This is a genomic window from Paragemmobacter ruber, from assembly GCF_009908315.1.
Classification (GTDB): Bacteria; Pseudomonadota; Alphaproteobacteria; order Rhodobacterales; family Rhodobacteraceae; genus Paragemmobacter; species Paragemmobacter ruber.
Genome location: NZ_JAAATW010000001.1, coordinates 338,466 through 394,843 on the forward strand (window position 1 = coordinate 338,466; position 56,378 = coordinate 394,843).

The window sequence follows — 56,378 nt, forward strand, 5'->3', positions numbered from 1 at the left end:
CCTATGTGGGCAATGCGGTCTTCGGCCTGTCCTCTTCGGAGGTGGGCCTGCTCTTCGCGATCACCGCCGTGGGCTATGCGGCGGGCAATTTCGTGGCGGGGCGCTTCTCGGTGCGCGTCGGCATGAACCGCATGGTGCTCTGGGGCACGCTCGTCTGCGTCACGGGCCTTGGCGCGCTGGCGCTGGTGACGCTGGCCGGGGTCCATTCGCCTTATGTCTTCTTCGGCTTCACCCTCGCCCTCGGGATCGGCAACGGCATGACCCTGCCCAACGCCAATGCTGGCATGCTGTCGATCAAGCCGGAACTCGCCGGCACCGCCTCCGGCCTTGGCGGGGCGATCCAGATCGGTGGCGGCGCGGCGCTGGCCGCCCTCGCCGGTGCGCTGCTGACAGAAGGCGCGACCGAGATGCCGCTTATCCTTCTGATGCTCGCCTCCGCGATCCTTGCGCTCTTCTCCATCCTCGCGGTGATCCGGCGCGCCCGCAGGCTGGGCCTGCCTACCTGACCGCACCACCTTCCGGGCCACCTTTCCACTTGACGCGTCCCAAATTTCTTCGAAGAAATTTGCAAAATTCTTCCCAAGAATTTTCCACCCCGCGCGCCCTTTGCAAAGCCGAGGTCCGATGCCCACCCAGAAGCTCTATGCCGGGGCCAAGCTGCGCGAGATGCGCGCCCGCCTGTCGCTGACCCAGAAATCCTTTGCCGACAAGCTGGGCGTCTCACTGCCCTATCTCAACCAGATGGAAAACAACCACCGCCCGGTCTCGGCCGCCGTGGTGCTGGCGCTGGCGCAGGAATTCGGGCTCGACGTCACCGAACTGACCGTGGGGGAGTCCGAACGCCTCGTCTCCGACATGCGCGAAGCGCTGGCCGATCCCGTCTTTGCCGCCACCTCGCCGCCCTTGGCCGACCTGCGCCTTGCGGCGTCAAACGCCCCGGCGCTGGCCCGCGCCTTTCTCGATCTGCACCGCGCCTATCGCCAGACGCATGAACGCCTCGCCAGCCTGGATGAGGCGCTGGGTCGCGAAGATGCCGCCCTGCGCCCCAGCCCGTGGGAGGAAGTGCGCGACTTCTTCCACTACTGCGACAATTACATTGATGCCGTGGACCGCGCCGCCGAACATTTCGCCACCGCTGCCGGGGGACAGGCCGACATCGCCCGCACCGCCACCGCTGCGCTGGAACGGCGCGGCATCAGCATCGCCTATTCCGACCGTGCCGATGTGCGCCATTACAACCCGGCAACCCACCAGCTCACCCTGTCCAACCGCACTGCCACGCCGACCCAACGCTTCCAGCTTCTCTTGCAGGTGGCGCTCCTCACCCAGAACGACCTGATCGAGGCGACCCTAGACCTTGCCCGCTTCGCCACGCCCGAGGCGCGCGACATCGCGAAGATCGGGCTGGCCAATTACTTCGCCGGGGCGGCGCTCCTGCCCTACCGCGCCTTTCAGGCGGCAGCGCTTGAGACGCGGCACGATCTGGAACGGCTGGCCGATCTCTTCGGCGCCTCCATCGAACAGGTGGCGCACCGCCTGTCTACCCTGCAAAGGCCCGGTGCCAAGGGCATCCCCTTCTTCTTCGTGCGCGTCGATCAGGCCGGCACGATCACCAAGCGACACTCCGCCACGCGCCTGCAATTCGCCCGCTTCGGCGGGGCCTGCCCGCTGTGGAACGTCCACCGCGCCTTTGAAACGCCCGGCCATTTCCTGCGCCAACTGGCCGAAACGCCCGACGGCGTGCGCTACCTCTGCCTGGCGCGGGATATATCGAAACCGGGCGGGGCCTTCCTCGCGCCCGTGCGCCGCTACGCCATCGGGCTGGGATGCGAGATCACCCATGCCGCCAGCCTTGTCTATTCCGACGGGCTCGATCTCAAGGGCCGGTTCGAACCCATCGGCATCTCCTGCCGCATCTGCGAACGGCGCGACTGCCACCAGCGGTCTGTCCCGCCGCTCGAACGCCGCCTGAAGGTGGACCCCGATAAGCGCGGCCTTCTGCCCTACGACATCGCCGACTGACGGCGCCCACCCGGATCACGCCGCGATCTGCTTCCAGATCGCATCCTTCAACCGCATCCGCTGCTGGCGCAGGTCCGCCTCATGCGCGGCCGTGGTCGGCTCCACCCGCGTTTCGGCCCGGTGCACCGCGCGGTTGATCCTGTGATAGTCCTACACCATCCGGGCGAAATGCGGATCGCGCGCCTTCAGCGCGTGGATCGCCTCGGCCTTGCCCGGAAATTCCTCGTACAGTTCATGCGGTGTGTTCGACATGGGCCATCCTTTCCTGCCGTCCCTGCCCACAGGATGGCCCGACATCCGGCACGGCCGCCTTGACCCTGATCAATCTCAGCGTGCCGCGCGACGAAACCCTTCGGCCCGCGCCTCGGCCTCGGTGCAGAACCACCGCTCCCCCGCCCGCTCGTTGATCCGGGTCGCATCGTAATCGGCCTGCCCGGGCAGGTGATAGATGCGGCTCCCGCTGCGCGCGATATTGCCCTTGATCCGGCACCCGCCCGCTTGCTGCGGATCGGTCCCCTGCCGTTCGGCGCGATACTGTTCGGGCTGGACATAGGTCGATGCCCAAAGACCGATCCCATCCGCCCGCGCGGCGGCCTCGGCATCTGCATACCGCCCCGAATAGCGGCGATAGGCGACGGCCATGCCCTGCCGCACCATGCGCGCGGCCACATCCTCGCCCCCCGCCTCGCATAGCGCGACGATCCGGCCATAGCGATCGACATCCTGCACCGCGCAGGCCAGCCGCTGCCGCCCCACGATCTCGGCCAAGGCCTCACGCGCCGCCCGCCCGCAGGCCCAGCGCCCGCCCCCCCGATCGCAGTGCTGATCCAGTTCCGGCGCATCAATTCCGAAGAGCCGCACCTTCTGCCCCGCCACCTCCAGCGTGTCGCCATCCACGGCGCGGGCACGGCCCGTCAGATCCCCCGCCGCCAGAGGCAGGGGCAGCGCCAGCAGCACCAGAGCCACAAGAACAGGAAGGGAACGAAGTCTTAACGCCATACCCCGATCTCCCCCGCGAAAGCGGCGAAATCAAGGAAAGGATTAATAATTCCTTAACTGGTTAAGCACAAAACGCGAACATCACCGCTGCGCCGTCCGCCAGTTCGGATGGATCCATGGCTCGGCATTCGACCGTGGCAGGGGCGCGCGGCCCAGAAGGTGATCCGCCGCCTTCTCGCCCACCATGATCGACGGCGCATTCAGGTTGCCGTTCGTGACCTGCGGGAAGATGGAACTGTCGGCCACGCGCAAGCCTTCGACCCCGATCACCCGACATTCGGGATCGACCACCGCCATGGGATCGTCCCGCCGCCCCATCCGCGCCGTGCCGCAGGGGTGATAGGCGCTTTCGGCATGGTGGCGGATGAAATTGTCCAGTTCCGCATCGCTCTGGACTGCCGCACCCGGCTGGATCTCGTGCTTGACGAATTCCGCCATGGCCGGCTGGCCAAAGATTTCGCGCGTCAGACGGATGCAGGTGCGGAAATCCTCCCAATCCTCGGGATGGGACATGTAGTTGAACACGATCTTCGGCGGCACTTTCGGATCGCCCGACCGCAGCGTGATCGCGCCCCGCGACTTTGACCGCATCGGTCCGACATGCGCCTGAAAGCCGTGCCCCTCGGCGCTGGCCTTGCCGTCATAGCGCACGGCTATGGGCAGGAAGTGGTACTGGATATCCGGATATTCCACCCCCGGCTTCGACCGGATGAAGGCGCAGGCCTCGAACTGGTTCGACGCGCCCAGCCCCTTGCGGGTGAACAGCCACTGCGCCCCGATCACCGCCTTGCCCCAGAGGTTCCAGTATTTGTACAGCGTGATGGGCTTCTTCGATGCGAATTGCAGGTAAAGTTCCAGATGGTCCTGCAGGTTCGCTCCCACGCCGGGCCGATCCGCCACCACCGCAATCCCGTTGGCCTGCAGATGCGCTGCCGCGCCGATCCCTGACAGCATCAGGATCTTTGGCGTATTGATGCTGGACGCCGCCACCACCACCTCGCGCGCGGCCGCGATCACCTCGATCCGCCCGCCCCGCTCCACCTCCACGCCCGTGGCGCGGCCATTCTCGATCACCACGCGGCGGGCAAAGGCGCGGATCACCTCGACATTGCCCTTCTTCATCGCGGGTTTCAGATAGGCATTGGCGGCACTCCAGCGCTGGCCGTTGAAGATCGTGGCCTCCATCGGCCCGAACCCTTCCTGCTGCTTGCCGTTGTAATCGGCCGTCACCGGATAGCCCGCCTGCGCCCCCGCCTTGATGAAGGCGTCAAACAGCGGGTTCTCCCGTGGCCCCCGCGTCACATGCAGGGGCCCCTTCGCACCCCGCCACGCCGGATCGCCCCCGTCCCGCTGGCCGTGCCAGTTTTCCATCCGCTGAAAGTAAGGCAGCACATCGGCATAAGACCAACCCTGCGCCCCCATCTCGGCCCATGTGTCGAAATCCCGCGCATGGCCACGGACATAGACCATCCCGTTGATGCTGGACGATCCGCCGATCACCTTGCCACGCGGCGTCGCCAGCACGCGCCCGCACAGATAGGGTTCGGGCTCCGAATGAAAGCCCCAGTCGTAAAGCGGCATGTTCATCGGATAGGACAGCGCGGCAGGCATCTGGATGAACGGCCCCGCATCCGTGCCGCCATGTTCGATGACGATCACCCGCGCCCCGCCCTCACCCAGACGATAGGCCATGGCCGATCCGGCCGAGCCCGCCCCGATGATCACGAAATCCGCCTGCATGTCCCCAGCCTTTCCCTTATCCCTGCGCCTGCCCGGCACGGGCCAGGCAATCGGCAAAACGCGCAACCGCGATATTCGCGCCCGACGCGATGACCAGCACCACCCGCCCCGCCACTGGCACCTGCCCCGCCAGCACCGCCGCCAGCGCCACCGCCCCCGACGGCTCCAGCACCAGCCGCCATTCCTCGAACGCACGCGCCATGGCGTGCAGCACTGGCCCGTCGCCCACCGCCACGCCCTGAACCCCCGCCGCCTGACAGGCGGCCAGCGTCACCACCCCCGGCATCGGCGCCTGCAGCGCGTCACACAGCGTGGGTCCCCCCGGCGCGGCGACCCGCGCGCCTGCGCGCAGCGATCGGCCCATCCCGTCATGCCCCTCGGGCTCCACCGCCCAGAGCGCGGCCGCGGGATGCGCCGCCCGCACCGCCAGCGCGACCCCGCCCAGCAACCCGCCGCCGCCCACGGGGCTTGCCACCACATCCGGCACCGCCCCCGCCGCCGCCATCTGGGCCAAGGCTTCCAGCGCCGTCGTCCCCTGCCCCGCCACCACATCCGCATCATCGAACGGATGCAGCAGCGTCAGCCCCCGCTCCGCCGCCAGATCGCGCGCCCGCGCCGCCGCCACCACCTCGCGCGGGGCATCACCGTGATGCGACAGCACCACCTCCGCCCCCAGCGCCTCGGTCGCGCGCCGCTTCGCCTCGGGCGCGTCCACCGGCATCACGATCGTCACCGGCACGCCAAGCGCCTGCCCCGCCGCCGCCAGCCCCTGCGCGAAATTGCCCGACGAAAAGGCCACCACGCCCCGCCCGCGCGCCGCCGCATCCAGCTGCATCAGCCGCCACAGCGCCCCGCGCAGCTTGAACGATCCCGTCCGCTGCAACCCTTCCGCCTTCACGAACAGCCGCGCCGCCCCGACCTCGGCCGCCAGCACGGGCGACTCAAGCAGGGGCGTCTCGCGCACCGCGGCGCGCACGCCCGCATGGGCGGCCGCGATGCGCGCGGGGCTGGGCAGATCAGTAAGGGGCATCCACCGGCCCCATGCCCACATAGACCGATTTCACCTGCGTGTAATGCTCGACCGCCGCGCGCCCGTTCTCACGGCCCACGCCCGACATCTTGGCCCCGCCGAACGGCCCCTCGACCGGGGTCAGGTTATAGGCGTTGATCCAGCAGGTCCCCGCCTCCAGCTGCCCGATCACCCGATGCGCCCGCGTCAGATCGGCCGTGAACACCCCCGCCGCCAGCCCGAATTCGGTGTCATTCGCCCGCGCGACGACCTCCTCCTCCGTCTCGAAATCAAGCACGGCCATGACGGGGCCGAACACCTCTTCCCGCGCGATGGTCATGCCGTCGGTCACATCGGCGAACACCGTCGGCTGCACATAGAACCCGGTATTCAGCGCCGCCCGCCCGCCGCCGCAGATCAGCCGCGCGCCTTCGGCTTTGGCCGTGGCCATGTAACCCAGCACCTTGTCCATCTGCGCCGCACTCACCAAAGGCCCCATCTGCGTGGACGCATCCAAAGGATCGCCCAACACGATCCCCGCCGTCCGCGCCGCCAGCCGTTCCAGAAACCGCGCCTTGATCCCCTTCTGCACGAAAACCCGCGTCCCGTTGGAACAGACCTGACCGGCGGAATAGAAATTCCCCAGCATCGCCGCGCCCACCGCATCCTCGACGCTCGCATCATCGAAAACGATCAGGGGCGATTTCCCGCCCAATTCCATCGTCACCGCCTTCACGCCATCGGCCGCCGCGGCATAGACCCGCCGCCCCGTCGGCACCGACCCCGTCAGCGATACCTTGGCCACGCGCGGATCGGTCACCAGCGCCGCCCCCACCGCGCCGCGCCCCTGCACCACGTTGAACAGCCCCGGCGGAAGCCCCGCCTCGATGAAGATCTCGGCCAGTTGCAACGCGCCCAACGGCGTCACCTCCGACGGCTTGAACACCATCGCATTGCCAAGCGACAGCGCCGGCGCCGCCTTCCAGCAGGCGATCTGGCTGGGATAGTTCCACGCCCCGATGCCCACGCAAACCCCCAAGGGTTCCCGGATCGTGTAGACGAAATCCCGCCCCAGCGGCACCGTCTCACCCGTCACCGTGGGCGCCAGCCCCGCGAACCATTCAAGCGAATCCGCCCCGCTTGGCCAATCTGCGACCAGCGTCTCCTGAATGGGCTTGCCGGTATCCAGCGTCTCCAGCCGCGCCAGCGCGTCGCCCCGGTCGCGGATGATCTCGGCCGCGCGGCGCAGGATGCGCGCCCGCTCCACCGGTTTCATCGCCGCCCAAGCGCCCTGCGCCCGGCGGGCCGAGGAAAGCGCCCGCTCCACCACATCCGCCGTCGCCTCATGGACGACCGCGATCACCTCGCCCGTCGCCGGATAGATCACCTCGATCGCCGCGCCTGCCTTGTCCTCGACATAGACGCCATCCACGAAATGGCTGGCCTTCGGTTGCGCCTTCATGCACCCCGTCCCTTCAATTGCACGTCCAGATAATCCAGCGCCGTCCGCACGGCGGCACCTGCGTCAGGCGGCCCGCTTTTCAGCACCTCGCGGATGTAGAGCCCGTCGATCAACGCCCCCAGACCCTCGGCAACCTCGACGGCGCGCGCGCCCGCAAGGGGCCGCAGGCAATCCATCAGGTTCGACCGCAGCCGCCGCTGATAGACCGCCAGCAGACGCTTTGCCTCGGGCACCGTCTGGGCAAGGACGTAGAAATTCAGCCAGGCCCCCACCACCTCGCGCCGGAAATTCCCCGCGCTGAAGGACGCCGTCAGGATCGCCCGCAGCCGCGCCTCCGGCCCATCGGCCACCGCCAGCGCGCCCCGCACCTCGGCCCCGTAAAGCGTCAGCACATGGCGCATCGCGGCAAGGAAGATCTCTTCCTTGGATCCGAAATAGTGATGCGCCAAGGCGCTCGACATGCCCGCGCGCTTGGCGATCTGGGACACCGTCACATCCAGCGATCCCACGCGCCCGATCTCGCTGATCGTTGCTTTGACCAGCGCCGCCTTTCGGATAGGCTCCATTCCAAGCTTCGGCATGTGCGGTCTGGCGTCCTCAGAAAATGCTTGCCAAACCGAATAAGCGTGAAGTCTATTGACTCGTCAATCAACAAAAACCGACAGGGAGACTGCCATGTTGAAATCCACCCTCCTCGCCGGCGTCGCCACGCTTGCGCTGGCTGGTGCCGTCGCCGCCGAAGGCTGCGATACCGTGATCTTCTCGGATGTGGGCTGGACGGACATCACCGCCACCACCGCCGCCACCACGCTGATCCTCGAGGCGCTGGGATACGAGACGGAAACGAAGGTCCTGTCGGTTCCTGTCACCTATACCGGCCTTGCCGAAGGCGACATCGACGTGTTCCTTGGCAACTGGATGCCCTCGATGGAGGCCGACATCGCCCCCTACCGCGATGCAGGCACGGTGGACACGGTCCGCGCCAACCTCGAAGGCGCGAAATACACGCTGGCCACCAACGAACACGGCGCGGCGCTGGGCATTTCGGATTTCACCAACATCAAGGACCACGCCGAGGCGCTGGGATCGGAAATCTACGGCATCGAGCCGGGCAATGACGGCAACCGTCTGGTGCTGGAAGCCATCAGCAAGTACGGGATGGAGGGCTTTGAACTGGTCGAATCCTCTGAACAGGGGATGCTCGCTGAAGTGGCCAGCAAGACCGAAGCGGGCGAGCCCATCGTCTTCCTCGCCTGGGAACCCCATCCGATGAACGCCAATTTCAAGCTGACCTACCTCACCGGCGGGGACGATCTGTTCGGGCCGAATTTCGGCGGCGCGACCATCTACACCAATACCCGCGCGGGCTATGTCGCGGAATGCCCGAACACCGGCAAACTGCTCCAGAACCTCGTCTTCACCCTGCCCATGGAGAACGAGATCATGGGCGCGATCCTGAATGACGGCGCCGACCCGCGCGATGCGGCCAAGGCATGGCTTGCGGCCAATCCCACCGTCTGGGAACCCTGGCTTGACGGCGTGACGACCAAGGATGGCGGCGACGCCAAGGCCGCGGTCACGGCCGCGCTGCAGTAAACCGTCCCGCCCCGCGGCGACCCCCGGGGGCTTCGCGCCCCCGGACCCCCGCGGGGTATTTTCCGCCAAGATGAAGGGGGCTGGCTTCGGATGGAGTGGCTGACCGACAACAAGATCCCCGTGGGGCGCGCGGCCAAGGCCGTGTTCGACTGGATGAACACCCATCTCGGGCCGCTCTTCGATGCGATTGCCGCGGTGATGGAAGGCATGATCGACGGCATCCTCTGGGTGTTGCAGGCCCCCCACCCCTTTGTGCTGATCGCGGTCTTCCTCGCCCTGACATGGTATCTGCAAAGGTCGTGGAAGGTCTGCCTCGGCGTGCTTTTGGGTTTTCTCTTCATCCTCAATCAGGGGTATTGGGAGGAAACCACCGAAAGCCTGACCCTGATCCTTGCCGCCTGCGTCGTCTGCATGGGGCTGGGCGTGCCGATCGGCATCGCCGCCGCCCACCGTCCGCGCCTCTATCAGGCGATGGTCCCGGTGCTGGACCTGATGCAGACCCTGCCCACCTTCGTCTATCTGATCCCTGCCATCGTCTTCTTCGGCCTCGGCATGGTACCCGGGCTGATCGCCACGGTGATCTTCGTGCTGCCCGCGCCCATCCGGCTGACGCATCTGGGCATCTCCACCACCCCGCAGGCCCTGCTGGAAGCGGCCACCGCCTTTGGCGCCACGCCCCGCCAGCGGCTGTGGAAGGTGGAACTGCCCTATGCCTTTCCCCAGATCATGGCCGGGCTGAACCAAACCATTATGCTGTCGCTGTCGATGGTCGTCATCGCCGCGCTGGTCGGCGCGAACGGGCTTGGCGTGCCAGTGGTGCGGGCGCTCAACTCCGTCAACACCGCGCTTGGCTTTGAATCCGGCTTCATCATCGTCGTCGTCGCCATCCTTCTTGACCGCATGCTCCGGGTGACCCGCCAATGACCGCCCCCCGCAACGCTGTAGAGTTCGACCGCGTCTCCATCGTCTTCGGCGACAACCCCGACCGCGCCCTGCCCCTGATGGACGAAGGCAGGACCCGGGCCGAGGTGCAGGCCGCCACGGGCCAGGTGCTGGGCGTGCATGACTGCTCCCTCTCCGTGGCCGAGGGCGAAATCCTTGTGCTGATGGGCCTGTCCGGCTCCGGCAAATCCACGCTGCTGCGGGGGGTCAACGCGCTCAACCCCGTGGTGCGGGGCGAGGTGCGGGTCTGGGACGGCAGTCGCATGGTCAGCGTGACCCGCGCCGATCCCAACACCCTGCGCAGCCTGCGCCTGTCGCGCATCGCCATGGTGTTTCAGCAGTTCGGCCTTCTGCCCTGGCGCACGGTGCGCGAAAACGTGGGCCTCGGCCTCGAACTCGCGGGCATCCCGCCCGAGGGGCGCCGCGCCAAGGTGGATGAACAGCTTGCGCTCGTGAACCTCACCCAATGGGCCGACCGCAAGGTAGGCGAGTTGTCGGGCGGGATGCAGCAGCGCGTGGGTCTGGCCCGCGCCTTTGTCACGCAGGCGCCGATCCTTCTGATGGATGAACCCTTCTCCGCCCTCGATCCGCTGATCCGCGCGCGGCTGCAGGACGAACTGCTCGACCTTCAGGCGAAACTCAAGCGCACCATCGTCTTTGTCTCCCACGATCTGGACGAGGCGTTCAAGATCGGCAACCGCATCGCTCTGATGGAAGGCGGCCGCATCGTGCAATGCGGCACCGCGCGCGAGATCATCGCCAACCCGGTCAGCGACTATGTGGCCGATTTCGTGGCCCATATGAACCCGATGGCCGTGCTCACCGCGCGCGACGTGATGGAAAGCGGCACCTGCACCGGCCCCAGCGTCGATTGCGAACTGCCGGTCAAGACGGTGATGACCATGCTCTCCGAAGGCGCGACCGAATTGCAGGTGACCGAGGGCGGCCATCCCATCGGCATGATCCGGGCGCCGGCGCTGATGGCACGGCTGATCGACCCGCGCGGTCAGGGGCGCGCTTAAGGGGCGGGCTTAGGGGCGCAGATAGACCAGCGTGTTCCCGCGCCCGACATAGGACAGCTCCATCCGCCCCCCGTCCACCGACACAAGGGCGTAGCACTGCTGATCCGCCGGATCGCCGCCCATCTGTTGCAGCCCCAGATAGACGCCGCCCTCCGCCCCGCCACAGGCCTCTGACAGGGTCATCACCGACACCCGCATCACCTCGCCGCCGTAACGGTCGGTCTGTTCCGAACCCGCGATCTCGATCACCGATTGCGGATCGTCGGCGCTGACCCAGATCCCCTGCATCGCCGCGCGCTCGGCGGCAAAGGGATCCTCGCCCGGTTCCAGCGATGCAATCGCCGCCTCGGCGGTGATATCGCCGAAGAACAGCAGATCGCCGGACACACGCAGCGGCGCCCCCTGCGGCAGCGCCGCCATCGCCTCCAGCGCGGCGGGGTTGCTTGCCCCGGCGCGATAGGCGATCCAGCGCGCCCCGTCGGCATAGAAGGTGCAGCCCTCGCCCCCTTCGGTCATCCCGCAGCCCTGCAGGATCGCGTTCACGAAAAAGGGCTCGCCCGCCTGCCCGCGCTCAAAGCTGGGGATGGCGGCGGCGGCCATCAGGCCCGCCACATCCTCGGCCTGCAGCGGGATTTCGTCAAAAGGCGCATCGGCGGGGGTGGCGGCGACCTCACCCTTCACGGGCGCAGTGTCGGGCGCAGTGTCGGTGAGCCGAAAGGTGAAATCCGGCGCCTCCGGCCCGGTGTCGATATGCGCGAAGGACCGCGCCTCCGCCCCCAGCGCCGCGCAATCGCCATCCGCCCTGGGCAGGGTGAAGGCCTGTTCCTGCGTGCAGAAACTGTAACCTTCACCGGCAAAGGCGTCATCGCCCGACAGCGTGTAATAGTAATGCCGCTGCGTCAGCGCGCCCGCCTGCACCACCGCACAGGCCCCGGGTTCGATCCCCCACCAGCCTTCGGTCGTCCAGCTTTCCCCGTCCGCATAGGCGATGGCGACCGAGGCCCGCGCCGCCCCATCATTGCACAAGGTCAACCCCGCCTCTGCCGGACCCGCAGCAGCAACGACCGCCAGAACAAACAGACCCACACGCATGGCACCCTCGATTCTGCACCCCGCCGCCATCATGGCCGACGCAGGCGCCCTGTCCAGCGGCACAAGGCGCGGGGCTCGGCCTATTCCGCGGCGGGCTTGCGCGCGCTTGGCTTGGCTGCGGCCTTCGCCTTCGCCTTGGGCGCGGCCTTGGCGGCCTTGGGTTTCGCCGCGGCCTTCGGCTTGGCGGCGGCGGCCTTGGGCTTTGCCGCCTTCTTGCCGCCCGACTTGCCCGCCTTCTCGGCGATCAGCGCCAGCGCCTCGTCCAGCGTCACCGCTTCGGGTTCCACGCCCTTTGGCAGGGTGGCATTCACCTTGGCCCATTTGACATAAGGCCCGTATTTGCCGGGCATCACCTGCACCTCGCCGCCATCGGGATGCGCGCCCAGCACCCGCAGCGGCCCGGCAGGCGCCGACGCGCCACGCCCGCGCGTGGCCTTCTGCGCCAGAACCTCCACCGCGCGGTTCATCCCGATGGTGAAGACCTCCTCGACATCCGGGATGTTGGCATAGACGGCCCCATGCTTCACATAAGGCCCGAACCGCCCGATCCCCGCCTCCACCAGCACACCATCCGCCGGATGCGGCCCGATCGGGCGCGGCAGGTTCAACAGCTGCAGCGCCCGCTCCAGCGTCATGCTATCGGGCGTCCAGCCCTTGGGCAGGCTTGCGCGCGGCGGCTTGGGATTGACCTCGCTCGCCTCGCCCTTCTGGACATAAGGCCCGAACCGCCCCGCCCGCAGCGTGATCGGCTGGCCATCCGCATCCTGCCCCAGCACCGTGCCATCGGCCGAGATCGCGCCGCCCTCATCGCCCCCCCCGATGGGGCGCGTATAGCGACATTCGGGATAGTTCCCGCAGCCGATGAAGGCCCCGCCCGACCGCGCCGTCTTCAGATGCAGCCGCCCGTTGCCGCAGACCGGGCAGACCCGCGGATCCGACCCATCCGCCCGCGCCGGATAGAGATGCGGGCCAAGGAATTCGTCAATCTTTTCCAGCACCTCGCTGATGCGCAGATCCGCCGTCTCGGCAATCGCCGCGCTGAAATCGCGCCAGAACTGCGACAGCACCTCCTTGTAATCCCGCTCCCCGGCCGAGACGTCGTCAAGCTGCGTCTCCAGCGCGGCGGTGAAATCGAAATCCACATAGCGGCGGAAGTAGTTGGTCAGGAAGGCCGTCACCAGCCGCCCCTTGTCTTCCGGGATCAGGCGGTTCTTGTCCTTGCGCACATATTCGCGGTCCTGGATCGTGCCGATGATGCTGGCATAGGTGGAGGGCCGCCCGATCCCCAGCTCTTCCATCCGCTTGACCAGCGTCGCCTCGGTATAGCGCGGCGGGGGCTGGGTGAAATGCTGCTCCGGGCTGACCCCGCGCTTTTCGACCCCCTCGCCCTGCATCACCTGCGGCAGGCGCCCCTCATCCTCGCCATCGTCATCGCGCCCCTCGTCATAGACGGCGAGGAAGCCGTCAAACAGCACCACCTGCCCGTTGGCCCGCAGCATCACCTCGCCATCCGCCGACCCGACATCGACCGCCGTCCGCTCCAGCCGTGCCGCCGCCATCTGGCTTGCAATCGTCCGCTTCCAGATCAGCTCATAGAGCTTTTTCTGATCCGCCTCGACCAAGCGCAGCTTCTCAGGTCCCGCCGACATGTCGGTGGGCCGGATGCACTCATGCGCCTCCTGCGCGTTCTTGGCCTTGTTCTTGTACATGCGCGGGCTGTCCGGCACATAGGTCGGCCCGAAACGCCGCTTGATCTCGTCCCGCGCGGCCATCACCGCCTCGGGGGCCATGTCGATGCCGTCGGTCCGCATATAGGTGATGTGGCCCGCCTCATAGAGACGTTGCGCCGCGCTCATCGTGGCCTTGGCGCCCATGCCGTATTTCCGGCTCGCCTCCTGCTGCAGGGTCGATGTCATGAAGGGCGGCCAGGGGTTGCGCGTGGCGGGCTTTGCCTCCACCGACTGCACGGTCAATGTCCGGGAAGTGACAGCCTTCACCGCCAATTCCGCCGCTTCCGCCGTCGGAATATCGAATTTTGAAAGCTTCTTGCCCCCCAGAACCGTCAGCGTGGCCTCGAACTCCTGCCCGCGCGGGGTGGCCAGCACGGCCTTCACCGTCCAGTATTCCTGCGCGCGGAAGGCCTCGATCTCCATCTCGCGCTCGACGATCAGCCGCAGGCAGACGGATTGCACCCGCCCCGCCGATTTCGCCCCCGGCAGCTTGCGCCACAGGACGGGCGACAGGGTGAATCCCACCAGGTAATCCAGCGCGCGGCGGGCGAGATAGGCCTCGACCAGCGCCTCATCCACCTCGCGCGGTTCCTGCATCGCACGGGTCACCGCATCCTTGGTGATCGCGTTGAAGGTCACCCGCGCGACCTTCTTCCCCTTCTTGATTGACGCGGCCAGCGCCTCCTTCAGATGCCAGGAAATCGCCTCGCCTTCCCGGTCAGGGTCGGTGGCAAGGATCAGCGTGTCGTCGGATTTCAGCGCTTCGGCAATGGCACGGACATGCTTTTTCGACTCGGCCGCCACCTCCCATTCCATGCGGAAATCCTGCTCGGGATCGACAGACCCATCTTTCGGCGGCAGGTCGCGCACATGGCCGTAAGAGGCAAGAACCGTGAAATCGGGGCCGAGATACTTGTTGATCGTCTTGGCCTTCGCCGGGCTTTCCACAACGACAACAGCCATAAAGACATCCCCTATCCGACCCGAAGCAACAGCGCGGCACCATGTGGGGGAACCTCGGCGCTTGTCAATGCAGCCCGGTGTCCGCAAACGGCCGTCGGGAATGTGGACGCGGGGTCGATGGCAGCGGCTGGCGCCACAGGCCGGGCGGGCGCGCCGCGCCGCCAATCATCGGGGGCTTTGCGACAGAACGGCGCGGCCCCGCGACAGGATGGCACCGTGGCCTTGCGGCGGCGGGGCAGAAGAGCCCGCGTCACAGCAGGCGGCGGCCGGGCGGCGCGGCAGCGACCTCGCACGTTCACGCCGCGGCACGGGCAAAGCGCAAGGGTGCAAGGGCGTGCGATGGGTACGGGCTTGCGGGCAGCACGGCTGGGCCACGGCACCCAGCGCCAAAGTCCGCCAAGGCAAGGGTCCGGCCCTGCACGTCGAGCGCTTCGGCACAGCGTGGCGGCAGGGCAGCGTGACGCTGGCATGGATAAAGCAGCGGCATGGGCATACTGCGGCATGGGTGACGGTGCATGGGTTGACGGGGGCGTGGGTTGACGGGCGCGTGGGTTGCAGCGGCACGTGTTGATCAGGGCAAGGCTTGAGGGAGCGCGGGTTGACGGGAGCGCGGGTTGATCAGGGCAAGGGTTGCTGGGGGCAAGGATTGCCGGAGCCACCGATTAAAGGACACGGCATATCTTAAGGGCAGCACGTCGCAGGCCACGGCATAGTGTCAGGACGGCCGCTAGGGTCGCCATGCGGTCATGTTGGCCATCCCGTTGTGTTGGCCACCCCGCCATGTTTGCCACGCCGCCATATTCGCCATTCGGCCATGTTCGCCACATGACCATGTTCGCCACCCCGCCAAGTGCACCACACCGCCGTGTTCGCCACGCCGTCATCCTTGCCACGGGGGCCATGTTCCCGGGGTCGCAACCACCGATACCGATCTGCCGCGTTCGGCCCGGATCGCGCGGATCTGCCGCGCCCCGGTCGGTGCGGCAAAACCCCCGACATTGCAGCAGGACCCCGCCGATCGCCGGCCGTCCCCCCGCAATCATCCAAGGGGCAAGGCGGGGCCGCCCGCCGCGCCATCTGGAACAGTCGGCACCCGCCCCCTCAGCACCGCGACAAAAGGCCACCCGCATGGCGCAAGACCTGCCCCTCCACCTCCAGCGCGACGAGTTCGCGCGCCACCGTCTCGGTCGGCAGGTCAAGATCACGGATCAACTGATCCTCGGGCACGGCATTTGGCCCCAGCCGATCCAGAATCATCCGATGCAGCACCGCCGTTTCGGCCAGCGACCGCGTGGCGGGAACAGGCCCCGGCAAAGTGCCGGCAAGGCCTGACACAGGCCGCATCGCGGGCGCCTTCACCGCCGCCCCGACAGAGCCGGAGGGCAGCCCGGTCGTTTCGGCCAGCGGGCGCCTATCCGTGACAGAGCGGCCCGCATCGGAACGCATCATTTCTGGCGCCGCCGCGGCCACCCCGTCGGACGCAGCGGCCTCAACCGGCCCGCCACCACGTCGCTGGTCGCCGGGTCGCGCGCGGGCTTCCGAACGCGCCGCCACGACGGCAGACCTGTCCCCTCCCGGTCGTCCATCGCCCTCACCCGCCCCGGCGGCGGGCGCGTCCGATCCCCCGGAAGCGCCGCCACCGACCGGTGTCGCCTGCACCGGCCCAGGCCGTTCCACCACCGCTGACCGGGCAACCGGCGCCACAGACACGCAACCGGGACCGCCACCCGCATCCGCCACAAGACCCGCACCCGCAGCAGGTCCCGCCATCGCCGCGCCGTCCAGCACGATGCCGCCCGCGCCCATGTTCCCCAGGGCCTCCAGCACGTCCTCAGCGCTCCGCACCAGCACCGCGCCATCCCGGATCAGCATGTTGCACCCCGCCGCCCGCGCATCGAATGGATGCCCCGGCACGGCAAACACATCGCGCCCCAGATCCAGCGCATCCCGCGCGGTGATCAGACTGCCAGACCGCGCCGCCGCCTCCACCACCACGACCGCGCGCGCCAGCCCCGCGATGATCCGGTTGCGCAGCGGGAAATGCCGCGCCTGCGGGACCAACCCCATCGGCTGTTCCGACAGCAGGCACCCTTCCCGGGCGATCCGGGCCGCCAGCGCCACGTTCTCCTCGGGATAGATGACATCCACCCCGCCCGCCATCACCGCCACCGTGCCCGTCTCCAGCGCGGCGAGATGCGCCTCGGTGTCGATCCCGCGCGCAAGGCCCGACACCACCACCTGCCCCGCCTCGCCCAGTTCCTTGGACAGCCGCCGCGCCATCCGCACGCCAAGCGACGAGGCATTCCGCGCCCCCACGATCGCGATCGCCGGGCGCGACAGCAGCGCCACATCGCCCAGCGCCCACAGAACCGGCGGCGCATCCGGCATCCCCTCCAGCGCCGCCGGATAGCCCGCGCCCCCCGGCACGATCATCCGCGCCCCGGCCAGCCGCGCCTGCGCCATCTCGTGCCGCGCCACCTCTACCGGGCAGGGGGCGTAATCCGCCACGCCCGCCGCGCGCGCCACATCCGGCAGGGCCGCCAGCGCCGCCCGCACGCTGCCATGTTCCGCCACCAGCCGATGAAACGTCACCGCCCCCACCCGCCGCGACCGGATCAGCCGCAGCCGATCCACCGGATCGTCATCCTGAAAATCCCGCATCTGGCCCGCCTTCTGCTGCCCTGTCCCCCAAGTTTGAAGCCGATTCCTTAATTCGCCGTGAATCCCCGCCCCCTTTCCGGGTGCGACGGAAATGCCCGCGCCGCTGTCGCCTTCGTCATTGAAGCCGCAGCGAAAGTTTGATCAAATGGTGATGATGTCTTGGGTCCGCGCCGGGCCCCCTTGGATGGAGCCTTGCCATGCTGAACGCCGAAGTCGCCCGCCGCCGGGATGAAGCCATTTCCCGCGGTGTGGGCATGATGACCCAGATCTACGCCGACCGCGCGCTGAACGCGGAAATCTGGGATATCGAAGGCAACCGCTACATCGACTTTGCCGCCGGCATCGCCGTGGTGAACACCGGCCATTGCCACCCCAAGGTCATGGCCGCCGTGACCGAACAGATGTCGCGCTTCACCCATACCTGCCATCAGGTCCTGCCTTACGAAAACTACATCCGTCTGGCCGAACGTCTTAACGCCGCCGTTCCGGGTGATTTCCCGAAAAAGACGATCTTCGTGACCACGGGCGCCGAAGCCTGCGAGAACGCGGTCAAGATCGCCCGCATCGCCACCGGCCGGAACGCCGTCATCGCCTTTGGCGGCGGCTTCCACGGCCGCACCTTCATGGGCATGTCCCTGACCGGCAAGGTGGAGCCCTACAAGAAAGGCTTCGGCGCGATGATGCCCGACGTCTTCCACGTCCCCTTCCCGATGGGGCCGCATGGCATTTCGACCGAGGATTCGCTCAAGGGCATCGAAAAGCTCTTCAAGGCCGATCTCGACCCGGCCCGCGTGGCCGCCATCGTGTTTGAACCCGTCCAGGGCGAAGGCGGCTTCTACGAGGCGCCGACCGACCTCGTCCGCGCGATCCGCGCGCTGTGCGACAAGCATGGCATCGTGATGATCGCCGATGAGGTGCAAACCGGCTTCGCCCGCACCGGCAACCTCTTTGCGATGCAGATGCATGGCGTGGCCGCGGACCTTACCACCATGGCCAAGGGCCTTGCGGGCGGCCTGCCGCTCGCCGCTGTCACCGGCCGCGCCGACCTGATGGATGCCGCCAATCCCGGCGGCCTCGGCGGCACCTATGCGGGCAACCCGCTGGGCATCGCCGCCTCTCATGCCGTGCTTGACGTGATTGAGGAAGAACAGCTCTGCGCCCGCGCCAATGAACTGGGCTCGCGGCTCAAGCAGCGGCTCGAGGCGATCCGCTCCACCACCCCCGAAATCAGCGATATCCGCGGTCCGGGCTTCATGGTGGCAGTGGAATTCGCCAACCCGTCGAACCACGAACCCGATGCCGGCTTCACCGGCCGCGTGCGGATGGAGGCGCTGAAGCGCGGCCTGATCCTGCTCACCTGCGGCGTCTATGGCAACGTGATCCGCTTCCTCGCGCCCATCACCATCCCCGACGCGCATTTCGCCGAAGCGATGGATATCCTCGAAGAGGCCGTCGCCGCCGCCCGTCAGGCCTGATCGCGGGGTGGCCGGCGCCGATTGGGTATTTATTGCCAAGATGAAGCGGGGGCCGTTCCAACTGGAATGGCCCTTTCGCTTGCGCTAAGCCACAAGCATGCAGCTGTCTGCCGCCATATCCGGCTTCCGTCTGACCGATGTTTCCGTCGAACTGGGCGGTCGGTCGGTGCTGTCCGGCCTGTCCCTGACCCTGACCGAGGCGCGCATCGGCATCCTCGGGCGCAACGGATCGGGCAAGACCACGCTCCTGCGCCTGCTGGCCGGGCTGATCGCGCCCAAGGCGGGCCAGCTGACGCTTGACGGCATCGACCCCTTCCGCGACCGCAAGGCCGCGCTCGGGCGGCTTGGCATCCTGTTCCAGAACCCCGATCACCAGATCCTCTTTCCCACGGTGATCGAGGAACTGGCCTTCGGCCTGCGCCAGCAAGGCCGGACCGAGGCCGAGGCACGGGCCATCGCGCGCACCCGGCTGGCGGCCGAGGGCCGCGCCCATTGGGCCGAGGCCGCCACCGCCACGCTGAGCCAAGGCCAGCGGCACTGGCTCTGCCTGCAGGCGGTGCTGCTGATGGAACCCGGCACCATCCTTCTGGACGAACCCTTCGCCGGGCTCGATCTGCCCAGCCAGATCCGCCTGTCCCGCCATCTTGCCGCCCTGCCGCAGCGCCTGATCACCGTCACCCATGACCCGGCCAGCCTGTCCGCCGCCGACCGCATCCTCTGGCTCGACGGTGGCCGCGTCGTCCAGGACGGCCCACCCGCCGCCGTGCTGCCCGCCTTCACCGCCGCGATGGACCGTCTGGCCGCGGCCGACCGCGACGCCGCCCTCCCCGATATGACCCCACCCGCCACCACCCAGCCAGCCAGCCAGACTGACTGACTACTGACGTCCGGATCCGCGCCCATGCTCGCCCTCACCTCGCCCGTGGCAACCCCGCTCCATCGCCTGCCCGCAGGGGCAAAGCTGGCAGCGCTGGCGCTGTTCACCGCCGCGCTGTTCCGGTTTGACACCCTGCCCGCGCTGGCCGCCGCCCTTGGCACCGTCGCCGCGCTGCACCTGCCGGGGGGCCTGCCCTTTGCCAGCCATGCCCTGCGCCTGTTGCGCCCGCTCTGGCCCTTCGTGCTGATCCTCATCCTGTGGCATCTCTGGACCGATGACCTGCGCGGCGGCAGCGCCCTCCTGCTGCGCCTCATCACCGCCGTGGCCGCGGCCAACCTCGTCACCATGACGACGCGCCTCTCCGACATGATCGCCGTGATCGAAGGCCTCGCCGCCCCGCTCGCCCGCCTCGGCCTGCCGCCGCGCACCCTTGCCCTGGCCATCGCGCTGACCATCCGCTTCCTGCCCGTCCTCTCCGACCGCCTGTCGCGCATCACCGAAGCCTGGCGCGCCCGCTCCGCCCGGCGGCCCGGCTGGCGCATCCTCGTGCCCGCCACGCTCGCCACCCTCGACGATGCCGATCAGGTGGCCGAGGCCTTGCGGGCGCGCGGCGGCGCAGGCTAGATGCCCGCCACACAGAAGGAGACACCCATGGAACGCAGCCTGTCCCACATCGCCCTCTTCGCCGCGCTGATCGCGGTCTTGGGCTTCGTGCCGCAGATCATGCTGGCGACGGGCGTGCCGATCACGGCCCAGAGCCTCGGCATCATGCTCTGCGGCACCGTGCTGGGGGCCAAGCGCGGCGCGCTGGCAGTGCTTTTGTTCCTGCTGCTCGTCGCGCTGGGATTGCCGCTTCTGTCGGGCGGGCGCGGGGGCCTGGGCGTCTTCGCCTCGCCCACGGTGGGCTTCCTCATGGGCTTTCCCATCGCCGCCTTCGTGGCCGGGCTGGTGGTGGAACGCAGCCGCGCCCCCATCGGCCTTGCCGCAGGACTGGGGGCCTTTCTCGGCGGTGTCCTCGTGCTCTATGCCTTCGGCATCACCGGGATGGCGATCATGCTGGGCAAAAGCTGGCCAGAGGCGGCGCTCCTGATCACCGCCTACCTGCCGGGCGACGCGATCAAGGTGGTGCTCACGGGCCTCATCACCCACAGCCTCGCCCGGATGCGCCCGGGCTTCCTGCCCACACGCCACTGATCCCACCACAAGGACGCATGGCAAAAAGGGCGGCCCCCCGGCCGCCCTTTTCGATTTTTAGCAGGAAAATCGCCCTTCCCCGCCACGCATCAACCCGCGCTCAGTGGACAGGACAGCCCTCCTGCGATTTTTCGCAGGAAAATCGCGCCCTACCGCACCTTCAGCGTGGCCAGCCCCACCAGCGCAAGGATCAGCGAGATGATCCAGAACCGGATCACGATCTGCGGCTCGGCCCAGCCCTTCTTCTCGAAATGGTGGTGGATCGGCGCCATCAGGAAGACGCGCTTCCCCGTCGCCTTGAAATAGGCGACCTGGATGATCACGCTCAGGGCCTCCACCACGAACAGCCCGCCCACGATCGCCAGCACGATCTCATGCTTGGTGCAGACGGCGATCGCGCCCAGCGCGCCACCCAGCGCGAGCGACCCGGTATCCCCCATGAACACCGCCGCAGGCGGGGCGTTGTACCACAGAAACCCCATGCCGCCGCCGAACAGCGCCGCGCAGAAGATCAAAAGCTCGCCCGTGCCGGGCACGAAATGCACCCCCAGATACTCGGTGTAATTGGCGTTCCCCACCACATAGGCGATCACGCCAAAGGTGCCCGCCGCGATCATCACCGGCATGATGGCCAGACCATCCAGCCCATCCGTCAGGTTCACCGCATTGGCCGCGCCCACGATCACCACCATCCCGAAGGGGATGAAGAAGATCCACAGGTTCAAAAGCAGATCCTTGAAGAACGGAAATGCCAGCTGGTTGGTCAACGGCCCGGGATGAAAGCTTGACGCCGCATAGCTGGCCAGCGCCGCGATCAACAACCCCGCCCCGAACCGCACCCGCCCCGGCACGCCCTTGGTGTTCTGCTTGGTGACCTTGGCATAGTCATCGGCAAAGCCGATCAGGCCAAAGGCCAGCGTCACCAGCAGCACGATCCAGACATAAGGGTTGTCCCACCGCGCCCAGAGCAGGGTCGACACCATCAGCGCCGACAGGATCAAAAGCCCCCCCATCGTGGGCGTGCCTGCCTTGGCGAAATGGCTTTGCGGGCCGTCGTCGCGGATGGGCTGGCCCTTCTTCTGCCGCCGCCGCAACAGATCGATCAGCGGCCGCCCGAAGACGAAACCGAAGATCAGCGCCGTCAGGAAGGCCCCGCCCGCCCGCACCGTCTGATAGCGGAACAGGTTGAAGAAATCCCCGCCATCCGAAAAGGCCGTCAGCCAATAGAACATGTCATTCCGTCCCCGAGTTCCTTGGCGCCACCGCCTGCCCCAGTTTGCGCAGGCCGTCAACGACCAGACTGACCTTGGATCCCTTGGATCCCTTCACCAGCACAATATCCCCGGCATCGACCAGCGACCGCGCCCGCGGCGCAAGCTCCTCGGCCGTCTCCACCCACTGGCCACGCTGGCTGCGGGGCAGCCCCTGCCACAGCGCCCGCATCCGCGGGCCCACGCAATGGATCACCGTCACCGCCGCCAGCCCCGGATGGCGCGCGATGGCCGCGTGCAGATCGGCCTCCGTCGGCCCCAGTTCCAGCATGTCGCCCAAGACCGCGATCCGCCGCCCCGTGGCCAGCCGCCCCTTGCCGTTTTCGGGCTCCGCCGCGATCAGCACATCCAGCGCCGCCGCCATGCTGGCGGGATTGGCGTTGAAGGCATCGTCGATCAGATCGAACCCCGTCTCGTCCAGCGCATCCAGCACGATCCGTTCGCGCGTGCCGCGCCCGCGCGGCGGCGACCACTGGCCGATATCGCAGGCAGAAATCGCCGTGTCGCACCCCATCGCCTCAGCCACCGCCAGCGCGGCGGTCGCATTGGCCGCGAAATGCCGCCCCGGCGACTGCACCTTGAACAGGATGGGCACGCCCCGCCGCGTGGCGCGCACCACCGTCGTCTCGCCCGCGATCTCGACCGACAGGATGCGCCAATCCGCCCCCGCATCGGTGCCAAACAGCACCACCCGCGCGCCCACTGCCGCCGCCTTGGCCCGCAGGATCGGCGCCGTGGCGATATCGGCATTCAGCACGGCCACGCCACCGGGGCGCAGGCCATCAAGGATCGACGCCTTCTCCTGCGCGATCCCCTCGATGCTCTCGAACGCCTCCAGATGCGCGGGCGCCACCGTGGTGATCATCGCCACATCCAGATCGGCCATCCGCGCCAGGGGCGCGATCTCGCCGGGATGGTTCATCCCGATCTCGATCACGGCGAATTCCGTCTCCTGCGGCATCCGGGCCAGCGTCAGGGGCACGCCCCAATGGTTGTTGTAACTGGCCTCGGCCGCATGGACGCGCCCCTGCCCGCCAAGGATGGCGCGCAGCATCTCCTTGGTCGATGTCTTGCCCACCGATCCGGTGATCCCCACCACCCGCGCCCGCGTCCGCGCCCGCGCCGCGCGGCCCAGATCCTCCAGCGCGCGCAGCACATCCGGCACCACCAGAAGCGGCGCATCCTCCGCCACGCCCTCCGGGATCCGCGACACCAGGGCCGCCGCCGCCCCCTTCGCCAGCGCGGCCGCCACGAAATCATGCCCGTCGCGCACGTCCCGCAATGCCACGAACAGCTCGCCCGGCCGCAGCGTGCGCGTGTCGATCGACACGCCCGAGGCCGCCCAACCCCGCGTCACCCGCCCGCCCGTCGCCGCCGCCGCCGCATCCGAAGTCCACAACGCCATCAGATCACCCCGTCCAAGGCCGCCACTGCGATGCTTGCCTGTTCCACATCGTCAAAGGGATAGACCTGCCCCGCGATGATCTGCCCCGTCTCATGCCCCTTGCCCGCGATCAGCAGCGCATCGCCCGGCCCCAGCGCATCCACCCCGCGCAGGATCGCCTCGGCCCGGTCGCCCACCTCATTGGCCTCCGGGCAGGCCGCCATGATGGCGGCACGGATCGTGGCCGGATCCTCGCTGCGCGGATTGTCATCCGTCACGAACAGCACATCGGCAAATTCCCGCGCCGCCGCCCCCATCAGGGGCCGCTTGCCCCGGTCCCGGTCGCCCCCCGCGCCAAAGACGATGACGATCCGCCCCATAACATGCGGGCGCAGCGCCCGCAGCGCGGTGGCAATCGCATCCGGCGTATGGGCGTAATCGACAAAGACCGCCGCCCCGTTCGCCCGCGTCGCCGCAAGCTGCATCCGCCCCCGCACCCCCACAAGCTTGGGCAGCACCTCGAAAACCTCGGCCGGAACCCCGCCCGCCGCGATCACCAACCCCGCCGCCAGCGCCACATTCTCGGCCTGAAAACCGCCGATCAGCGCCAGCCGCGCCTGATGCGCCTGCAGCCCCTGCCAGACATAGCGCACCTCCTGCCCCGTGGCCTCGGCCCGGCTCCCGGTGATCCTCAGATCGCAGCCATCGGCATGTCCCACGGTCAGCACGCGCTGGCCGCGGGCGCGCGCCACTTCGGCCATGCGCGCGCCGTTCGGATCGTTCACATTGACCACCGCCACCCCATCATCGGGCAGCACCCGGCCGAACAGCTCCGCCTTGGCGGCGAAATAGGCCTCCATCGTGCCGTGATAATCCAGATGGTCCTGCGTGAAATTGGTGAACCCCGCCGCCGCCAGCCGCACCCCATCCAGCCGCCGCTGGTCCAACCCGTGGGACGAGGCTTCCATCGCCGCATGGGTCACCCCCGCCGCCGCCGCCTGCGCCAGCATCGCGTGCAGGGTGATTGCATCGGGCGTCGTATGCGATGACGGCGCCGACCACGCGCCTTCCACGCCCGTCGTCCCGATGTTGATCGCCGGATGTCCCAGCGCCGCCCAGATCTGCCGGGTGAAGGTCGCAACGGATGTCTTGCCGTTCGTCCCGGTCACCGCGACCATGGTCGCGGGCTGTGCCCCGAACCACAGCGCCGCCGCGCCCGCCAGCGCGGCCCGCACATCCTCGGCCACCACCAGCGCGGCATCGCTGCCCGCCAGCGCCTCGGACGCGATCCGCGCGCCCGCCGCATCCGTCAACACCGCCGCCGCGCCCATCCGCAAGGCCGGGCCGATGAACGCGGCCCCGTGCTGCGCCGCCCCCGGCAGGGCGGCGAACAGGAACCCGTCCTTCACCGCCCGGCTGTCCAGCGTGATGCCGCTCAGCACCGGGTCGCGCCCGCCCCGCGCCGCCAGACCGAGTTCCGAAAGTTTCCTGCCCCCGGCCATCTGCGCCCCTTACCCGTCTGCCTCAGTTCGCGACGGCTGTTAGCTCATCCACTGGCGGGGGTTCAACCACCGGCCGCAGACCCAGGAGCGGGGCCGCCCGGCGGATGATCTCGCCCGCCACCGGCACCGCCGTCCACCCCGCCGTGCGGCGCGGCTCGCTGCCCGATGTCTCCACCGGCTCATCCAGCGTGACCACAAGCACATATTTCGGGTCATTGGCCGGGAACATGCTGGCGAATGTGTTCACCACCTTGTCCTCGTCATAACCGCCCTGCGCGTTGGGCTTTTCCGCTGTCCCGGTCTTGCCTGCCACCTGATAACCCGGCACATCGCCCAGCGTCGCCGTCCCCTCGGCCACCACGCCGCGCAGCATGTCGATCGACGCCGCCGCCGTCTCGGGGCTCATCACCCGCGCGCCGTTTTGCGGCACGCCCCCGCGCAACAGCGTGGGCGTCACCCGCACCCCGCCATTGGCAATCGCCGCATAGGCCACCGCCAGATGCATCGGGCTGGCCGATATGCCATGCCCGTACGAGGTGGTGATCGTCGTGATGTCCGGCCAGCGCTTCGGCACGATGGGCCGCGCCCCCGGCGCCTCCACCAGTTCGATCACCGTGGGATCCATGAACCCCAGCGACTGGAAGAACGCCGCCTGCCGCTCTGCCCCGATCATCAGCGCAAGGTTCGCCGTCCCCACGTTCGACGATTTCACGATCACATCATGCACCGAAAGCAGCGGGCCGTAATTCTTGTTCTGGAACTCGCGGATGGTGAAGCGGCCCCATTTGCGCGGCGCGTTGGCATCCACCATCGTATCGGGCGCCACCAGCCCAAGGTTCAGCGCATTGGCCGCGGTGAAGATCTTGAAGGTGGAGCCCAGCTCATACACCCCCTGCACCGCCCGGTTGAACAGCGGGCTGTCGCCCGGATCGCCCTTCACCAGCGGGTTCGGCCGGTCATTCGGATCAAACGCGGGCAGCGAGGCCAGCGACAGGATCTCGCCCGTCCGCACATCCATCAGGATCGCCGCCGCGCCCTTGGCATTCAGCATGGTCTTGCCGGTCTCAAGGATCTCTTCCACCGCCGCCTGCAGCGTCAGGTCGATCGACAGCGCCAGCGGCGTGCCCGCCTGCGCCGGGTCGCGCAGCCGTGCATCCAGCGCCTTCTCGATCCCCGCCGTCCCGATCACCTCGGCGCTCGACACGCCCTCGGCGCCGAAACTCGCCCCGCCCAGCACATGCGCGGCCAGCGTCCCGTTGGGGTAAAGCCGCATCTCGCGCGGCCCGAACAACAGCCCCGGATCGCCGATCTCATGCACCCGCTGCATCTGCTCGGGGCTCATCACCCGGCGGATCCACAGGAAGGACCGCCCGTCTGTCAGCCGCCGCTCCAGCGCCACGGGGTCGATCTCGGGGAAGATCTTCGCCAGTTCGCGCGCCACCCGCCCGGGATCGACCATGTCCTTGGGCTGGGCATAAAGCGAATTGGTCTGCATGTTCGTAGCCAGAATCCGGCCGTTGCGGTCGGTGATATCGGCCCGCGTCGCCATGATCTGCGCCCCGGCCGAGGCAGACCGCGGCTCCACCGGCTCGGTCGCGGCCAGAAGGCCCATCCGCGCCCCGATGGTGGAAAAGGCCGCCAGAAACCCAAGGCTCAGAAACAACAGCCGCACCTCCGCCCGCGCCCGGCTGCGGTCACGGATCTCCTCATGCCGCAGGCGCAGGTTCTCGCGTTCGATCGTGTCCGGGTTCTCGCCCTTCTGGCGGGCCAGCAGGATACGGGCAAGCGGGCGCAGGGGGGTGCGGATCATGGAAACTGTCCGTCAACGGGGCTCGGGGCCGGTTCGGTGGAAAACTGCCCGGTCACATCGACCGGGTTCGAGATATCGGGAAACAGGTCATCCCCCGGCAGCAGCATCGGCGCGGGATAGGACACCTGCGCCGCCGCACCGAACTGCACCGGCTCCAGCGGCAGCAGCCCCAGCCGGTCAAAGTTCAGCGTCGCCAGTTCGCGTAGCCGCTCGGGCCGGTTCAGATAGGCCCATTCCGCCCGCTGCAACGCCAGCGCCTCGCGCAAGCTGGCAATCTCGTTCTGCAACCGCCCCATGTCGCGCAGCGCGGCCTGCGTGGCATAGTTCTCGCGATAGGCCCAGAAGCACAGCGCCATCACGCCAAGGAAGGTGAGGACGAAAAACACAGGTCGCATCAGCGGCGTCCTTTCTTCGGTTGCAGGTCCGGCAGGCCCAGCGCCTCGGGCGCGATGGCCTGTGCCGGGGCATGGGTGCGGCGGGCCACGCGCAGCTTGGCGCTGCGGGCGCGCGGATTGGCGGCAAGCTCCGCCGCATCCGGAGCCACCGCCTTTTTGGTGATCATCTCGAAGCGCGCCGCCTGATCGGCCCGCGCGGGCGCATAGCGGTTGGCATTGGCCTCGGCCCCGCTCGCGATCTGGAAGAACCGCTTCACGATCCGGTCCTCAAGGCTGTGGAACGTCACCACCGCCAGCCGCCCGCCAGGCTTCAACGCCCGCTCCGCCGCCTGCAAGCCTCCGGCCAGACTGTCGAACTCCGTATTCACCGCGATGCGGATCGCCTGAAAGCTGCGCGTCGCCGGATGGCTCTGCCCGGGCTTCGGGCGCGGCAGGCATTTCGCCACGATCTCGGCCAGCCGCAGCGTCGTGGTGACAGGCTCCACCGCCCGCGCCTCGGCAATCGCCCGCGCGATCCGGCGCGAAGCCCGCTCTTCGCCATAATGATAGAGGATATCCGCCAGCACGCCCTCGGGCGCCGTGTTCACAAGATCCGCCGCGCTCGGCCCGTCCTGGCTCATCCGCATGTCGAGGGGGCCGTCCTTCTGGAACGAAAACCCCCGCTCCGCCCGGTCCAGCTGCATCGACGACACGCCCAGATCCAGCACGATCCCATCCAGCGGCCCGCACGCATGGGCATCGAGATCGGCGAAATTCCCCGCCACCAGCCGCAGCCGGCCCCCATAGGTCCCCGCCCATCCCGCCGCCATCTGCAAGGCCAGCGGATCGCGGTCCACCCCCGTCACCCGCGCCGCACCGGCCTCCAGCAACCCCCGCGCATAGCCACCCGCGCCAAAGGTGCCGTCCAGCCAGTCACCCGCAACCGGGGCCACAGCCTCCAGCAAGGGGCGCAAAAGCACCGGGATGTGGGGGATGCGACCGATCTCCTGATCGCTGTTGGCCAAGGCTCACACCTCCGGCAGGTCGCCCAGCAGCGACAGGATGTCCATATCCTCAGGCAGCGTCGCCAGATCCGCCTCGGCCGCGCCAAGGATGTCGTCCTCATAGACATCGGCCTTCCACAGCTGGAACGTGTCCAGCGAACCGGCCAGCACCGCCTCGCCGCCCTCCGATGCCGTCATCCCGATCTTCTCGCGCACCTTGGGCGGCAGCACGATCCGCCCGTCATCGTCGATCTCCACCGTCGCCGACAGGGTGATCATGTTGCGCTCAAGAATGCGCCGCTCGCGCGACCCGATGGGTTTGCGGCGGATCATCGACTCAAGGCGCTGCGCGCCCGCAATCGTGTAACATTCCGCGAATTTCCGGCGCTCGTCGCCATAGACGATCACGATGCGCTTGCGGGTGCTGTCAGGGTCTCCGGCCTCCAGAACACGGCGAAAGGCTGCCGGGATCAAGACCCGCGCCTTACCGTCCACCTTCTGGGTGAACTCGCCTCTGAACGCCTCCGACATCGGCCTTCCGGCCTCCTCACACGCAGCTCTTGCCCTGCTCCGTCAGGCCCCTGCCCGCCCCATGCGGACCCTGAAAACGGAAACGGCGGACCGAGCTGCTGCCACTGCTCGATCCGCCGCCTGTCCCATCGCTGGGCGTCCAGCTACGCGCGCCACCTGGGGGAGATGTCTGCTCGCTCGCGCGCCGGATCTCTGGTTTCGATGAAGGCGGGGCCTGTATGAAGCCTGCTTTCGCCTGTTCGGGGTCTTGTGCCGCCCCTGCTTTCGTCCTTCCCGTCCTCATCGTCGTGAAAACTGTATGCCTTGGGAAAACGTGGTACGCAACGGAAATTTTCGGGAAAGAACGGGCGAGAATGGGCCACATCTTGTTCAGCACCCCCCGCCAACACAGGATTTGGTAGGGTTATCCACAGGCCACTTCCCACAAATTGCAGCAGACCGATCAACTACACACAAAATCTAGTGACCCTTCGTGAAGGGCCATCCTGTCCCAGACTTTCCCAACTTTTTTCGGCCCAAGACGTCAGGATGCCCGGTCCAGCGGTCAACGGGCGGCAATCACGGCAAGACTATGGCAGAATCCCCCAGAATCCGCCATCCGGCACCGCTCATCCCACGTTTTCCCAGATTAGTGATTCGCGGCGTGCGCCCGTCCCGGCACATCCCACCCGGTCCCGGTCGCGCGGCCGCTTGGGGCGCGCAAACCGCGCCCCGGGCCTGACCCAGGACCCCGGATCACATCCCTTGCCGCCGGCGCGCCCCTCGACCGTATGGCATGGCGGGGTTACGTCGCCACAAAGGCGCCGACGACCGGTTCCGCTCCATCGGGACGGATCAGCACGGCGGCGCCACCTCTGCCCGGCCTGTGCGGCCACGCACGGTGAACCAGCCCCCGCCCGCGCAAAGGGCAGAAATCGGTATGCACGCGCGTCTGCACGCGCGCCTGCACCCGTTCCTGCACACCTGATTTCGCCAAACCGCTTGAAAAGGCCGTCAGAATTTACGCCATCCCGCCCGCAATCAACCCCCGCGCCAGGCGCGCATAGGCCTCCGCCTCGGGCGCATCCGTCGCCGCGATGGGCGTCCCCGCATCCCCCGCCATCCGCACCGACAGCGCCAGCGGCAACTCGCCCAGGAACGGCAGCCCCAGCTTGGCCGCCTCCGCCTTCACCCCGCCATGGCCGAAGATCTGCGTCTCATGCCCGCAATTGGGGCAGCAGAAGGTGGACATATTCTCGATCAGCCCCAGCACCGGCACCTTCAACTTGGCAAACATGTCCAGCGCCTTGCGCGCATCCAGCAGCGCCACGTCCTGCGGGGTGGACACCACCAGCGCCCCCGTCAGCTGCGTCCGCTGCGCCAGCGACAGCTGGATATCCCCCGTCCCTGGCGGCAGGTCGATGATCAGCACATCCAGCCGCCCCCACGCCACCTGCCCCAGCAGTTGCTGCAAGGCCCCCATGATCATCGGCCCCCGCCAGATGACCGCCTCATCCTCTTTCAGCATCAGCCCGATCGACATCATCGTCACGCCATGCGCCTGCAAAGGCTCGATAATCTTGCCATCCGGGCTTGCGGGGCGCCGGTTCACCCCCATCATGCGCGGCTGGCTCGGCCCATAGATATCGGCATCGAGCAGCCCCACCCGCCGCCCCTGCCGCGCCAGCGCCACGGCAAGGTTCGACGACACGGTGGATTTCCCCACGCCCCCCTTCCCGCTTGCCACCGCGATGATCCGGTCCACGCCCGATACCTTCTGCGGCCCGCCCTGCTGGGGCGTCGGATGCTGCCCGATCTTCAGGCTGGGCGGGGCGGCCTTCGCCGCCGGGCCATGCGCCGTCATCACCACCTGCACCGTTTCCACCCCCGGCAGGGCGCGCACCGCCGCCTCCGCCGCCGCCTGCACCGGCCCCAGCGCGCGGGCCGCCTCGGGGCTTTCCGCCTCGATCACGAAACGCACGGCGGCCCCGTCAACAGTCAGCGCGCGAATCAGATCGCGCGACACCAGATCTCCCCCGCCAGGCAGGGGGACCCCCGCCAAAGCCCGCATGATTAACTCGCGCGCAACCGTCATCTGTTCTTCTCCTGCACAAGCTTTCGGCAAACCTCGCCATCTTTGCATCACACGGCAAGGTCAAGTTGACCATCTGCTCAGGTTTTCATCGAAACCCCTGAAATTCATGACATTTTCAAGACACACAGCCATGCGGTTGCTGCATGGCAGCATTGCAGACCCCGGCTATTGTGCAGCTGCAGCATATGGCCCATGTTTCCGGTAACAGCGCAACAGAACGCTGTCCGGATATCGTGTAGCAAACTGAGGCTGATCGAAATGGCTTATGTGAACTCTTCCCGCGCCGCGTCTTTCTCGCTGGCGGATCGCATCTCGGGCTTTGTCGCCCTGACGAAAGCGAACCTTGCCCGCCGCGCCGTGTACAAGCAGACGGTCCGCGAACTGAACGCGTTGACCGATCGCGAACTGGCCGATCTGGGCATTGCCCGGGCCGACGTCCTCTCCGTGGCCCGCGAAGCGGCCTACGGCAAGTAAGTTTCTTGCTGGGTCCCACCTCCTCCCGGGGCCCGTGGCAAAAGCGGCGGTGCTTCTCCTCCTCCCTGGCACCGCCGCACTTTGATCCGGAAGCTGCGCTGATGCGTATACTTCCATGACAGATCCGAAGTCCCCCTCCTCCTCCCTGGGGACATGCGGAAAAGCGGCGGTTCCGCTCCTCCTCCCAGGAACCGCCGCACCCTTATTCGGGGCACTTGCCCCAACGGTGTACGGCGGCCCTCCTCCTCCTCCCTGAGGGCCATCGGACCAGCGGCGACCCCACTCCTCCTCCCAGGGGTCGCCGCGCAAAGTTTCGGGGTGCAAACCCCACATGCTGTACGAAGGGCCCCCTCCTCCTCCCTGGGGCCCGTCGGACCAGCGGCGGCCCCGCTCCTCCTCCCTGGGGTCGCCGCACATCATTCGCGCTCGGCCTCTCCTCCTCCCTGGCCGGGTCGAACCTGCGGTCGGCTTCCCCTCCTCCCTGGCCGGACCGTTCGATTGCGGCGGCGCCCTCCTCCCTCTGGCGCCGCCGTTTTCCATTTCAGGGCAGGAAGAATCGCTCTGCGCGGCAAAAGCCTGCGCCCGCCGCGAAAATAATACAATTATATCAAGCAATTAGGCAGGAATGGCCCGCCGCGCGGCGTGGTCAAAAGGCCACTCAGAACGGCACGTCATCCGCATCCTCGGCGGCCACGATGAACCCCGCCACCACCTTCTTGATCCCGGCCTTGGAGAAGTCGATTTCCAGCTTGTCGCCCTCGATCCCCGTCACGATCCCATAGCCGAACTTGCGATGGAACACCCGATCGCCCTCGCTGAAGGCCGACACAGCGGTTGCGTCGATCACCATGCCCCGCGCCTCCTGCGGCTGGGCCACCCCGCGCGTCTGCACGCGGTCCTGCATCCGCTTCCAACCGGGCGAGTTGTAGACATCCGCCTTGGAGACCCGCTCATCCATCGCCGACGACACCGCGAAAGGCGCCGCCGCGCCAAAGCCCCCACCATACAGCCCCGGCGGCGTCAGCACCTCGACATGCGCCTGTGGCAACTCGTCGATAAATCGGCTGGGCAGCTGGCTTTGCCACTGCCCATAAACCCTGCGGTTGGAGGCAAAGGAAATCGTGCACAACTCTTCCGCCCGCGTGATCCCCACATAGGCCAGCCGCCGCTCTTCCTCCAACCCCTTCAGCCCGCTCTCATCCATCGACCGCTGGCTGGGGAACAGCCCATCCTCCCAGCCCGGCAGGAAGACGACCGGAAACTCCAACCCCTTCGCCGCATGCAGCGTCATGATCGAAACCTTCTCGCCCGCCTCTTCCGTCTCGTTGTCCATGATCAACGCGACATGCTCAAGGAAGCCTTGCAGATTGTCGAACTGCTCCAGGGCCTTGATCAGTTCCTTCAGGTTCTCAAGCCGCCCGGGCGCCTCGGGCGTCTTGTCGTTCTGCCACATCTCGGTGTAGCCCGACTCCTCCAAGATCATCTCGGCCAGAAGCATGTGGCTGCCGTCAAGGATATCCAAGTCGCGCTTGCAAACTGCTATCCGGGACGCGAGCCTACTAAGGTCCAAGCGCAAGTCTTCCGCCAATGGATCTCCTTCAGCTAGGACGGCGAGCTGCTCTAGACGTGCCTCTCTTTCGACCCTCAGGGTGACGAGTCGTTCTGAGTATCGGTCAATTTCCACCGGATTGTGAGTATTGGAAACAAACCAATGCCAGCGGTCGATCCCTTCCACAAAGGCGCGCAACTGCCCCGCGCCCTTGCCGCCGATCCCGCCATTGGCCACCAGTTCCCGCGCACCCTCATGCAGCGCCACCCCCGCCTGCCGGGCCGTGCGCTGGATATCGGCCTGCGCCTTGTCGCCCAAGCCACGCTTGGGGACATTCACCACCCGCTCAAAGGCCAGATCATCCTCGGGGCTGACGGCCAGCCGGAAATAGGCCATCGCATCGCGGATCTCCTGCCGCTCGTAAAAGCGCGGGCCGCCGATCACGCGATAGGGCAGCCCGATGGTCAGGAAGCGGTCCTCGAAGGCCCGCATCTGGTGGCTGGCGCGCACAAGGATCGCCTGCCCGTCCAGCCCCACGGGATCCAGCCCCCGCCGGCCCCGCTGCAGCGCCTCGATCTCCTCGCCGATCCAGCGCGCCTCTTCCTCGCCGTCCCAATGGCCGATCAGGCGAACCTTCTCGCCCTCCTTCACATCCGTCCACAGCGTCTTGCCCAGGCGCCCCGCATTGCCCGCGATCACCCCCGACGCGGCGGCCAGAATATGGGGCGTGGACCGGTAATTCTGCTCCAGCCGCACCACATGCGCGCCGGGAAAATCCTTCTCGAAGCGCAGGATGTTGCCCACCTCGGCGCCGCGCCAGCCATAGATCGACTGGTCGTCATCCCCCACGCAGCAGATGTTGCGATGCCCCTGCGCCAACAGCCGCAGCCACAGATACTGCGCCACGTTGGTATCCTGATATTCGTCCACCAGGATGTAGCGGAACCAGCGCTGATACTGCGCCAGCACATCCTCATGCGCCTGAAAGATCACCACGCAATGCAACAGCAGATCGCCGAAATCGCAGGCGTTCAGCGTGCGCAGCCGCTCCTGATACTGGGCGTAAAGCTCTGTCCCGCGATGGGCATAGCCCGACGCTTCCGATGACGGCACCCGCTCCGGCGTCAGCGCGCGGTTCTTCCAGCCGTCGATCATCCCCGCCAGCATCCGCGCGGGCCAGCGCTTTTCGTCGATATTCGCGGCCACGATCAACTGCTTCAGCAGGCGGATCTGATCATCCGTGTCGAGGATCGTGAAATTCGACTTCAACCCCACCAGTTCCGCATGGCGCCGCAGGATCTTGACCGACAGCGAATGGAAGGTGCCCATCCACGGCATCCCTTCGGCCACCTCGCCCAGCATCCGCCCCACGCGCAGCTTCATCTCGCGCGCGGCCTTGTTGGTAAAGGTCACGGCCAGAATCTCGTTCGGCCGCGCCTTGCCCATGCGCAACAGATGCACGATCCGCGCCGTCAGCGCCTTGGTCTTGCCCGTCCCCGCGCCCGCCAGCATCAGCACCGGGCCATCCAGCGCCTCCACCGCCTCGCGCTGCGCGGGGTTAAGATCGTCCAGATAAGGCGCAGGCCGCGCCGCCATCAGCGCGCGCTGCGACAGCGGTACCGCGGCCGCCTCGAAGGCTTCGTTCTCATCCCAACCGTTCATGTATGCCAGCCTAGCGCCATCGGCGGCAAAGGAAAAGGTTCCGCAAATGTTCCGGGCGAAGTTTTCCACCCCGCTTTGCACCAGCAAAGCCATGCCTGCATATTTCGCAAAATTTGCATGTCATGCCGGTCGCCGCCCTTGCGCTGCATTGCAGCAGCCCTAAGGTGGGTCGATCCGGCTCGGTCCACGCACCCGGCGCCGGGGAAAAGCCCGCCTGACCTGCCGACATCCGGAGAGACCGATGCCAGAGTTCCGCAAGATCCTCGTCGCCAACCGGGGCGAGATCGCCATCCGCGTGATGCGTGCCGCCAATGAGATGGGAAAGAAGACCGTCGCCGTCTTCGCCGAAGAAGACAAGCTCTCCCTCCACCGCTTCAAGGCGGATGAGGCCTACCGCATCGGCGAAGGGCTCTCGCCCGTGGGGGCCTATCTCTCGATCCCGGAAATCATCCGCGTGGCCAAGATGTCGGGCGCGGATGCGGTGCATCCGGGCTATGGTCTTCTGTCCGAGAACCCCGATTTCGTCGAGGCCTGCGATCAGGCCGGCATCACCTTCATCGGCCCGCGCGCCGAAACCATGCGCGCCCTGGGCGACAAGGCCTCTGCCCGCCGCGTGGCGATCGAGGCGGGCGTCCCCGTCATCCCCGCGACCGAGGTGCTGGGCGATGACATGGCGCTGATCAAGAAACAGGCGGCCGAGATCGGCTATCCGCTGATGCTCAAGGCATCCTGGGGCGGCGGCGGGCGCGGGATGCGCCCGATCCTGTCGGAAGACGAGCTTGAGGCCAAGGTCCGCGAAGGCCGCCGCGAGGCCGAGGCCGCCTTCGGCAATGGCGAAGGCTATCTGGAAAAGATGATCCAGCGCGCCCGCCATGTGGAGGTGCAGATCCTTGGCGACAAGCAGGGCAATGTCTGGCACCTGTGGGAACGGGATTGCACCGTCCAGCGCCGCAACCAGAAGGTGGTCGAGCGCGCCCCCGCCCCCTACCTGACGCAGGCCCAGCGCGAAGAGGTCTGCGAAATGGCCCGTCGCATCACCGCGCATGTGGAGTATGAATGTGCGGGCACCGTCGAATTCCTGATGGATATGGATGACGGCAAGTTCTACTTCATCGAAGTGAACCCCCGCGTGCAGGTCGAACATACCGTGACCGAAGAGGTCACGGGGATCGACATCGTGCAGGCCCAGATCCTGATCGAGGAAGGCAAGTCACTGGCCGAGGCGACGGGTGTCCCCGCGCAGGCGGATGTCAAACTCAACGGCCACGCCCTTCAATGCCGCGTGACGACCGAAGACCCGCTCAACAACTTCATCCCCGATTACGGGCGGCTCACCGCCTATCGCTCGGCCACCGGCAACGGCATCCGGCTGGATGGCGGCACGGCTTACGCGGGCGGCGTGATCACCCGCTATTACGATTCGCTGCTCGTGAAGGTCACGGCCCATGCCCAGACGCCGGAAAAGGCCATCGCGCGGATGGACCGCGCGCTGCGCGAGTTTCGCATCCGGGGGGTGGCGACGAACATCGAGTTTGTCATCAACCTCCTGAAACACCCCACCTTCCTGAACGACACCTACACCACCAAGTTCATCGACACGACGACCGAGCTTTTCAACTTCCGAAAGCGGCGCGACCGGGCGACCAAGATCCTGACCTATATCGCCGACATCACGGTGAACGGGCATCCCGAAACGGCAGGCCGCCCCAAACCCCCGGCCGAGGCAAAGATGCCAAAGCCGCCCAAGCTGCTGACCGAAACCCCCGCCACCGGCACCCGCAACCTCTTGGAACAAAAGGGCCCGCAGGCCGTAGCCGATTGGATGCGCGCGCAGAAGAAGGTGCTCATCACCGACACCACCATGCGCGACGGCCACCAGTCGCTGCTGGCCACCCGGATGCGCTCCATCGACATGGTCCGCGTGGCCCCGGCCTATGCCGCGAACCTGCCGCAGCTCTTCTCGGTCGAATGTTGGGGCGGCGCCACCTTCGACGTGGCCTACCGCTTCCTGCAGGAATGTCCGTGGCAGCGCCTGCGCGACCTGCGCGCCGCCATGCCGAATGTGATGACGCAGATGCTCCTGCGCGCCTCCAACGGCGTGGGCTATACCAACTATCCCGACAATGTGGTGCGCGCCTTCGTCCTGCAGGCGGCAGAGACCGGGGTGGACGTGTTCCGCGTGTTCGACAGCCTCAACTGGGTGGAGAACATGCGCGTCGCGATGGATGCGGTGATCGAGGCGAACAAGGTCTGCGAAGGCACCATCTGCTACACGGGCGACCTGCTCGATCCCGCCCGCTCCAAATATGACCTGAAATACTACGTTGACCGCGCCCGCGAACTGAAGGCCGCCGGCGCCCATGTGCTGGGCCTCAAGGACATGGCGGGGCTTCTGAAACCGGCCTCCGCCCGCATCCTCGTTAAGGCGCTGAAACAGGAGGTTGGCCTGCCCGTCCATTTCCACACCCATGACACGTCCGGCGCGGCGGCGGCCACGATCCTTGCCGCCTGCGATGCGGGCGTCGATGCCGTGGATGCTGCGATGGATGCCTTCTCCGGCGGCACCTCGCAGCCCTGCCTCGGGTCGATCGTCGAGGCGCTGCGCCACACCGAACGCGACACCGGGCTCGACATCAAGGCGATCCGCGAGATTTCTAATTACTGGGAACATGTCCGCGTCCAGTACACGGCCTTCGAATCCGGCCTCCCCGCCCCGGCGTCCGAGGTCTATCTCCACGAAATGCCCGGCGGACAGTTCACCAACCTCAAGGCGCAGGCACGTTCCCTCGGGCTCGAAGAGCGCTGGCCCGAGGTCGCGCAGGCCTATGCCGATGCCAACCAGATGTTCGGCGACATCGTGAAGGTCACCCCCTCGTCCAAGGTGGTGGGCGACATGGCGCTGATGATGGTGGCCCAGGGCCTGACCCGCGCGCAGGTGGAAGACCCCGGCATCGACGTGGCCTTCCCGGAATCGGTCATCGACATGCTGCGCGGCAATATCGGCCAGCCCCATGGCGGCTGGCCCGAAGGCATCCTCAAAAAGGTTCTCAAGGGCGAGGCGCCGCTCACCGACCGCCCCGGCAAGACCCTGCCCCCCGTCGATCTGGAAGAGACGCGGGCCAAGCTCTCCGCCGAACTGGGCGGCAAGTCGGTCGATGACGAGGATCTGAACGGCTACCTCATGTATCCCAAGGTTTTCCTTGATTACATGGGCCGCCACCGGCTCTACGGCCCCGTCCGCACCCTGCCCACCAAGACCTTCTTCTACGGCATGGAACCGGGCGAAGAGATCACGGCCGAGATCGACCCCGGCAAGCAGTTGGAGATCCGCCTGCAAGCCGTGGGTGAGACGACCGAGGATGGCGAGGTCCGCGTCTTCTTCGAACTGAACGGCCAGCCGCGCGTGATCCGCGTGCCGAACCGCGCCGTGAAAGCCAAGACGGCGGCGCGGCCCAAGGCGCAGGAGGGCAACCCCGCCCATGTCGGCGCGCCGATGCCCGGCTCCATCGCCTCGATCGCGGTCACCGTTGGCGCGAAAGTCCGCGCGGGTGATCTCTTGCTGACGATCGAAGCGATGAAGATGGAAACCGGGCTACACGCCGATCGCGAAGCGGTGGTCAAGGCGCTGCATGTCAGCGCGGGCAGCCAGATCGAGGCGAAGGATCTGCTCATCGAACTGGAATGACCGCGTAGGATGGGCCACCGGCCCATCCTACCCCCAGCCACGTGCGGGGCGCAGCGGCCCGCACCAATCGCGTAGGATGGGCCAATGGCCCATCCTACCGCCCGGCCTCAGGCGCGGCGAAACTCCATGATCCAGTTCACTTCCCAGCTTTGCCCGCCATCGGCGGAAAAGGCCTGCTGCCAGCGCGGTCCGTCCGCCATCTGCCGCCATTCGAATTCCACCACGATCGGGCGCCCCTGAAAGTGATCCTCCGCCCGGAACCGTCCCACCCCGTCGACAAAGCGCCCCTTCACCGGCACGTCCAGCATATGGGGGTTGCGCCCATCCACCCACCAGATCGCCCACAGACCTGTAGCCGGATCAAAGGTCCGCAGGGCAAGCGCACGGTAATCGCCCGCGGGCAGATGCAGCAGGTTGTCTTCCACATTGCCCAAGCCCCCCAGCACGCGCTGCATCCGGCTTGTCCCGGCAAAGCTCTCCCAGTCCTGCGCCCCCGCCAGCCGCGTGACCAGACGGCGATGCCGCACGATCCAGTCCCCCTCCTCGAAATCGAAATCCCCGCGCCCGTCCATGCCCGCCTCCGCCATAGCACGCCATCGACAGCATGGCAGAAATTCTGGAACATTACCAGAACATGCGGCGCTGCCTTGCCACCGGCCTGACAAAACGGGGCTCGGACGGAAATTCTCGGCCCATGCGCAGATTACCCCTTGCAGCCTCCGGCAATGCGCAATAAATCCGCCACGTCCAACCGGCGCGGGCGTAGCTCAGGGGTAGAGCATAACCTTGCCAAGGTTAGGGTCGTGAGTTCGAATCTCATCGCCCGCTCCAGTCGGACCCTACGGAAAAGGCCGCCCCCCGGGCGGCCTTTCGCATATCCGGCGGGCCTTTTTCCCCTTGCACGCAGCCCGACCCCGGACTATCACCCGCCCACGGAGTGCGGGCGTAGCTCAGGGGTAGAGCATAACCTTGCCAAGGTTAGGGTCGTGAGTTCGAATCTCATCGCCCGCTCCAATTTCCAGAAAAGATCGTGGCGGCCACAGCGCCCCTGGGGCATGCCGCAAGGCTGCCGCGTGCCGACGAACGGCCCGCCTGCCACCGGCGACACGGCCACCGGTCCGGGCTAGTGGCGCAGCGCCACCCCGCGGCGCGCCTGCCCCGGCACCATCGGCAACAGCGCGGACGGCATCGTCGGGTCCCCCGCCACCACCTGCATCCGCGCCGCCCGCATCAGCCGCATCGGCACCGCGCCCAGGATCGGGGCCTGCACCGGCATACCCACGGCAATCTCGGGTGCGGGGATGTCGAGGCTGCGATAGGCCTCCCACATCGACCCGCGCGCCGCCTGCACCGCCAGTTGCAGCTCCACCGGATCGACATGGCTGCCCCGGTCCAGCACGGCGATGAAATCGCCCGATCCGGCATAGGCCAGCCGATACTGCGCCGCAGGCAGCGCATCGAGGATCAGCTCCGCCGCCTCGGCCAGGAAATCATAGTAATCCAGCCGCTCCAGATGCCCGAAAGCCCACAGCGCGTTGCGCAGCCGGAAGCAGATCACCACCGTCCCCGGCAGGCCGGACCAGCCCAGTTCTTCAAGGTGGTTCTCCAGCACAAGGTAATCCACCAGCCCTTCCTCGGCATTGGGCAGCACCGCATCCTCGAACCCAAAGCCAAAGCCCGGCTTGGCGCGCAGCGACCCGATCTCGTCGCGCAGCGCGGCGGACTGGCTGCGTTCATGCAGGATGCGCTCCACCATCGACAGGCGCGCACCCAGTTCGACATTCTCCAGCGGCTTGTGCAGGAAATCGTTCGCGCCCGCCTCCAGCGCCTCCTTCACCCGCGCCCGCTCGGTCACGGACGAGATCATGATGATCGGCGTCATCTGATGCTCCGGCAGCGCCCGCAGCGCCGCGCAAAGCTGCGCTCCCGTCATGCCCGGCATCTCCAGATCCAGAAGGAACAGGTCGGCATCGGCCTGCCCCGCCTCGATCGCCCGCAGCGCCACCACCGGATCGTCGAAGGCCGCCACGACCTGCAGGTTCAGCGCGGCCAGAAATTCCGCCACGATGGCCAGAAAGATCGGATCATCATCGACGCAGACAACACGCATGAGAGGCCTCCCAGATCCGATCATTCAGGGCGTTCCGCAGAACAGCCCCCTCGTGAAAGACAGAAACGGCCCCGCGCGGGCCCATTAAAGGCCCCTTGCGCCCACCCCGACGAAAGACAGCACGCAAACAGACCAGCCGCCCATACCGGCCGCACAGCCGCAGGGCGCATGGCCATAGGTCTGTTTAGATTGCGAATGCTTCGCATTCCCATTGACTTTTGCGAATGGTTCGCACATATCCAAGGCAGGATCCCGAGAGATCGCCGCAAGAACGACAGGACAGTTCCCGCAACACCCCGAACCAAGGCCGCATTCCGATGATCGACCGCCGTTCCCTTCTTGCCAGTCTTGCCCTTGCCCCACTTCTCGGCTCCCGCGCACTGGCCGCGGGCGCAACCCCCGCCATCACCGCCACCACCGGCATGATCGCCGACATCGCCCGCCGCCTGACCGGGGGCGAGGTGACCGCCCTGATGGGGCCGGGGATGGATCCGCATGGCTACCGCCCCACGCGGTCCGACATCCTCGCCCTGTCGCGGGCCGACATCATCCTCTGGCACGGCCTCAACCTCGAGGCGCAGTTTGCCGACGTGATGGCCGACCTTTCCCGCCAGCGCACCGTCGTGGCGCTGGCCGACAGCGTGCCGCAGGCTGATCTCCTCGCCGATCCCGCCTATGGCGACCGGCCCGATCCCCATGTCTGGTTCGATCCCCGGCTCTGGTCCGTCGTGGTGGACCGTGCCGCCACCGTGCTGGCTGAGGCGGGCGTTGCGACCGAGGCCCCCGCACAGGCCCTGCGGGACGAAATCGCCGCGCTCGACACCTATGCCCGGCAGGTGCTGGGCAGCGTGCCGGAATCCGCCCGCATCCTTGTGACCGCGCATGATGCCTTCGCCTATTTCGGGCGCGCCTATGGCTGGCAGGTGGAAGGGATCCAGGGCATCTCGACCGAATCCGAGGCAGGCCTCGCCCGCATCACCGAACTGGTTGATCTTCTGACCAATCGTCAGATCCCCGCCGTCTTCGTCGAAAGCTCGGTCTCCGACCGTGCCATCCGCGCGCTAATCGAAGGGGCCGCCGCGCGTGGCCACACGGTCGCTGTGGGGGGGGAGCTTTTCTCCGATGCCATGGGTCCCGATGACACCTACGAAGGCACCTATATCGGCATGATGGATCACAACGTCACCACCATCGCCCGCGCCCTTGGCGGCACCGCGCCCGAACGCGGCATGTCAGGGCGGCTGAACGCAGGCACCTGACATGGTCGATCCCACACCGCTTGCCGTGCCGGAAACCGCCCTCACCCTCAGCGGGCTGACCGTGGCCTATGCGGGGATGGCGGCTGTCGAAGACGCCAGCGCCCGCTTCCCCGTGGGCACGATGACGGCAATCATCGGCCCGAACGGCGCGGGGAAATCCACCTTGCTCAAGGCCGCGCTGGGCCTGATCCCCGCCGTGGCGGGCGAGGTGCGCGCCTTCGGAAAGCCGGTCGCCGCATCGCTGGGCCGTATCGCCTATGTCCCGCAGCGCGCCGCCGTGGATTGGGATTTCCCCGCCCGCGTGATCGACGTGGTGCGCATGGGCCAATACCGGCAGACAGGCCTTCTGGGCCGCCTCACCCCGGGCCTCAAGGCGCAGGCGATGGACTGCCTCGCCCGGCTGGGGATGGAAGATTTCGCCCAGCGCCAGATCGGCGCCCTGTCGGGCGGACAGCAGCAGCGCGTCTTTCTGGCCCGCGCCTTGGCGCAGGGGGGCGATCTGATCATCCTCGACGAACCCTTCACCGGGGTCGATGCCGCGACAGAGGCCGCGATCATCGGCGTCCTCCATGCCCTGCGCGCCCAAGGCCGCACCATCATCGCCGTGCATCACGACCTGTCCACGGTTCCCGCCTATTTCGACCGCGTGCTGCTGATGAACCGCCGCGTGATCGCCGAAGGCACGACCGCCACCACCTTCCGCCGCGCCACCGTGGCGCAGGCCTATGGCGACGGCCTGCTCTCCGCGATCCCCGCATGAGGGTGCCACCCGCCAGACAGACCGCCAGAAAGCCCTGATGACCGACGCGCTGCTTCAGGCCCTGCTCTTCCAAGCCGGCTACAATGCCGCCCTCGTCAGCCTTGGCGCGGCGCTTCTGGGCCTTGCCGCCGGGGCCGTGGGCGCCTTCACCACCCTGCGCCGCCGTGCGCTCACCTCCGATGCCATGGCCCATGCCACGCTACCGGGCATCGGGATCGCCTTTCTTCTGATGACCGCAGCCGGGGGCGACGGGCGCAGCCTGCCCATCCTCCTTGTCGGGGCGGGCCTCTCTGCCGTGCTCGGCCTCGTCTTGCTGCAACGCCTGACCGACACCACCCGCCTGACCGAAGACACCGCAACCGGCGCGATCCTCTCCAGTTTCTACGGCGCGGGAGTCGTTCTGCTGACCGTGATCCAGAACCTCTCCATCGGTCGCCCGGCAGGGCTTGAAGGCTTCCTCCTCGGCTCCACCGCCGGGATGCTGCGGGCGGATGCGCTGCTCATCGCGGGCGGCGGGGCGGTGATCCTCGGCCTTCTGGCCCTCTTGCGCCGCCCGCTGGCGATGACGGCCTTCGACCCCGCCCATGCCCGCCTGATGGGCGTGAACACCCGCGCCGCCGATATGGCGCTTCTCCTCCTGACGCTTGCCTGCGTGCTTCTGGGCCTGCGCGTGGTGGGCCTCATCCTCATCGTGGCGCTGCTGATCACCCCGGCGCTCACCGCGCGGCTCTGGTCGAACCGGATCGGCGTTGTCGCGCTGCTCGCCGGGGCCATCGGGGCCGTGGCGGGCCATGTCGGGGCGGCGCTGTCCTTTGCACTCCCCGATCTGCCCACCGGCCCGGCCATCGTGCTGATCACCTTCACGGCCTTCCTCGCCTCTGTCCTTCTGGCCCCCGGGCGCGGGGTGATCGCCCGCGCGCTTGCCCGGGTGCGGCTGGCCCGGGGATTGCGGAAAGGGGGCGCGCGGGCATGACCTTCGGCGCCGAATTCGTGGCCCTCACCCTGCCCCCCATGGTCATCGCCATGCTCGCCGCCATGGCCTGCGCCGCACCGGGGAACTTTCTTCTCCTGCGGCGGCAGGCCATGCTCGGCGATGCGATGTCGCATGTGGTGCTGCCCGGGATCGTGGCGGCCTTCCTGCTCACCGGCTCTGCCGCGCAGCCGGTGATGCTCATGGGCGCGCTCGCCGCGGCGGCCCTGTCCGCCGCGCTGATCGAGGTCCTCCGCCGCATCACCGGCGCCGAACCCGGCGCCGCCATGGGCGCCACCTTCACCGCCCTGTTCGCCTCGGGCGTGCTGCTTCTGGAAAGCTCGGGCGCAGGCGGCATCCATCTCGACGTGGAACACGCGCTCTACGGCAGTCTGGAGGCGCTGATCTGGATCGACGCCACAGGCTGGGCCTCGCTCACCGATCCGGCGGCGCTCGCCACGCTGCCGCCCGAACTGCCCGCGCTCGCGCTGGCCACGCTTGTCATCCTCACCGCCCTCGCACTGGTCTGGCGCCCGCTGACAATCGCCACCTTCGACGAAGGCTTCGCCACCAGTATCGGCCTGCCGACCCGCCTGATCTCGGCCGCGCTGACGGGCCTTGCGGCGCTGGCCGCCGTCGCGGCCTTCTCGGCCGTGGGCTCCATCCTCACCATCGCCATGCTGATCTGCCCCGCCGCCACCGCCCGCCTGCTGACCGACCGCCTGTCGCACCAGATGGCGCTGTCGCTGCTGATCGCCGCCGCCGCCGCAGGCCTCGGCACCCTGATCGCGGGCTATCTTCCGCCCGCGCTGGGCCTGTCCTTCAGCGTGTCGGCGGCAGGCAGCGTGGCCACGCTGTCGGGGCTTTTCCTCGGTCTTGCCGCCTGTTTCGGCCCCCGCCGCCACAGCCGCGCTGCCAGCCGCTGACAGCCGCTGACAGCTTTCCAAACCGCGCCCCACCGCCTATAACGCCCGCGCAAGCCGAAGGAACACGCCATGCGCAAGGCCCAGATCCACCGCAAGACCGCCGAAACCGATGTCGCGGTCGCCCTCACCCTCGATGGCACGGGACAATATGCCTGCCACACCGGCGTGGGCTTCTTCGACCACATGCTGGATCAACTGTCGCGCCATTCGCTGATCGACATGACGGTGCAGGCCAAGGGCGATCTGCACATCGACGATCACCACACGGTGGAAGATTGCGGCATCGCGCTGGGGCAGGCCCTCGCACAGGCGCTGGGCGACAAGCGCGGCATCCGCCGCTATGGCCACTTCACGCTGGCGATGGATGACGCGCAGGTGGCCTGCGCGCTCGATCTGTCGGGGCGGCCCTTCCTCGTGTGGAACATCCCCTTCCCCACCGCCAAGATCGGCACCTTCGACACCGAACTCGTACGGGAATTCTTTCAGGCGCTGGCCACCCATGGCGGGATCACCCTGCATCTCGATCTGGTCCATGGCGTGAACAGCCACCATATCGCCGAGGCCGCCTTCAAGGCCGTGGCCCGCGCCCTGCGCATGGCGGTGGAGCCCGATCCCCGCCTCGGCGACGCGCTGCCCTCGACTAAGGGCGCGCTCTGACCCGGCCGCGGGCGAAAGATTTCCACTGGAAATCTTTCGCCCCGCCCAAGGAGAGAATTTTCACTGAAAATTCTTTCCTCCCCGCCCCGAAAAATTTCCGGGGAAATTTTTCGTCCCTCGCCCGAAAGGCCAGCCATGCCTCTGACCGTCATCGTTGATTATGACAGTGGCAATCTCCACTCCGCTGAAAAGGCGTTCCAGCGCATGGCGGCGGAAACCGATGCTGGCGAGGTGCGCGTCACCACCCGTCCCGAAGATGTCGCCCGCGCCGACCGGATCGTGCTGCCCGGCGACGGTGCCTTTCCCGCCTGCCGCCGCGCGCTGGGCGATAGGGGCGGCCTGTTCGAGGCGATCGCCGAAGGTGTGGCGCAGGGCAAACCCTTCCTCGGCATCTGCGTGGGCATGCAGATGCTGGCCAGCGAAGGGCTGGAATACGAACCCACCCCCGGCTTCGACTGGATCGGCGGCAGCGTGGGCCGGATCACGCCCAGCGATCCCACGCTGAAAGTGCCGCATATGGGCTGGAACGATCTGGTGATCGACCGCGCCCATCCCGTGCTCGATGGCATCGCCACGGGCGATCACGCCTATTTCGTGCACAGCTACCACTTCCGCGTGGCGGATCCTGCGCATCTTCTGGCACATGTTGATTATGGTGGCCCGGTCACCGCCATCGTTGGACGTGACACGATCATCGGCACCCAGTTCCACCCCGAAAAATCGCAGGCCACAGGCCTGCGCCTGATCGCCAATTTCCTGCGCTGGGCGCCCTGACCATCCGGGCGCTTGCCAGCGCAGGGCAAAAGGCGCACCCTGCGCGCGTGCGATTTTCCCTGTTCCCCGTAAGGCCGCCGCCATGCCCGCCCGCATCTTGCCGCTGCTCGCGCTCCTCGCCGCCTGCGCCTCCCCCTCGCCCCCGTTCTTCGGCGCCGCGCGGCACGAGGTCACCGTCGACGGCCGCCGCTTCACCGTCTTCCATGAAGCCAGCCGCGCGCAGGTGATCCGCCACGGTTATGCCTCCGCATCCGCGCGCGCCGACATCCCGGCGCTGATGCTGCGCGCCGTGGCGCTGGCCACAGGCTGCACACCCGTCGCGGAAAGTTTTCAGGGCGACAGCGGCGAAAGGCGCGGGCGGATCAGGTGCTGATCCGCCACCCCAGCCGCGCCGCGATCCACCGCCCCGCCCGCCCGTCCAGCGCCGCCAGCCCCAGCGCGATCAACCCCGCCCCGGCCAGATGCCGCGCCTCCAGCCGTTCGCCCAGAAACACCGCACCAAGGGCAACCGCGCTCACCGGGATCAGAAAGGTGACCAGCGCGACATTCACCGCCCCCGCATCGCGCAGAAGCCGGAAAAAGATCACATAGGCCAGCGCCGTGGACAGTACCGCCAGCGCGCCCACCGCCGCCCAGACGCCTGCGCCCGACGCGCCCCACGCCCCGCCCCCGCTCGCCACGGCGGGAAGAAGCAGCATCCCCGCCGCCGTGGCGCATTGACCAAAGGCCACTGCCAGCGGGTCCACCCCCATCGCCCGGAACCGCCGCCCCCAGACCGAGGCCAGCGCATAACACCCAGCCGCCCCCAGACAGGCCAGCTTCGCCCAGAGCGCGCCGCCGGTCACGCCGCCCCCCATCATCACCAGCACGCCCAGAAATCCCGCCACAACCCCGATGATCCGCCCTGCCCCGGGCCGCCGCTCGCCCGCCAGACCTGCCAACGCCAGCACGGTCAAGATCGGCGTCATCGCGTTCAGGATGGCGGCCAGCCCGCCGCCGATCTGCCCCTGCGCCAGCGCGAACAGGGTGAAGGGGCCTGCATTGTTGAGCAGCCCCATCACCGCAATCGCCCCCCAGACCGCGCGCCCGCGCGGAAAGGGCCGCCCCGTCACCCACAGCACCAGCGCCAGCACCCCCGCCGCCAGCGCCACCCGCAACCAGACCAGCGGCATCGCCCCCAGCCCGCCCGCCAGCGCCAGCTCCACAAAGAAGAACGATCCCCCCCAGAGCAGCGACAGAAGCAGCAGCAATCCCCAGTCCCGCCGTCCCATCCCGCGCTCCCCATGGCAAAGGGGCGCAAGGTTGCCCCCGCGCCCCTCCTATCCTGTCCGGCCGCCAAAAGGCGACCCGATCCATGCGCCTTACTGCACGCGGCGCCACGTGCCGCCGTCGCGGCAGATGCCCAGCACGCAGCCCTTGACGCTCAGCCCGTCGCCCTGCAGCACCATGTAGGAGTTATAGGTCTTGTCCCGATCCGGCGACCAGACCTTGCCATCCTCGTAATTCCCGTCGCCCGTGGCCATCATGTCCCAGACGATCTGCTTGCCCACATTGGGGCTTTCGATCTGGGCGCCCGTGCCGTCGAAGGCGCGGATCAGCGTGCCACAGAAGGCAGGCCCGCAGGGCTTCACCTCGATATGGCCGAAATTGCCGTTGTCATCCGGCTTGGTCTGCCAGATCCCCTCCACCGGGTCTGCCGCAAAGGCCGCGCCCGCAAAGGCCACGCTCGCCAGCACCGTTGCAATCATCCGTTTCATGGGGCCGATCCTCCCTGATATCCCCGTCCTCAGGCTCATCTTCTCCAGACCCGCCCGCCGATCAAGACTGACGTTGGGTCGCGTCCCCCTTGCCCCGCCCGCCGCCCCATGCCAAAGCGCGGGCGACCCACAGGACAGAAGGGCCGCGCCATGATCCTCTACCCCGCGATCGACCTGAAAGATGGCCAATGCGTGCGCCTCCTGCGGGGCGAGATGTCGGCCGCCACCGTCTTTGGCGATGACCCCGCGGCGCAGGCCGCCAAGTTTCAGGCGGCCGGCTGCGAATGGCTGCATCTGGTGGATCTGAACGGCGCCTTCGCAGGCACGCCGGTCAATGCCGCGGCCGTCGAGGCGATCCTCGCCCGCATCACCGTGCCCGCCCAGTTGGGCGGCGGGATCCGCGACATGGCCACCATCGCGATGTGGCTGGAAAAGGGGCTGGCCCGCGTCATCCTCGGCACCGTGGCAGTGGAAAACCCCGCTCTGGTGCGCGAGGCCGCCCGCGCCTTCCCGGGCCACGTGGCCGTGGGGATCGACGCCCGCAAGGGGCGCGTCGCCACCAAGGGCTGGGCGGAAGAGACGGATGTGATGGCCACCGACCTCGCCCGCAGCTTCGAAGATGCAGGGGTCGCCGCGATTATCTACACCGATATCGACCGCGACGGCGCGATGGGCGGCCCGAACATCGACGCGACCGAGGCGCTGGCCCGCGCCGTCACCATCCCCGTCATCGCCAGCGGGGGCGTCAGCCGAATGGAAGACCTGATCTCCCTGCGCGACACAGGCGTGATCGCGGGCGCGATCTCGGGCCGCGCGCTCTATGACGGGGCGATCGACCTTGCCGCCGCGCTCCGGGCGCTCAGGGCCTGACCCCTCCAGCACTGGCCGACCCCGCCCTTCATCTTTGCGGAAAATACCCCGGGGCTGAGCCGCGGCACAGGGCCAAGGGGGCTGGCCCCCTGCACCACATCCACAGCACTGCCCGCACAGACTGCGCAGGGCGCCCACACCACCCTCGACCGCGCAACCCTGTCGCACTGCGCCTTCCCTTCTGCCCCCGAACCTGCGCTGGCGGCCGCGCCCCTGCCCGGTCCACCGGGCTGCTCTTCCATCACCGCCCCCTTCTGCACCCGCGCACCGTTGGCTAGACCCGCCCACCCTGCCCTGCCCCGCCCGAATCGCGGCGCTCAAGGCCCGCGCGGGCGCGCGGCACCTCACCCGCCGCCTCAGCGCAAACCCGACTGGCACCACCGCACCCTGCCCACCGAAACCAACCGCGCCCTTCATCTTGGCGGAAACTCCCCCGGGGGTGGGCCGCGGCACAGGGCCAAGGGGGGGCGGGCCCCCTGCACGGCGTCCACAGCGCTGCCCGCACGGACTGTGCAGAGCGCACAAACCGCCCCTCACCTCGCGACCTTGCCGCCCTGCGTGTCGCCCCCTGTGCCGACTTCCCCCAAACTTACGGTGGGGGCGAGCCCCCTGTCCGGCCCGCCGAACTGCGATGAAATCGCTGACGCCTTCCGCCCCTCGCCCGCCCACACCCACCCCATCCTTCATCTTGGCGGAAAATACCCCGGGGGTGCGCCGCGGCACGCGGCCAAAGGGGGCGGGCCTCCTGTACGGCGTCCAGAACGCTGCCGCCCCGATCACAGCAGGCCGATGACAGCCACCCCCGGTTTCGCTACCCTGCCGCCATGCGCCTTGCTTTCATCGTCCTCGCCGTGCTTCTTCTCCTCTGCCTTCTGCCCCTGATCGTGGCGCTGGGGGCGGGGCTTCTCGCCGGCCCGCTGGGTTGCGACACCATCGCCGCCGCCTTCCGCAACTGCACGCTCCTCGGCGCCGATGTGTCGGATGCCCTGACCACCGCCGTCGCGCTGCATTGGCTGGGCCTTCTCACCCTGCCCTGCGCCGCGCTGATCGTGGCGCTCATGGCCCTTTTGGGCGCGGTGCAACTCCTCCGCCGCCTGCGCCGCTGAGCCCGCCCTGCCGCACCGCCGCCAGCAAAAGCCACAGCCAAAGCCCCAAGCCCACCGCCCCTGTCAGCAGCGCCACCGGCACATTCACCGGCACCCCGCCAAGCCTGGCCCAGCCCGGCAACACCAGCCCCACCGTCACCAGCGGCGCCAGCAGGAACAGCCCGCAGCGCCCCCAGCTAAGGGGCGGCCCGAACAGGGTCGCGCTCTCCCTTCGCCCCAACCGGCCCATCGCCCAGACCGTGATCCCCACCATCGCCGGCCAGATCAGCCGCACGGGATCGGGCGCCAGCGCCGTGCCCAAGGCCCACAGCGCAACCACCGCCCCCGGGGCCAGCCACAGCCACCACCGCCCGCGCCATGCCCCCTGCGCAGGACCAAATCCCGGCATGTCCAGCCGCGACAACACCCCCAGCGCCAGCACCACGCCCAGCCCCGCCAGCCCCAAATAGGCCAGCATCCCCCGCAGCCCCGCCGTCTCTTTCCCCTCCAGCGGCCAGTACAGGCCCCAGACCGCCCCGAACAGGCCAAGCCCCGCCATCCCCACCACCTGCCGCCCGATCCCGCCGCGCGCCAGCGCCATCCCCCCGCCCAGCACGACCAGCCCGCTGATCAGCGCGTGCCAGGCAAGCGGCGTCCAGACAAGCTGCGCGGGAAAGGCGTCATACATCGTGCCGACAAACGCCCCCTCCACCGCAAAGCCCAACAGCGCGCCACCCAGATAGGCCGCCCGCCACCCGCGCAGCCCCGACCAGATCACCGCCGACAGCGCCGCCCCGGCCGCCACCCCATAGGCCACCCAAGTGAACACCAGATCGCGCAGGCCAAGATCCGGCGCGGGCGTCGTCCAGAACAGGTTCTCCCCCGCCCAAACCGCGATCCAGCCCAGCGCCAGCACCGCCAGCAGATAGACCCCGGCCTCCCGCATCGCGCGCGCCCCCTGCATCCACCCTGCAACCCACTGGCCCTTTCTGCCCCGCAAGGGTAGAAGGCCGCAATCCTTCCGGTGACGCCCATGCTCAAGACCCGCATCATCCCCTGCCTCGACGTGGCCGATGGCCGCGTGGTCAAAGGCGTGAACTTCGTGGACCTCCGCGATGCGGGCGATCCGGTCGAAGCCGCGCGCGCCTATGATGCCGCGGGCGCGGATGAACTGTGCTTTCTCGACATCCACGCCACCCACGAAAACCGCGGCACGATGTTCGACCTCGTCACCCGCACGGCCGAGCAATGCTTCATGCCGCTCACCGTGGGCGGCGGGGTCCGCACGCCCGAAGACGTGCGCGCCCTCCTCCTCGCCGGGGCCGACAAGGTCAGCTTCAACTCCGCCGCCGTGGCCGATCCCGATGTCGTGGCACGCAGCGCCGACCGGTTCGGATCGCAATGCATCGTCGTGGCCATCGATGCCAAGACCGTAAGCCCCGGCAAATGGGAGATTTTCACCCATGGCGGGCGCAAACCCACGGGCATTGACGCGGTGGATTTCGCCCGCACCGTGGCCGCCAGGGGCGCAGGTGAAATCCTCCTCACCAGCATGGATCGCGACGGCACCCGCGCGGGCTTCAACCTGCCCCTCACCCGCGCCATCGTCGATGCCGTGGGCATCCCGGTCATCGCCTCAGGCGGGGTCGGCACGCTCGATCACCTCGTCGAAGGCGTCACCATCGGCGGTGCCTCCGCCGTGCTGGCCGCCTCCATCTTCCACTTCGGCGATTACACTATCGCTCAGGCCAAGGCCCACATGGCCGCCGCCGGCATCCCCATGAGGCTTGCATGACCGCGCTCGACCGCCTCGCCGCAACCATCGCCGCCCGCAAGGGGGCTGATCCCGATACCTCCTGGACGGCCAAGCTTCTGTCCAAAGGCCCCGAAAAATGCGCCGAAAAATTCGGCGAAGAGGCGGTGGAAGCCATCATCGAAGCGGTAAAGGGCGACCGTGACCGACTGACGGCCGAGGCGGCCGATGTCCTCTACCACCTTCTCGTCATGCTGGCTGCGCGCGACGTGACGCTGGCCGATGTGCTGGCAGAGCTTGAACGGCGCGAAGGCACCTCCGGCCTTGCCGAAAAGGCCGCACGGGGCTGATCCCGGCCCGCGATGGGCCGGGCCAGCCCTGCCCGTCACAGCAGGAAATCCGCCCGGTCCAGCTGCGATACCTGCACGCCTTCCAGCGTCAGGCTCGCCCCGGCAGACAGCGTCAGCACCACATCGTCGCCCACCTGCCGCGCCCCGCGCAGGATCGCGTCCAGAGCGCGGCCGCCGAACCCGTCCAATTCGATCCGGTCCACCCCATCGGTGAAATCGGTGATGACGTCGCGCCCGTCATTGCGCCGGAACTCGAACAGGTCCGCGCCCTCGCCGCCGGTCAGGCTATCATTGCCCCGCCCGCCCACCAGCGTATCGTCGCCTGCCCCGCCATCCAGCCGGTCATTGCCCCGATCACCGTCGATGTCGTCGCGCCCGTCCTCGCCCCAGATCTGGTCATTGCCGGTGCCGCCGTCCATGTCGTCATTCCCGGCCCCGGCCCGCATCACATCATCGCCGCCGCGACCATCCATGTCGTCATTGCCCGCGGTGCCGGTCAGCTGATCGGGGCGGTTCGTCCCGTCGATATCCCGCCCACGCACCGGGCCCCCGGGTGGCGTCACCGGCGGTGTAACCGGCCCCGACCCGATCCCCCGGAAATCCGCCAGATCCAGATCCGCCAGGCCGAAATCCCGCAGCGTGACCTGCGCCCCTGCGCCCAGATCCAGCACCACATCCCCGCCCACCTGCCGCGCCCCGGCGATCAGCGCCTCGATCCCCGCCCGACCCAGACCGTCGATCTCGATCCGGTCCTGCCCATCGGTGAAATCCGTGATCACATCCCGCCCGCTGCCGCGATAGAACTCGAACAGATCGGCCCCCTCGCCCCCGGTCAGCAGATCATCGCCCGCCCCGCCGTTCAGGATGTCATTGCCCGTCCCGCCCAGCAGGCTGTCATTGCCCGCCTGACCATCCATGTCATCGGCGCCATCGCCCCCGTCCAGCAGATCGTTGCCCGCCCCGCCATCCAGATCGTCATTCCCGCCCAGACCGAAGATGCGGTCATCCCCGGTGGCGCCGTCGATCTCGTCGTTGAAGGCGGTGCCATTCCTTGTCTGCGCAAGGGCCGCGGTCGTCAGTCGTGCCATGTCTCCTCCAGAATGCCGAAAGATGGGTTTCGTTCCGTCCCGTGGGCGCCAACCCGACCAAAGGGCCAAGGCACAGCGCCCGCCGTCCCGCAGCGCTGCCAGTTCCGAAGGTGAAAGGGGGTTCGCCGTCCCGCACGGGATCCAGCTTCACGGGGCCCCGCCTCTCGGGGCGCCGCACCGCCACGGCAAGGGCCCCTGCGGGCCCGTTCACACCAAGTCACTCGCTACACGCCTACCCGCTCAGATCGAAATCGCCTGCCCCGTCCACAAGGGCAGCGGGAACGGCACGGAGGCCCGCTCACAAGAACGTGATCGCCCTGCTGCCCAGACCACCGTCACATCCCAAGGCGCGGCATCTCGATCGCCGGGCAGCGGTCCATCACCACCTCCACCCCTGCCGCCTGCGCCCGCGCCGCCGCCGCCGCATCCACCACGCCCAACTGCATCCACACCGTCTTCACGCCCGGCAGATGCGCCAGCGCCTCATCCACCACCGCGCCCGCCTCCTCGGAGCGGCGAAAGATATCCACCATATCCACCTCGCCCCCGATCTCGGCCCCCAAGGCTTCCAGCGACGCCCGCACCACCTCGCCCAGCGCCTCCTGCCCCGCCTGCCCCGGATTGACCGGGATCACGCGAAACCCCTTTGCCTTCAGAAAGGCCGCCACGCGATGGCTGGGCCGGTCCGGCTTGGGCGACCAGCCCACCACCGCGATGGTGCGGGTCCGCGCAAGGATGCGGCGGATGTCGTCATCGGAAAGGTCAGGTGCGGCCATGGCTCAACCCCAAGGAAAAAGGCCCAAAGAAAAAGGCGCCCGGGCCTCTGCGGCCGGGCGCCAGTCGCGGAACGAGGGACAGTGAATGAGAGGCGGGTGTTCCGTACCCGCTTCCTGTTCTGTGACTTAGAAGCCGCAGTCGCGGATTTAAGACCCGATCCCGTATTCGTGAACAGGCCCGCATCTTGAACCTCACGCCGACCCGGGCCGCTGCGACGCCGCATAAAGCCCCACCGCCGCCGCATTCGACACGTTCAACGACCCGAACGCCCCGGCAAAGGGGATGCGCGCGATCACATCGCAAGTATCGCGCGTCTTGTCGCGCAGACCCGGCCCCTCGGCCCCCAGCACAAGGCCCACGGGCCGCGTGCCGACCGATGCAATCGCCTCGGCCAGGGGGACGGTCCCATCACCATCCAGCCCGATCAGCACAAAGCCCATCTCCTTCAACTCCACCATCGCATCGGCAAGATTCGTCACCCGCAGATAGGGTTGCCGCTCCAGGGCCCCGCTCGCCGTCTTGGCCAGCGCCCCCGTCTCGGGCGCCGAATGATGCCGCGGCGCGATCACCGCCCGCGCGCCGAACACCTCGGCCGACCGCAGCACCGCCCCCACATTATGCGGATCCGTCACCCGGTCCAGCAGCACCACCAAGGGCGCCCCCGCCCCCGAAATCGCCACATCCGCCAGCTTGCCCCAGTTCAAGGGCCGCGCCTCCAGCGCCGCGCCCTGATGCACCGATCCCTCGTCGATGGGCACGTCGAACTTGCGCGGGTCCACCACCTCAGGCTCCATCCCGCTCGCAGTGATCGCCTCTTCCAACCGATCAAAGGCGTTCTTCGTCACCACCAGCCGCAGCTTTTCCCGCGCGGGATTCACCAGCGCATCGCGAACCGCATGGATGCCGAACAGCCAGACCGTCTCCTTCGCCTCGGCTCGCTTCGCGCGTTCCTTGTCGATCACCCAAGTCGGCTTCTTCGCACCCGTCTTCATCGGCCCGCATCCTCTGTCCTGCGCCCTCCATCCATGTCCCCCGAACCGCCCCGGATGCAAGCCAGAATTCCCCGCTTTCCTCTCCCGCTTTCCGTCTTGACGCCCCTGCCCCCCTCGGCTATCCCCCGCCTCGCGTCGGGCGACGAGCTGCAAGGTGCGGCAGCGGACTGTAACTCCGCCGGGGAGACCCATGCCTGGTTCGATTCCAGGGTCGCCCACCATCCCTTCCTCTGCTAAAGGGTGGTGATCATGACAAAAGACGCCTCCTTCCGCTTCACCCATGCCATCACCCGCCGCCCCGCCGCGTCGATCATCGACGGGCTCCGCGCCGTGGATACAGGCAGCCCAGACCTCGCCACGATGCAGGCCCATCACGCGGCCTATGTCGAAACCCTCCGCGCCACCGGCGCGACGGTGATCGAACTCCCCCCGCTCGACGCCTTCCCCGACTCGGTCTTTGTCGAGGATACGGCCCTCTGCCTGCCGCAGGGCGCCATCATCATGCGCCCCGGCGCCCCCACCCGTCTGGGCGAGGCGGCCGAGATGGAACCCCATCTCCGCGCGCTCTACACAAGGGTGGAACGGATCGAAGGCCCCGGCACCATCGAAGGCGGCGACATCCTCGTGACCGGACACGAAATCCTCGTGGGCCGCTCCGCACGCACCGATGCCGCTGGCATCGTCGAACTCGGCGCCATCGTCACCGCCTGGGGCCACACCTTGCGCGAGGTGCACACCCCCCCGGGCGTGCTGCACTTCAAGACCGACTGCTCGCTTCTGGACGGGGGCACGATCCTGTCCACCGAACGCCTCTCCGCCTCGGGCTGTTTCGACGGCTACAGCGTGATCCACACCGCCCCGGGCGAAGAGGCCGCCGCCAACACCATCCGCTTCAACGATGTGGTCCTGATGCCCGCAGGCTTCCCCGGCACGCGGGCGCGGATCGAGGCGGCAGGCTTCACCGTGGTGGAGATCGGCAATTCCGAATGTGCCAAACTTGACGGCGGCATGTCCTGCCTGTCCTTGCGCTTCACCCCGTCCTGATCCCGCGCCGGGTGTCACCAGTGACCGTGTTCAACATCCTCTGCATCGGTCAGGCCGGGCGGCTGCAGTATGAGGCCGTCCTCCTCGCCGCTTCGCTGCGCGCCCGGTCGCCGGGCTTTCCCGGCCGCCTCCTGATCGCGACGCCCCGCCCCGGGCCCCTCTGGGGCGCGGAAAACCCCCAGATCACCGATCCCGCCACGCTCGACCTCCTCGCCGATCTGGGGGCCGAGATCATCCCCTTCGACAGCCGCGCCTTCGGCGCGCGCTACCCCCATGGCAACAAGATCGAGGCGCTGGCCCATATCCCCGACGCGCCCTTCCTGTTTCTCGACACCGACACGATCATCACCGGCGACATCGCCACCCTCGCACCCGATTTCACCCGTCCCACCGCGTCGATGAAACGCGAAGGCACATGGCCGCAGATCGAACTTTACGGGCCGGGCTACACCGAGATCTGGCGCAGCCTCTACCACCGCTTTGGACTGGATTTCGAAACCTCGCTCGATCGCAGTCAGCCCGATGACTACTGGCAGCGCTACCTCTACTTCAACGCAGGCTGGTTCCTGCATGACAGCCCCCGCCGCTTCGGCGCGCTGTTTCTGAAATACGCGACCGAGATCGCCGCTGATCCCGGCCCGGCGCTGGTGTGCCAATCCCTCGACCCTTGGCTCGATCAGGTGGCACTGCCCCTCGTGATCCATGCGCTGGGCGGCGGTCGCCCCGGCCCCGATCTTGCCGGCCTTGACGGCGCGCTCACCTGCCACTGGCGCATCCTGCCGCTGTTCTTCGCCCGCGAAAGCGACCACGCGGTTGCCGTGATGGAACAGATCGCCGCCGACCCGCGCGTCGAACGCGTGCTGCGTGCCTATGCGCCGTTCAGAAAGATGCTCTACAAAGGGCAAGGCCGCGAGGTGCGCGCCCTCTTCGACCGGGCCGATCTGCCCCGCAAGGAACAGGCCATCCGCAACGCGATCAAACGCGCGGGCCTCTGGACCCGGTAGGATGGGCGATATCGCCCATCCTACGCATCACATCTCCATCCCCACCACCGGGATCAGCGACAGCACCAGCAAACCCGCCATCGTCCAGTTGAACACCC

At 67.8% G+C, this 56,378-nt stretch carries 50 protein-coding genes, 3 tRNA genes and 2 pseudogenes (2 of these 55 cut by a window edge); 27 read left to right on the forward strand and 28 right to left on the reverse strand.

Going from position 1 to position 56,378, the window contains the following annotated elements; genetic code table 11:
* Positions 1–506, forward strand: partial view of a multidrug effflux MFS transporter gene (locus tag GU920_RS01685; RefSeq protein WP_161765252.1) — the end only. It extends 706 nt beyond the left edge of the window; 506 of the gene's 1,212 nt are visible here — the last part of the coding sequence; its start codon lies off the left edge, out of view; the stop codon is at positions 504–506.
* Positions 507–624: 118 nt separating this feature from the next.
* On the forward strand, positions 625–2,022 hold the full coding sequence (locus tag GU920_RS01690; protein WP_161765253.1) for a helix-turn-helix domain-containing protein: 1,398 nt from the start codon (positions 625–627) through the stop codon (positions 2,020–2,022).
* 15 nt (positions 2,023–2,037) lie between these two features.
* On the opposite strand, the pseudogene GU920_RS01695 reads toward GU920_RS01690, so the two are convergent.
* From GU920_RS01695 to betI, 6 genes and pseudogenes are all read right to left on the reverse strand, one after another.
* Positions 2,038–2,274: pseudogene (locus tag GU920_RS01695) on the reverse strand (YdcH family protein).
* Between the two features lie 75 nt (positions 2,275–2,349).
* Positions 2,350–3,021 carry a thermonuclease family protein gene (locus GU920_RS01700; protein ID WP_161765254.1) on the reverse strand — a complete coding sequence of 224 codons (672 nt, stop codon included), beginning with the start codon at positions 3,019–3,021 and terminating at the stop codon, positions 2,350–2,352.
* Positions 3,022–3,102: 81 nt separating this feature from the next.
* Positions 3,103–4,761 carry a choline dehydrogenase gene (gene betA, locus GU920_RS01705; protein WP_161765255.1) on the reverse strand — a complete coding sequence of 553 codons (1,659 nt, stop codon included), beginning with the start codon at positions 4,759–4,761 and terminating at the stop codon, positions 3,103–3,105.
* 16 nt (positions 4,762–4,777) lie between these two features.
* Positions 4,778–5,791, reverse strand: a complete 1,014-nt coding sequence (locus GU920_RS01710) for a pyridoxal-phosphate dependent enzyme (RefSeq protein WP_161765256.1) — start codon at positions 5,789–5,791, stop codon at positions 4,778–4,780.
* A complete protein-coding gene (betB, locus tag GU920_RS01715) occupies positions 5,778–7,232 on the reverse strand; it encodes a betaine-aldehyde dehydrogenase (protein ID WP_161765257.1) in 1,455 nt (484 codons plus the stop codon). Before betB ends, GU920_RS01710 begins: the two co-directional genes overlap by 14 nt.
* Entirely contained in the window at positions 7,229–7,813 is a 585-nt protein-coding gene (betI, locus tag GU920_RS01720) for a transcriptional regulator BetI (RefSeq protein WP_161765258.1), read from the reverse strand. The genes betB and betI overlap by 4 nt, the downstream gene beginning before the upstream one ends.
* A gap of 94 nt (positions 7,814–7,907) precedes the next feature.
* Here betI and choX point away from each other — a divergent pair, with 94 nt between their 5' ends.
* The 3 genes from choX to choV all read left to right on the forward strand — a co-directional run bounded on the left by choX (position 7,908) and on the right by choV (position 10,792).
* On the forward strand, positions 7,908–8,828 hold the full coding sequence (gene choX / locus GU920_RS01725; RefSeq protein WP_161765259.1) for a choline ABC transporter substrate-binding protein: 921 nt from the start codon (positions 7,908–7,910) through the stop codon (positions 8,826–8,828).
* Positions 8,829–8,918: 90 nt separating this feature from the next.
* On the forward strand, positions 8,919–9,752 hold the full coding sequence (gene choW / locus GU920_RS01730; protein ID WP_161765260.1) for a choline ABC transporter permease subunit: 834 nt from the start codon (positions 8,919–8,921) through the stop codon (positions 9,750–9,752).
* Positions 9,749–10,792: a choline ABC transporter ATP-binding protein gene (gene choV / locus GU920_RS01735; RefSeq protein ID WP_161765261.1), complete on the forward strand. Its 1,044-nt coding sequence runs from the start codon at positions 9,749–9,751 to the stop codon at positions 10,790–10,792. The genes choW and choV overlap by 4 nt, the downstream gene beginning before the upstream one ends.
* Before the next feature lie 9 nt (positions 10,793–10,801).
* Here choV and GU920_RS01740 read toward each other — a convergent pair whose 3' ends face one another.
* The 4 genes and pseudogenes from GU920_RS01740 to dprA all read right to left on the reverse strand — a co-directional run.
* Positions 10,802–11,884 (reverse strand): DUF1036 domain-containing protein, encoded by a 1,083-nt coding sequence (locus GU920_RS01740; protein WP_161765262.1) that lies wholly within the window; start codon positions 11,882–11,884, stop codon positions 10,802–10,804.
* A gap of 80 nt (positions 11,885–11,964) precedes the next feature.
* Positions 11,965–14,577: a type I DNA topoisomerase gene (gene topA, locus GU920_RS01745; protein WP_161765263.1), complete on the reverse strand. Its 2,613-nt coding sequence runs from the start codon at positions 14,575–14,577 to the stop codon at positions 11,965–11,967.
* A 1,101-nt stretch (positions 14,578–15,678) separates the two neighbouring features.
* Positions 15,679–16,383 (reverse strand): DprA-like winged helix domain-containing protein, encoded by a 705-nt coding sequence (locus tag GU920_RS19870; RefSeq protein ID WP_394351547.1) that lies wholly within the window; start codon positions 16,381–16,383, stop codon positions 15,679–15,681.
* 3 nt (positions 16,384–16,386) lie between these two features.
* Positions 16,387–17,238 (reverse strand): annotated as a pseudogene (dprA, locus tag GU920_RS19875) (DNA-processing protein DprA); the annotation flags it as partial.
* Between the two features lie 197 nt (positions 17,239–17,435).
* Between dprA and GU920_RS01755 the strand changes: the two are divergent.
* The 4 genes from GU920_RS01755 (at position 17,436) to GU920_RS01770 (ending at position 20,784) form a co-directional block, all read left to right on the forward strand.
* Positions 17,436–18,713 carry a 4-aminobutyrate--2-oxoglutarate transaminase gene (locus tag GU920_RS01755; RefSeq protein WP_161765264.1) on the forward strand — a complete coding sequence of 426 codons (1,278 nt, stop codon included), beginning with the start codon at positions 17,436–17,438 and terminating at the stop codon, positions 18,711–18,713.
* Positions 18,714–18,810: 97 nt separating this feature from the next.
* The gene (locus tag GU920_RS01760) at positions 18,811–19,590 is read left to right on the forward strand and encodes an energy-coupling factor ABC transporter ATP-binding protein (RefSeq protein ID WP_161765265.1); all 780 of its coding nucleotides are present in this window, start codon (positions 18,811–18,813) and stop codon (positions 19,588–19,590) included.
* A gap of 24 nt (positions 19,591–19,614) precedes the next feature.
* Complete coding sequence (locus GU920_RS01765; RefSeq protein WP_161765266.1) at positions 19,615–20,214, forward strand: energy-coupling factor transporter transmembrane component T family protein; 600 nt, start codon at positions 19,615–19,617, stop codon at positions 20,212–20,214.
* A 27-nt stretch (positions 20,215–20,241) separates the two neighbouring features.
* On the forward strand, positions 20,242–20,784 hold the full coding sequence (locus GU920_RS01770) for a biotin transporter BioY (RefSeq protein ID WP_161765267.1): 543 nt from the start codon (positions 20,242–20,244) through the stop codon (positions 20,782–20,784).
* Positions 20,785–20,933: 149 nt separating this feature from the next.
* Here GU920_RS01770 and mraY read toward each other — a convergent pair whose 3' ends face one another.
* The 8 genes from mraY to GU920_RS01810 form a co-directional block, all read right to left on the reverse strand.
* A complete protein-coding gene (gene mraY, locus GU920_RS01775; RefSeq protein WP_161765268.1) occupies positions 20,934–22,016 on the reverse strand; it encodes a phospho-N-acetylmuramoyl-pentapeptide-transferase in 1,083 nt (360 codons plus the stop codon).
* A gap of 1 nt (position 22,017) precedes the next feature.
* Positions 22,018–23,463 carry a UDP-N-acetylmuramoyl-tripeptide--D-alanyl-D-alanine ligase gene (locus GU920_RS01780; RefSeq protein WP_161766476.1) on the reverse strand — a complete coding sequence of 482 codons (1,446 nt, stop codon included), beginning with the start codon at positions 23,461–23,463 and terminating at the stop codon, positions 22,018–22,020.
* Positions 23,460–24,941, reverse strand: a complete 1,482-nt coding sequence (locus GU920_RS01785; RefSeq protein ID WP_161765269.1) for a UDP-N-acetylmuramoyl-L-alanyl-D-glutamate--2,6-diaminopimelate ligase — start codon at positions 24,939–24,941, stop codon at positions 23,460–23,462. Before GU920_RS01785 ends, GU920_RS01780 begins: the two co-directional genes overlap by 4 nt.
* Positions 24,942–24,963: 22 nt before the next feature.
* Positions 24,964–26,751 carry a peptidoglycan D,D-transpeptidase FtsI family protein gene (locus GU920_RS01790; protein WP_161765270.1) on the reverse strand — a complete coding sequence of 596 codons (1,788 nt, stop codon included), beginning with the start codon at positions 26,749–26,751 and terminating at the stop codon, positions 24,964–24,966.
* Positions 26,748–27,146, reverse strand: a complete 399-nt coding sequence (gene ftsL / locus GU920_RS01795) for a cell division protein FtsL (RefSeq protein ID WP_161765271.1) — start codon at positions 27,144–27,146, stop codon at positions 26,748–26,750. The genes GU920_RS01790 and ftsL overlap by 4 nt, the downstream gene beginning before the upstream one ends.
* A complete protein-coding gene (rsmH, locus tag GU920_RS01800; protein WP_161765272.1) occupies positions 27,146–28,150 on the reverse strand; it encodes a 16S rRNA (cytosine(1402)-N(4))-methyltransferase RsmH in 1,005 nt (334 codons plus the stop codon). The genes ftsL and rsmH overlap by 1 nt, the downstream gene beginning before the upstream one ends.
* A gap of 3 nt (positions 28,151–28,153) precedes the next feature.
* Complete coding sequence (locus tag GU920_RS01805; protein WP_161765273.1) at positions 28,154–28,660, reverse strand: division/cell wall cluster transcriptional repressor MraZ; 507 nt, start codon at positions 28,658–28,660, stop codon at positions 28,154–28,156.
* Between the two features lie 1,000 nt (positions 28,661–29,660).
* The gene (locus tag GU920_RS01810) at positions 29,661–30,734 is read right to left on the reverse strand and encodes an Mrp/NBP35 family ATP-binding protein (RefSeq protein ID WP_161765274.1); all 1,074 of its coding nucleotides are present in this window, start codon (positions 30,732–30,734) and stop codon (positions 29,661–29,663) included.
* 258 nt (positions 30,735–30,992) lie between these two features.
* Here GU920_RS01810 and GU920_RS01815 point away from each other — a divergent pair, with 258 nt between their 5' ends.
* Positions 30,993–31,208 carry a DUF1127 domain-containing protein gene (locus GU920_RS01815; RefSeq protein ID WP_161765275.1) on the forward strand — a complete coding sequence of 72 codons (216 nt, stop codon included), beginning with the start codon at positions 30,993–30,995 and terminating at the stop codon, positions 31,206–31,208.
* Between the two features lie 658 nt (positions 31,209–31,866).
* On the opposite strand, the gene GU920_RS01820 is transcribed toward GU920_RS01815, so the two are convergent.
* A complete protein-coding gene (locus GU920_RS01820) occupies positions 31,867–34,419 on the reverse strand; it encodes an ATP-dependent helicase (protein WP_161765276.1) in 2,553 nt (850 codons plus the stop codon).
* Positions 34,420–34,660: 241 nt separating this feature from the next.
* Between GU920_RS01820 and GU920_RS01825 the strand changes: the two genes are divergently transcribed.
* Positions 34,661–38,104 (forward strand): pyruvate carboxylase, encoded by a 3,444-nt coding sequence (locus GU920_RS01825; RefSeq protein WP_161765277.1) that lies wholly within the window; start codon positions 34,661–34,663, stop codon positions 38,102–38,104.
* 107 nt (positions 38,105–38,211) lie between these two features.
* On the opposite strand, the gene GU920_RS01830 is transcribed toward GU920_RS01825, so the two are convergent.
* The gene (locus GU920_RS01830) at positions 38,212–38,676 is read right to left on the reverse strand and encodes a DUF1579 domain-containing protein (RefSeq protein ID WP_161766477.1); all 465 of its coding nucleotides are present in this window, start codon (positions 38,674–38,676) and stop codon (positions 38,212–38,214) included.
* A 184-nt stretch (positions 38,677–38,860) separates the two neighbouring features.
* Between GU920_RS01830 and GU920_RS01835 the strand changes: the two genes are divergently transcribed.
* Both GU920_RS01835 and GU920_RS01840 read left to right on the forward strand, forming a co-directional pair.
* A tRNA-Gly gene (locus GU920_RS01835) sits at positions 38,861–38,935 on the forward strand.
* Positions 38,936–39,043: 108 nt separating this feature from the next.
* Positions 39,044–39,118, forward strand: a tRNA-Gly gene (locus GU920_RS01840).
* A gap of 109 nt (positions 39,119–39,227) precedes the next feature.
* Here the strand turns inward: GU920_RS01840 and GU920_RS01845 are convergent.
* Positions 39,228–40,214: a response regulator gene (locus GU920_RS01845; RefSeq protein WP_161765278.1), complete on the reverse strand. Its 987-nt coding sequence runs from the start codon at positions 40,212–40,214 to the stop codon at positions 39,228–39,230.
* A 317-nt stretch (positions 40,215–40,531) separates the two neighbouring features.
* Here GU920_RS01845 and GU920_RS01850 point away from each other — a divergent pair, with 317 nt between their 5' ends.
* The 7 genes from GU920_RS01850 (at position 40,532) to GU920_RS01880 (ending at position 45,933) form a co-directional block, all read left to right on the forward strand.
* A complete protein-coding gene (locus tag GU920_RS01850) occupies positions 40,532–41,473 on the forward strand; it encodes a metal ABC transporter solute-binding protein, Zn/Mn family (RefSeq protein ID WP_201743950.1) in 942 nt (313 codons plus the stop codon).
* Between the two features lies 1 nt (position 41,474).
* Positions 41,475–42,233, forward strand: coding sequence for a metal ABC transporter ATP-binding protein (locus GU920_RS01855; protein ID WP_161765279.1), 759 nt, complete (start codon positions 41,475–41,477; stop codon positions 42,231–42,233).
* Positions 42,234–42,270: 37 nt separating this feature from the next.
* The gene (locus GU920_RS01860; RefSeq protein WP_161765280.1) at positions 42,271–43,206 is read left to right on the forward strand and encodes a metal ABC transporter permease; all 936 of its coding nucleotides are present in this window, start codon (positions 42,271–42,273) and stop codon (positions 43,204–43,206) included.
* Entirely contained in the window at positions 43,203–44,129 is a 927-nt protein-coding gene (locus GU920_RS01865) for a metal ABC transporter permease (RefSeq protein ID WP_161765281.1), read from the forward strand. Before GU920_RS01860 ends, GU920_RS01865 begins: the two co-directional genes overlap by 4 nt.
* A gap of 69 nt (positions 44,130–44,198) precedes the next feature.
* Positions 44,199–44,786, forward strand: coding sequence for an imidazoleglycerol-phosphate dehydratase HisB (hisB, locus tag GU920_RS01870; RefSeq protein ID WP_161765282.1), 588 nt, complete (start codon positions 44,199–44,201; stop codon positions 44,784–44,786).
* 135 nt (positions 44,787–44,921) lie between these two features.
* Positions 44,922–45,560 carry an imidazole glycerol phosphate synthase subunit HisH gene (gene hisH, locus GU920_RS01875; RefSeq protein WP_161765283.1) on the forward strand — a complete coding sequence of 213 codons (639 nt, stop codon included), beginning with the start codon at positions 44,922–44,924 and terminating at the stop codon, positions 45,558–45,560.
* An 82-nt stretch (positions 45,561–45,642) separates the two neighbouring features.
* Positions 45,643–45,933 carry a hypothetical protein gene (locus tag GU920_RS01880; RefSeq protein ID WP_161765284.1) on the forward strand — a complete coding sequence of 97 codons (291 nt, stop codon included), beginning with the start codon at positions 45,643–45,645 and terminating at the stop codon, positions 45,931–45,933.
* On the opposite strand, the gene GU920_RS01885 is transcribed toward GU920_RS01880, so the two are convergent.
* Together GU920_RS01885 and GU920_RS01890 are read right to left on the reverse strand one after the other, a co-directional pair.
* Complete coding sequence (locus GU920_RS01885; RefSeq protein WP_161765285.1) at positions 45,923–46,831, reverse strand: DMT family transporter; 909 nt, start codon at positions 46,829–46,831, stop codon at positions 45,923–45,925. The genes GU920_RS01880 and GU920_RS01885 overlap by 11 nt on opposite strands.
* Before the next feature lie 90 nt (positions 46,832–46,921).
* Positions 46,922–47,317 carry a DUF2147 domain-containing protein gene (locus GU920_RS01890; protein WP_161765286.1) on the reverse strand — a complete coding sequence of 132 codons (396 nt, stop codon included), beginning with the start codon at positions 47,315–47,317 and terminating at the stop codon, positions 46,922–46,924.
* Positions 47,318–47,467: 150 nt separating this feature from the next.
* On the opposite strand from GU920_RS01890, the gene hisA reads away from it, so the two are divergent.
* Positions 47,468–48,187 (forward strand): 1-(5-phosphoribosyl)-5-[(5-phosphoribosylamino)methylideneamino]imidazole-4-carboxamide isomerase, encoded by a 720-nt coding sequence (gene hisA, locus GU920_RS01895; RefSeq protein WP_161765287.1) that lies wholly within the window; start codon positions 47,468–47,470, stop codon positions 48,185–48,187.
* 824 nt (positions 48,188–49,011) lie between these two features.
* Positions 49,012–49,293 carry a hypothetical protein gene (locus GU920_RS01900; protein WP_161765288.1) on the forward strand — a complete coding sequence of 94 codons (282 nt, stop codon included), beginning with the start codon at positions 49,012–49,014 and terminating at the stop codon, positions 49,291–49,293.
* On the opposite strand, the gene GU920_RS01905 is transcribed toward GU920_RS01900, so the two are convergent.
* Entirely contained in the window at positions 49,244–50,218 is a 975-nt protein-coding gene (locus GU920_RS01905) for a hypothetical protein (RefSeq protein WP_161765289.1), read from the reverse strand. The genes GU920_RS01900 and GU920_RS01905 overlap by 50 nt on opposite strands.
* An 87-nt stretch (positions 50,219–50,305) precedes the next feature.
* Here GU920_RS01905 and hisF point away from each other — a divergent pair, with 87 nt between their 5' ends.
* Positions 50,306–51,067 (forward strand): imidazole glycerol phosphate synthase subunit HisF, encoded by a 762-nt coding sequence (gene hisF, locus GU920_RS01910; protein ID WP_161765290.1) that lies wholly within the window; start codon positions 50,306–50,308, stop codon positions 51,065–51,067.
* On the forward strand, positions 51,064–51,375 hold the full coding sequence (locus tag GU920_RS01915; RefSeq protein ID WP_161765291.1) for a phosphoribosyl-ATP diphosphatase: 312 nt from the start codon (positions 51,064–51,066) through the stop codon (positions 51,373–51,375). Before hisF ends, GU920_RS01915 begins: the two co-directional genes overlap by 4 nt.
* 35 nt (positions 51,376–51,410) lie before the next feature.
* On the opposite strand, the gene GU920_RS01920 is transcribed toward GU920_RS01915, so the two are convergent.
* From GU920_RS01920 to rlmB, 3 genes are all read right to left on the reverse strand, one after another.
* The gene (locus GU920_RS01920) at positions 51,411–52,463 is read right to left on the reverse strand and encodes a calcium-binding protein (RefSeq protein ID WP_161765292.1); all 1,053 of its coding nucleotides are present in this window, start codon (positions 52,461–52,463) and stop codon (positions 51,411–51,413) included.
* A gap of 335 nt (positions 52,464–52,798) precedes the next feature.
* Entirely contained in the window at positions 52,799–53,239 is a 441-nt protein-coding gene (locus GU920_RS01925) for a CoA-binding protein (protein ID WP_161765293.1), read from the reverse strand.
* Between the two features lie 192 nt (positions 53,240–53,431).
* Entirely contained in the window at positions 53,432–54,232 is an 801-nt protein-coding gene (gene rlmB / locus GU920_RS01930; protein ID WP_161765294.1) for a 23S rRNA (guanosine(2251)-2'-O)-methyltransferase RlmB, read from the reverse strand.
* Between the two features lie 137 nt (positions 54,233–54,369).
* Between rlmB and GU920_RS01935 the strand changes: the two genes are divergently transcribed.
* From GU920_RS01935 to GU920_RS01945, 3 genes are all read left to right on the forward strand, one after another.
* A tRNA-Tyr gene (locus GU920_RS01935) sits at positions 54,370–54,453 on the forward strand.
* 28 nt (positions 54,454–54,481) lie between these two features.
* Positions 54,482–55,276: a dimethylarginine dimethylaminohydrolase family protein gene (locus GU920_RS01940; RefSeq protein WP_161765295.1), complete on the forward strand. Its 795-nt coding sequence runs from the start codon at positions 54,482–54,484 to the stop codon at positions 55,274–55,276.
* A gap of 20 nt (positions 55,277–55,296) precedes the next feature.
* A complete protein-coding gene (locus GU920_RS01945; protein WP_328799221.1) occupies positions 55,297–56,280 on the forward strand; it encodes a hypothetical protein in 984 nt (327 codons plus the stop codon).
* A gap of 27 nt (positions 56,281–56,307) precedes the next feature.
* On the opposite strand, the gene GU920_RS01950 is transcribed toward GU920_RS01945, so the two are convergent.
* Positions 56,308–56,378: the final stretch of a LysE family translocator gene (locus tag GU920_RS01950; RefSeq protein WP_161765296.1), read on the reverse strand. The gene runs 529 nt beyond the window's last position; 71 of the gene's 600 nt are visible here — the last part of the coding sequence; the start codon falls outside the window, past its right edge; its stop codon occupies positions 56,308–56,310.

Bases quoted from the DNA above. Each gene is read 5' to 3' on its own strand.
- hisB (WP_161765282.1), top strand. From the start codon at position 44,199: ATGCGCAAGGCCCAGATCCACCGCAAGACCGCCGAAACCGATGTCGCG.
- GU920_RS01805 (WP_161765273.1), bottom strand. From the start codon at position 28,660: ATGTCGGAGGCGTTCAGAGGCGAGTTCACCCAGAAGGTGGACGGTAAG.
- choW (WP_161765260.1), top strand. From the start codon at position 8,919: ATGGAGTGGCTGACCGACAACAAGATCCCCGTGGGGCGCGCGGCCAAG.
- betB (WP_161765257.1), bottom strand. From the start codon at position 7,232: ATGAAGGCGCAACCGAAGGCCAGCCATTTCGTGGATGGCGTCTATGTC.
- GU920_RS01880 (WP_161765284.1), top strand. From the start codon at position 45,643: ATGCCCGCCCGCATCTTGCCGCTGCTCGCGCTCCTCGCCGCCTGCGCC.
- GU920_RS01760 (WP_161765265.1), top strand. From the start codon at position 18,811: ATGCAGCTGTCTGCCGCCATATCCGGCTTCCGTCTGACCGATGTTTCC.
- GU920_RS01820 (WP_161765276.1), bottom strand. From the start codon at position 34,419: ATGAACGGTTGGGATGAGAACGAAGCCTTCGAGGCGGCCGCGGTACCG.
- hisA (WP_161765287.1), top strand. From the start codon at position 47,468: ATGATCCTCTACCCCGCGATCGACCTGAAAGATGGCCAATGCGTGCGC.
- topA (WP_161765263.1), bottom strand. From the start codon at position 14,577: ATGGCTGTTGTCGTTGTGGAAAGCCCGGCGAAGGCCAAGACGATCAAC.
- GU920_RS01770 (WP_161765267.1), top strand. From the start codon at position 20,242: ATGGAACGCAGCCTGTCCCACATCGCCCTCTTCGCCGCGCTGATCGCG.
- GU920_RS01700 (WP_161765254.1), bottom strand. From the start codon at position 3,021: ATGGCGTTAAGACTTCGTTCCCTTCCTGTTCTTGTGGCTCTGGTGCTG.
- GU920_RS01865 (WP_161765281.1), top strand. From the start codon at position 43,203: ATGACCTTCGGCGCCGAATTCGTGGCCCTCACCCTGCCCCCCATGGTC.
- GU920_RS01810 (WP_161765274.1), bottom strand. From the start codon at position 30,734: ATGACGGTTGCGCGCGAGTTAATCATGCGGGCTTTGGCGGGGGTCCCC.
- GU920_RS01815 (WP_161765275.1), top strand. From the start codon at position 30,993: ATGGCTTATGTGAACTCTTCCCGCGCCGCGTCTTTCTCGCTGGCGGAT.
- GU920_RS01915 (WP_161765291.1), top strand. From the start codon at position 51,064: ATGACCGCGCTCGACCGCCTCGCCGCAACCATCGCCGCCCGCAAGGGG.
- hisH (WP_161765283.1), top strand. From the start codon at position 44,922: ATGCCTCTGACCGTCATCGTTGATTATGACAGTGGCAATCTCCACTCC.
- GU920_RS01710 (WP_161765256.1), bottom strand. From the start codon at position 5,791: ATGCCCCTTACTGATCTGCCCAGCCCCGCGCGCATCGCGGCCGCCCAT.
- GU920_RS01830 (WP_161766477.1), bottom strand. From the start codon at position 38,676: ATGGACGGGCGCGGGGATTTCGATTTCGAGGAGGGGGACTGGATCGTG.
- GU920_RS01900 (WP_161765288.1), top strand. From the start codon at position 49,012: ATGCGCCTTGCTTTCATCGTCCTCGCCGTGCTTCTTCTCCTCTGCCTT.
- GU920_RS01885 (WP_161765285.1), bottom strand. From the start codon at position 46,831: ATGGGACGGCGGGACTGGGGATTGCTGCTGCTTCTGTCGCTGCTCTGG.
- betI (WP_161765258.1), bottom strand. From the start codon at position 7,813: ATGCCGAAGCTTGGAATGGAGCCTATCCGAAAGGCGGCGCTGGTCAAA.
- hisF (WP_161765290.1), top strand. From the start codon at position 50,306: ATGCTCAAGACCCGCATCATCCCCTGCCTCGACGTGGCCGATGGCCGC.
- GU920_RS01940 (WP_161765295.1), top strand. From the start codon at position 54,482: ATGACAAAAGACGCCTCCTTCCGCTTCACCCATGCCATCACCCGCCGC.
- GU920_RS01850 (WP_201743950.1), top strand. From the start codon at position 40,532: ATGATCGACCGCCGTTCCCTTCTTGCCAGTCTTGCCCTTGCCCCACTT.
- GU920_RS01785 (WP_161765269.1), bottom strand. From the start codon at position 24,941: ATGGCCGGGGGCAGGAAACTTTCGGAACTCGGTCTGGCGGCGCGGGGC.
- GU920_RS01845 (WP_161765278.1), bottom strand. From the start codon at position 40,214: ATGCGTGTTGTCTGCGTCGATGATGATCCGATCTTTCTGGCCATCGTG.
- ftsL (WP_161765271.1), bottom strand. From the start codon at position 27,146: ATGCGACCTGTGTTTTTCGTCCTCACCTTCCTTGGCGTGATGGCGCTG.
- GU920_RS01825 (WP_161765277.1), top strand. From the start codon at position 34,661: ATGCCAGAGTTCCGCAAGATCCTCGTCGCCAACCGGGGCGAGATCGCC.
- mraY (WP_161765268.1), bottom strand. From the start codon at position 22,016: ATGTTCTATTGGCTGACGGCCTTTTCGGATGGCGGGGATTTCTTCAAC.
- rlmB (WP_161765294.1), bottom strand. From the start codon at position 54,232: ATGAAGACGGGTGCGAAGAAGCCGACTTGGGTGATCGACAAGGAACGC.
- GU920_RS01890 (WP_161765286.1), bottom strand. From the start codon at position 47,317: ATGAAACGGATGATTGCAACGGTGCTGGCGAGCGTGGCCTTTGCGGGC.
- GU920_RS19870 (WP_394351547.1), bottom strand. From the start codon at position 16,383: ATGGGCGCGGGCGGCATCGTGCTGGACGGCGCGGCGATGGCGGGACCT.
- GU920_RS01790 (WP_161765270.1), bottom strand. From the start codon at position 26,751: ATGATCCGCACCCCCCTGCGCCCGCTTGCCCGTATCCTGCTGGCCCGC.
- GU920_RS01905 (WP_161765289.1), bottom strand. From the start codon at position 50,218: ATGCGGGAGGCCGGGGTCTATCTGCTGGCGGTGCTGGCGCTGGGCTGG.
- GU920_RS01740 (WP_161765262.1), bottom strand. From the start codon at position 11,884: ATGCGTGTGGGTCTGTTTGTTCTGGCGGTCGTTGCTGCTGCGGGTCCG.
- GU920_RS01855 (WP_161765279.1), top strand. From the start codon at position 41,475: ATGGTCGATCCCACACCGCTTGCCGTGCCGGAAACCGCCCTCACCCTC.
- GU920_RS01690 (WP_161765253.1), top strand. From the start codon at position 625: ATGCCCACCCAGAAGCTCTATGCCGGGGCCAAGCTGCGCGAGATGCGC.
- GU920_RS01920 (WP_161765292.1), bottom strand. From the start codon at position 52,463: ATGGCACGACTGACGACCGCGGCCCTTGCGCAGACAAGGAATGGCACC.
- GU920_RS01765 (WP_161765266.1), top strand. From the start codon at position 19,615: ATGCTCGCCCTCACCTCGCCCGTGGCAACCCCGCTCCATCGCCTGCCC.
- choV (WP_161765261.1), top strand. From the start codon at position 9,749: ATGACCGCCCCCCGCAACGCTGTAGAGTTCGACCGCGTCTCCATCGTC.
- GU920_RS01925 (WP_161765293.1), bottom strand. From the start codon at position 53,239: ATGGCCGCACCTGACCTTTCCGATGACGACATCCGCCGCATCCTTGCG.
- choX (WP_161765259.1), top strand. From the start codon at position 7,908: ATGTTGAAATCCACCCTCCTCGCCGGCGTCGCCACGCTTGCGCTGGCT.
- GU920_RS01860 (WP_161765280.1), top strand. From the start codon at position 42,271: ATGACCGACGCGCTGCTTCAGGCCCTGCTCTTCCAAGCCGGCTACAAT.
- betA (WP_161765255.1), bottom strand. From the start codon at position 4,761: ATGCAGGCGGATTTCGTGATCATCGGGGCGGGCTCGGCCGGATCGGCC.
- GU920_RS01755 (WP_161765264.1), top strand. From the start codon at position 17,436: ATGCTGAACGCCGAAGTCGCCCGCCGCCGGGATGAAGCCATTTCCCGC.